A 57671-nucleotide genomic window follows, 5' to 3' on the forward strand; every position below is an offset into this window, starting at 1 on the left:
GCGGTACCCCATGACCAACCGGGCAGGCTGATAGCGGACGAAGACTTGAGCTATTCAAATCGCTCAATTCCAACATTCGACACCTTCCGGCTCGAAGACGTCTGAGCCGCTTAGCTATGACGTACAGTGAAAAAGCATTGAATGCGCGAAGGGCACTCCATCAGATCGTCGTCAATCATTCGAGCTTTGTTCAAGCACTCGACGGCATCGGACGGGTGATTCAACTCGGCAACGATCTGGGCTCGCCGATCGGCATGTGCCTGATCGCACCCAGTGGCTGCGGGAAGTCATTGCTGATCGACCTTCTGATGAGAAACGCCTGCGGCTGGCCGTTTCTCAACACCCAGTCCGTGCTGGTCGCCGCTCTGAAAGAAGCACCGACTGTCGCCCATGTCCAGTCCGAACTACTCAAGTGCTTCAAATACCCTATCCCAATAAAGGTGTCCGTGAGCACAAATGCAACCGTCAACAACGTTCTCGTCGAGGCTGTCGCTCGAAGAAAGATACAGCTCACCGCAATTGACGAATACCAGCACGTATTCCTCTGTGGCAAGGAAGGTGTAAGACGAGCAATCAATGACTGGCTCAAACGTTATATGACGTTGACAGAGAAACCCGTCCTCTTGACCGGCACTGAGGACCTCTCTGCGCTGGCAACGGCCGACCCGCAAATAAGTACTCGGATCTCTGGAACGTTCCGCCTCATGCCCTTCAAGCACGACGCCGAATGGAAGGGCGTGTTGAAGGCGTATGCAGACAACTGTGACAGCGTCGACCTAGCGCCTCTGCGCAACGAATACTCGCGGGAGCTATATATGGCCAGCCAGGGTGTATTCAGAGCCCTCAAGGGACTCGTCCTGGAAGCAGCGATGATCGCAATTGATGAGGGCGCAGCTGCGGTCAACAAAGGGCATTTGGCCACTGCATTTCTTCGAATTTTTGGACCGGCGTCGACTCGAGAGAATCCGTTCCAGTGAACTTCCCGTACGACAACACCCATCCATATCCATTCTCGGATGACATATTTCCTGACGAGGACGGTGTTGGCTACGCTCTGCGAATGTGCGATGCGAACGCACTATCCTTTCATCTACTCGCTTCGGCGCTGGCGTCCCCGGGCCACTGCTACTTGCCATACAAATCCACACAAGCTCTGGCTTTTATGTTTGGTGGTACTCCCAAGCTCGTCGCGCGGGCACTCGTACGACGCCAGTTTGAGGATGGAATAACAACCGCTGATTATCTCGACCAGACGTTTTTGCGGCCCAAGCATCTACGCCAGACGTGCCCCCAGATATGCCCGTTTTGCTTACACGAAGATCACCGCGCATTGGCCTCGTGGTCTCTCACCATGATGTGTTGCTGCACGAAACACGAAATCTGCCTTGTCGACCGATGTGCGTGCGGCCGACCAATTTCGTGGCGTCGCCGGAGCTTGCTAGTTTGTGAATGTGGCCGAGAATTCTACAACTCTATTCTCAGCCCCCGCTCGGCCCTAAAGGGGGCCCTTGCCGTCTGCAGACAGCTTGAATACTTACTCTGCAGTGCAAATTTTCGACTCCACTCGCCCACGGACGGCGCGCTCAACATCTTCGATGACGTTACTCCGGATGTATTCGTGAGACTCGTGTGGACAATGGGCAGCCTTGATACCCGTTGTGCTGTGTGCAAGCCACGGAGCCTAAGCTCATTCCCGACGTCACTTGAAGTTATGCGGATAGCAGATAACGCGTATCGAGAAATCCAGACATTGCGAACCGGACGACGGGAGATACGCCGAAGCCACTGGCTCCCGCATCTAAAATCCATTTTGGACGATACCGTCACGTTAGCAGAACACAGACTGATCTTGTCGATTGTCGAGAAGATATCGTCACGGCCCACGAACATTCGCAAGCCTCGTCGCGATGCACCCGTACAACTATCTCTATTCGAGGAGTGAGTATGCCGACGACCTCCAACTCTTTATTGCTCGCTCCAGATCCGATCTCAGGGGAGTCGCCTTCATCGTGGCTTCAGCGATTGAGCCTAATGCATGCCGTCAGTACTCGGACGCTCCTGCGCTCCATGGGGATTCGGCATGTAGGAGATCCCGATGTCGACCTTACTCCGCACGTGTATTCAACCCTGGTACAGGGAACAAATGTCTCTGAATCCTGCGTTGAACATCTTGCAGGAATTTATCAGCACGTAAACGAAAAGCGATACCGCGGCATCCTGTTACGCGACGATCAGCGACAGCCAGCGTACAGGTTCTGTCCACAATGTCTCGCCGGGGACGAAGTTCCTTTCCTGCGAGTTAGCTGGAGGTTTTCCGACTGGAAAATCTGCCCGGAACATCACATTCGGATGTGCTATCGATGCGCCACGTGCCTTTCACCGTTGCCGGCTCTGCGTCCACCGCGGCGCTTCTACGTACCCGACTTGAGATGCTGCTCGAATTGTGCTGGCGACCTTACTTTGCATCCGGTAAACCACATAGCAGACGAGGAAACCGCAGCCTTAACGAAAACACAACGGGCTCTTGCAAGTGCCTTCCTGCTTGGCCGCTGCTTCATCAAGGGGAACCCCAACGAACTCCCTCTGCATTACTTGGTAACGCTGATGGACTTAGGTCACGTTGAAGCACACGGAAAGGGTAACTCCCGAACGGCACCGAAATTTCGGTTTTGCCCCAAAAAACGCGACAGGAGGCATCGTCGTTGATGAAACGGTATCCGTTCATTTGACCGTATCGTGCCCGCGAATGCGGTGTGCCAAAGTTACCGGATCTCGATAAAATGCAAACGAAATGGAATAGAACGTGCAGCGACGAAAGCAATACATATCAGTATTTCAGCCGCAAAATCTGGTTTGAACCGGATCTTGGTCTGGATAAAGGCCGGATTCAAATTCATTGTCTGCCCTGGAAACGCCCCGCAACCGGCTCGTCACTTCGGTTAAAGTCGCGCCGATGCGCAAAATTCTAATGCGCGCGCACCGGGCCAAGATACGCCGCGGACGGTCGAAGGAGGTTCGTTCTGGTGACAGGCGATGACTTGAGATGCTTATTCCGTTTCGAAATCGTTTGCTACCCGAAGTTTTCAGCCGTTCGTTGAAGACAATCCCAGGAGGCCGACGAGTTCGTCCAATGTGTTGATGGTCGGCACCGAAATAGATGACTGTCCAGCGCGATCGAGATGGATAGCCCGCATGCCGAACGCGGTAGCTCCCAAGTAGTCGGCAGAAAAAGTGTCGCCAACCATGACGGCCTCACTCGGCGAAACTCCAATTTTCGCGCAGATCACCGAGAAGATGCGAGGGTCGGGTTTCAGACACCCGACCTCAAACGACCACGCGTGCTCTGCGTGGACGGGCAGGATATCCAGCAATCGTTGCGCGTACGGTTCGGCAAGATTCGACACGATCCCAACTTTGATGCCTGCGTCGCGCAGTCTTCCGAGGACCATCATTGCATCTGAGAAAAGACACATGCTGTCGAGTTCTAGGTTCAAATCCGCTTCTAGGGACTCGAGATCTATTGCTGCCGGAGCGAACTCGCCTGCAGCCGCGGAGAGCCCCAAAGGGCGCGTCATTACCGCTTCGAGCATTTTCCGGCGGTCCGAACACAGGCGTGCCAGTTCTGTGAACGGCCGCTTCTTGTATCGCAGTTCACATAACGTTCCGAATGCATCGAATACAACCGCTTCCATAGAGCTCTTCACAATTGACTACGCCCACAAGGCCAAGAACGGGAGAAATATTTGCGCAGCGGACAATCGATGTTCGAAGCGCCACCCGGCAAACTGGGATGCACGATTACCGCTACGGCTTGCAGCTGCCATCACAAAAATGAAGCGTCAGCAAGCATTTCACGTTCGCGGAACCTCACTGGTCCGGTGACAGTTCGATCACCTGCATCGGTGTCACCTTTGCAAAATATAGGTACACGCCCGTCAACAGGCTGCTCTTCCCTCCGAATATTGTCTCGTACCTGATCTGGACTCCCAAGCTAGAAGTGCTCGACAGAAAGGAATAGCCATGTTCGATTCCGCGCCTTTCCGCATGCTTTCTGATCATCTCATCCGGAATGTTAGGTGACGCTCCAACCCCGAGAAGCTCATAGCCATCCGGAATCCGGTTTATCGAAAACCGCACTAGCTCCGAGACCGGCGCCACCGGAATTTTCAGTGCTCCCTTGCGAGAAACCCCAAGGTGACTCAGCATTCCTTTTGGAATCGCGCGACTCGGTGTAAACGATAGTCTGCGTGATGTAGTTTCGCCGATCCGTACTGGTGCCAGGAACAGAATTTTTACATTCTGCGCAGGCAAGTTGCTATCGTTACCGAGTGTCAGCGTTAGATAGTCTTCTTCATCACCGGCCCACATCTCGAGTTCAACGTCTGACAATTTAACTTCGGTTGGATTCGATGCTTCAACGTACCGTTCGATCTTCTTCAGTGAATCCGCGATATTCCCAACCGCCGATAGTTGCGAGCAATATGTCGGCGGAATTTTTGGAATCGAACCATTTACAACGTTCAGAACAACGTTACAACCACCACTGACGATCTGAACATTCTCCGTTTCTGCATTCCCCGCAGACATCGCAGCAGTTGACCAAAATAAAATTACTGGAATGAATAAGTATATTCTTTTAGTCACTTTTCTTTTCCACTCCGATTTGTAACGATGTTGTTTGACCCTCCGACAATTTGAAGATTGTTTGACTGCGCGCCGCTCATACTGATGCCGGCCAACGCTTGGTTCACCGCGTTTGGCACAGCCGCGATAGAGGCTGAGTTCATCTGAACAGCTCCGCGAGAAGATGTTGCTTCCTGTACGGCGGCCGTGTTATCGGCGATCCCAACCCGCGCTGATCGCGAAGTCGACATCGAATATGGGTTTGCGGCACTCAGATAGGAAGTGACGGCGGATGCGATGACAACAATGGCCGAGAGAACTAGAAAAACGTTCGTGACGCGAAACGCGAGCTTTTCATTTGGCCTCTTCAATTTCAGAACGACGCGAGAAATAAACCCCACCATCACCAAGACAAATCCCATCCGGACACCGGAATTGTTTAGATATGGGATCCATAGCCCCAGTTCAATTTCCTTCAAATTTACCCCCAATTGCGCAGCCGCCCAAAAAAATAGTCCAAAGATACATTATCGGACAGATTCGAGAATTATTTAGTCACCTTAACATAAATTTACCGCAAATTTGCATGATCATTGAAATGGAACGGTCGTTGCCGCAAACACATGCTACCAATGTAGATCAGTCTATGCATATCGCATATTCACCATGACAGCCGCATAGCCGAGTCTTGTACTGGAACGGGGGCGGTTGCGGACTCAACCGGTTGATGCACCGAATTAGTGAAGTCGCTCCAATGCCGTGTCGATGTTCAGTGTCTTTCGAGGAGCGTTCGTTGAGCCATCTAGCTACGGCGTTGAGCTTTGCCAACGATTAGACCGAGAAATCGGTACCTTTAGGGATGTACTGTCTCAGGATCAGAACGCTATGCATCAAAAGTAACTCACATGACTCTCGCGGCAGTCTTTATCCGAAGAATACAGCTTCGTTAAAACATGTAACACGTGGTCGAACAACACGGCATCTACCGAGTCTACTGAGTGAGGCGTCTTGACTTCAACAAGTCGAGCGCCGCAAGCTACAGTGAACTTGAAACAACCGCTTCACCCCATAAAGCAGGCGGGACATATTCGCATCACCAAGCTAAATCTCGATCACTAGCCAATCGAAATGATGACCTGTGTACGCAGTAGGAGGCGACGATTGTCTTAAAGTCTGCGGCTGAGCGAGAAGGGCGCGGAACGTCAGCGAAAAGTGGCGAAACGTTCCGGGGCTTGATTTCACTACCGTGTCACTCTGAGCCAATCAAACGGATAAACTGGTTCATGTATGGCATTCGCGCTAGCCAAATGCTTCAACACGACTTCCCGCTGGCACACTGCAACGTTGCCCGACAGCCAACAGCTTAAGTAATCACCACGCGATTGTTTAGCAGTGCCACATCGAAATGGATGAAATCTGAAATTTCTATTTCCGCACTATCGCCATTTTCAACGATCACGTGATACCGCGGCGGACTCTGGTCGCGATGAATCAAAGGATCGGGAGGTGGTTGCTTGTAGGCACCCGAGGGGGGCAGCCAGACTAAGTGATACGCGTTGTCCACAAACGCTACCTTTCGCATGAACTTCGGGGAGACATCGATAATCCTCTTCTCTGGAATCGAAATAAGCACCGTGCCATTAAAGTGCTGACCGGTCCAGAACGCCGGTATCGTCTTCAACTTGGCGACAGAATGAAAGCTAGGTGCACCAACAAGGTTGCTATCGATGAACACGTCATCCGCATCGCCATATACAAGATACTGCAATCCTTCAGGATAATCGGCGTCGGGGTCAATCTGATGGAAGTGAAGGACCTCATCAATGCGAACAGGAACATTCGCTTCAAGGCCAGGCACCGGAATTCCCTCAGGATGATCCAATGGGTAATACTCAACTTGGCATAGTGGCATGTCGGCAGTTTTCCCTGTGCCGATGTCCGGTAGAGACAAGTGATCGTGAAGGATTTGCACCTGTCCAGCCCCAAAGGTTGATTCCCGTAATTTCTCGTAGATGGCCGCGTGCGCCGGGTTTACGAAGTGACTGCGCAAAATGACCTGGAAACGATGACGCTCGTCTGCAATCACCGGTGTGTGTGTCATATAGAGTCTTGCGCCCGAACGGCCGCCTGTCACGAATCCGTGAAAGTGCTGTAGGCCACCGTGCACAGGCATACCCGGCATATCGCCCTTGCGGCTGTCAGCAGGCGGTGGCGCCGGAACGCCTACGGCTACCGCCCCTGTCATGCCGGCATGAAAACGACATTGGTAGTTGAATATACCCCGCTGACCGAACCATACGGGGCTCGAAACCTCGCCCGTGGCCAGCGGTCCCACATTGAAGTAAAAACTGGCATCAGGGTCGGTCTCAACTGTGTGAGGCACCGGATCTAGGTTTCTCCATACTATGTACGCCCCTATAGGCACCTCCAGCGACGGAAACGCAGACCCGGAGATGTCAGCAATTATCGTCTTCGGCATGATCGACCCTCATTGGACTAACGGAATTGGATACTTATCGCGGTGGACGATTCCATCCAGAGTCGAGTTGACGGTATAGGGTATTAAGACGAACGACGTCCCCCTTCCACCAGGACTCGAGCCAGCGAACGTAACGCGCGGCTCCTTCATAAGCACTAAGGCCAACAAGCACAGCGCTAGCCTGGTAGGCCGCCATCATTCCGGACATCGCCGCCTTGAGCACGCCGTGTGAAGAAGCCGGATCCAAAACCGCTGCAGCATCTCCGCAGACAAAGTAGTGAGAACCCGCCGGCATGAAAAGTCGCTTCCAGGTTACGTCCGCACCAAGAGTTCGACCGACATCAAGCAAATCGGCGAGCGAATCTGGCTTGCCTCGCTGATGACCAGACCAGTTCAAGCGCGCCCAGGCAAGGCGTGTTGGAGAGACACGAGCACTCCACCACCATCCCGTCACGTCACCAGACAAATGGGGTCGGCAATCAGTCCATGTTTTTGGCGGAATACAGTAGCCGTATCGCGCGCGTAACGGTGGTGATGCGATTTCGTAGTCGAGGCGCAGCTTTCGCCCTATCCAATTCGCCTGGCCGGATGCGTCGATAACGTAGCGTGCGATCACAACACCTTGACTGGTCGATACTGCCGCCAATCCATCCCCGAAGCGTATATCCAACGCCCGACAAGGCTGCAAGACTACTACGCCGAGCTCTCGTGCTCTTGCTATCAGGATCGCATCGAGATCGCCACGATCAATCTGGTAGCCCAGCCATTCGCCGGTACCGGAGCGGCCAAACGCTGTCGCTTCACGCTGCCCCCCCCAATTGACCACAATGCCGGCAAAGCGGCATGTACACGCCGCCTCCACCGAATCGAGCACGCCAAGTTGCCTGAATATGGATTCAACGCCGGGATGCAGCGTTTCGCCAGGCCGCGCGCGTGGAAAGGCCGAACGCTCAACCAGCACTACGGATCTGCCGGACAGCGCTGCCCAGATGGCTGCGGATGTGCCCGCCGGCCCGCCGCCAACTACCGCAATGTCAGTGACGGAAATCATGAGCGGTCCAAGTACCGGAGTTATCGCGGATAAATACCTGGGTTGGGTCGGCGAACACCAAGTGCAAGGAACTATACTTGACCCGAATCTTCATGAAGTCTTCGGGGTCGATTACCCCCTGATTAGCATGACTAATCATCACATATCGATAGATGTATCGCGTATTAATCCGCCGTCCGGTGGCATTCAGCGCCTCTACGAGATCAGTGTCAGTATCGACGGCAAACTGGAAGGAAAGCACCGACCACGTCAGTTTCTCCTCATGTTTCATCACGCCGAGGGCACTATAGACCATAGCCATGGTGAGCGTTCTGGCAACATAGTCCTCCATGGTCGTCTGGCCAATCATTGAGATATCAAAGCCTCGATTTAAGGCTGTCTCCACATAATCGGCGTAAGCGAGTGCAATGTATTCGACAAAATTGTCCGCTTCGTGGAGTATGGGACCTTTTAATCCGTCCCATGGGGCTGCGGTCCCAAGCCCGATGACATCATCTGTCAACGGGGTGGATGTCACGTAGTTACGCCCAGGGGAAAAAGTACGCGTAATATCGGGCGCCGCGGCGGGCCAGAACGCGCTAAGAGCCGCACACAGCTTGCTGTCTTCCATAAAGGGCGAACCGAGACCGTAGTTCGCGAGAAAGCTCACGCCTGGCTCCAGAAGCGAACTGGCGTCGTCCGGAGACACCTCCGAACTACGATCAAATGAAATATCCCAACCGGGGGCAAACACCCCTGCGGCGGAATCAGGAAGCATAGACACAGTCCGACGGTCGGGCGCCACGATCCTGGTCGCGCACGCCTGGCCTGATCCAAATGTGCCAACAATAGCGGTCATCGTGTCGTCGTGAGAATCAAAGCCGGCACCATCGAGTTGCAAATTCGCCGCGATACGCTGATCAGACAGGGCCTGCGGAAGACCAGAACCGGGAGAGTCCCACAGCAGACTAAGGACTGAAGGAAGAACACATTGGGAAGTCCACTGCATTAACGCCGTTTGATTAACAAACGGGAAAAAGTGCGGTGCCGTCACGAGTGAATAGGCTGGCAGGCGATTCGGGAGGTCTAACGCGATTTGATTGCATTCAACGTCGATCCAACCGTCCCCGGTATAGTCAACGTAGTGTTGTGCCCTGTATCCGCCTTTCTGGATCAATTCGATGAGGTCAGGCGACCTGTTGAGGTCGACGAGGTCTCCGTTGTCGTCAATCTTGTGGCGTGCATGTAGATACTCTGGTGCTGTTCGTGCTCCACTGGGACGTGCCTTCAGGTTGAAGCTAGACTGATAAACGCCCCAAAGTCCATTGCCGTCAGCAGAGGGCGGAACTATGTATGTCAATTGGTCCCCGTCGAATTCTGCTGGCTCGGCGAGATGCTCGTGAGGGACGGGACACAGCAGCCATCCGCCATGATCAGCCAAAGCCGAAAATTCGGCGATACCGTCGTGGAAGATAAACGGGGGCTTACTTAGCGATGGCTCCGTCCACCCACCACTGTGTCCACCTGACAGAAACCGCAGATGTGTACGACGGATCTTTTCATTGACGTGCGATGCAGAGAGCCTTACCTCTATATCGCGGCCACGTATGCAGTTGTCCCCAGAAAAGAGCTTGTGCAGTGGGACCCAGAACATTCGGTTTTCGTCACCCGGGTCACTGCCTAGAAGCACGGAATAACGCGACGTGAGACCACCGTCAAACTGGCCGTTGGAAGAAGGCGCGGGTGATTGATCTTCCGTCGCTGAATGGAATCTTAAGGGGCCGTGGGTATCTTTAGATCCCGGTACCAGCGCCGCAATGAACGGAGCATACCGACAAGGAAGCGCACGAATCTGCGTACCGTCCTCGTCAACAAAGGGCAAAAATCCTCGTGCGGAATCGAGATACTTTGCCGGGGTTGTTCCCACTCTGGCTATCCCGGTTCGAGAGAACACCAGATCGGCATGCCGTTGGTGAACGGTGCCTATTGCATTACGATATTCAAATGCGAACACAACGATAGCGAGGCGCGCATTTTTGGCACGCACGCGAAGATCCTCAATGGACGGAGGATCCAGCGCGTACACATAGTTTTCGACTGCTTCGATCTCAGCCAGTGTTGGATAACCCTCCAGCGGGTCGTTGCTCATGTTGCGCTTAGTAACGGAAGGGGAAGCAAAGGCGTGGTATAGGAGGCTTCGAGCAGGCCAGCCTGGCTCTACCGCTTGTGCGCCCTCAAGGGCAAAGTCCTCAAAACCGGGGATGGTGCGATCTATATGAGGGAGCCGCTTCGTGAACTCCCCTGCAAGATCTGCTGCTTCGATGTTCAGACCGTGATGAGCGAAGAGTTCCGACCAGCCCAGAGGGGCGAGACGTTGAAGTGCTGCCGTGACTGTTGCGAGCAAATCCCGTCCCGCGCCGTACAACTCGTGGCTGGCGGCTTGAACAAAGTCACCTGGATAGCCTTTCGACATGCTCCACCCCTCGACTTAATGCAATTTTGTTCGAAATCGGATGTTAGTGGCCATCAGATCGACGACTTACTTGCGCATGCTCGCAACACTCTTGGCAACAAGGCAGCAGCAATTCCAGCTATACATGATTGCTTTTCCTTCGAATATCGAGAACTTCACGCAAAGCGAATCAAACTGACCGGCACGATCGTCTGCGATCAACGCATTGCCTGCCATATAGTCCGGTGGGCTTACACCGGACGGGATCAAATACCTAGGCGGAGATGACATTTCCAAATCACCACAGAGTGCCAATTCACAGAAACATGCATCGACGTACGGTAGCACTCAGGTCATCCTTGCTTGGAAGTCTGCCCGGTGGACGAACAATCCTCTCTCGTTGACAGGACGACGGAGCGCCGTCATCTGAACATAGAACATTGGGCGGAATTAACAAGGCGCTAGTGGCGGGTCAGGTCGCCCGGAGACCTGACATTTCGAGGTCCAGCAGTTGTCTCCTTGCACCGCCGAAGCCGCGACCGTCTTAAACGGCTCCTCCGGACTGAATGCGGAAATTAAGTCGATCAAACTGCACAGCCTCCAACGCCAGCCGAGAGTGACCACAGTCGCCCCTCAACTGCTTCGCCGTAGCGCAAAGTCAACCGGGGTTTACGATGTGCAACGACAGTTTGTCGAGGCATGCCGAAAAATGGTTCGTCAGCCGTTCCAACGTCTCTTGGGTTCTGACGGCAAGTCCGCTATTACGTTTTCAGGAGAAACGTCCTCATTTCGGAACTACCCCTATACTCACGGACGACATGTCAGAAAGTTCAACGTTGAATGAACCAGGCGCCGGAGAATTCAAAGTTAAAGAAGTCAGCAGTTCAACGTTCGATGGGTTGGCCGCGCCGAAGTCCCCGTAGCGCCGCGGATATCAGTTCAACGCTGAATGAATCTCGACAGCAGCGGGAAAACGACCCGGAAACAGCATAAATCCCTTTAAAAACAATATCCTGGTAAAGCCCGGCCGACACAATCAGCGCTCGAACCGCGCCGCGAAATTCATTCAGCCCCGTTTGGACACCGGGTAAGCACGGAGTTCCGGCGACCGGCGGCATCGCATGAAAAAACCTGCGCGGACGTCGATTCCGCCTGCCGCGGCGCCCCGCTTCGCGCATGCCGCGCGACCGTCGCGCCCCGCTTCGCGCAACCCTCGATCCGCATCGAACCATTCAATTTCATTACGCCGATATTTACGGTTTGCTTCGCCGCCAAACACGCGCGAAACCCCATCCGTAAGGCCTCCCATTACATTCAGTAATCTTGATGCGAATCATTCTCGTTTACATTGACTTTCGCATTTGAGACTCCTACGATGCGCCGCGTTGCGTTCATCTTCATGCGCCGGCCGATCCGTGCCGGGCGCCCGGACATCGAACGACAAGCAGGACTCCAAACCAATTAGAACCAGGGATTTGATATGAAGTTTGCGTCGTTCCACGGAGACAGCGTCCGCTCGCGGATGCGCCCCGCCGCCTGCGCGGCCGTCCTCGCGTGCGCATCGCTCGCGAGCGGTGCCGCGTTCGCCGACACGCCGGTCGACGCGCAACCCGAGGCGCCCGAGGCCGACCTTGCGATCCAGGCGAAGCCGACCAACCTGCTGACCGGCATCTGGACCCGCCAGAACCTGCTCGGCGACATGGGCGGCATCCGCCCGTGGCTCGGCAAGTACGGCGCGACGCTGCAGATCACCGAAACCAGCGAATACCTCGCGAACCTGCGCGGCGGCCTGAACCGTGGCGGCACGTACGACGGCCTGACGACGGCCACGCTGACGGTCGATACGCAGAAGGCGATCGGCCTGCCCGGCGGCACGTTCAACGTCAGCGCGCTGCAGATCCACGGCCGCAACCTGAGCACGGCGAACCTCGGCACGCTCAACACCGCGAGCGGCATCGAGGCGCAGGACACGACGCGCCTGTGGGAGCTGTGGTACCAGCAGTCGTTCCTCGACAAACGCGTCGACGTGAAGATCGGCCAGCAGAGCCTGGACCAGGAGTTCATGGTCAGCACGTACGCGAACACGTTCGTCAACACGATGTTCGGCTGGCCCGCGCTGCCGTCGTACGACCTGCCGAACGGCGGCCCCGCGTATCCGCTCGCCGGCCTCGGCGTGCGCGTGCGCGGCCAGATCACGCCGAAGCTCACCGCGCTCGCGGGCGTGTTCGACGGCGATCCGCTCGGCAACAACCCGAACAACCTGAGCGGCACGAACTTCAACCTGCACAACGGCGCGCTCTATATCGGCGAGCTGCAGTACGCGCTGAACCAGCCGTCCGACGGCGAGATGGACACGGGCCGCTCGAGCGGGCTGCCGGGCACCTACAAGATCGGCGTCTGGTATCACAACGGCCGCTTCGCGGACCAGAACGTCGGCACCGACGGGCTGTCGCTCGCGGATCCGGCATCGAACGGCAACGCGCAGCAGCACCACGGCAACTACAGCTTCTACGCGGTGGCCGACCAGATGATCTGGCGCCCCGACCCGACCGGCGCGAAAAGCCTCGGCGTGTTCGCGCGCGTGATGGGCGCGCCGGGCGACCGCAATCTCGTGAGCTTCGCGGCCAACGCGGGCATCGTGCTGAAGGCGCCGTTCGAAGGCCGCGACAACGACAGCGTCGGCCTCGCCGTCACGTACATCCAGGTCGGCAGCCACGTGACCGACCTCGACCGGGCCGCGCGGTCGTTCGCGACCGGCCCGTACGGCGTGCGCACCCGCGAGACGACGCTCGAGGCGACCTACCAGTACCAGGTCAACCCGTGGTGGGTGATCGCGGCCGACGCGCAGTACACGTTCAATGCGGGCGCCGGCCAGAACCCGAGCGACCCGACCCAGCCGCTGCGCAACACGTTCGTGCTCGGCGCGCGCACGACCATCACGTTCTGATCGCCGCCCACGCTACCCGTTTTTCGCGCGCCGCCCCGGCGGCGCGTCCCCAGGAGAGACCCAGATGATCCAATCCGCCCCGCTTCGCCGCCTCGCGACGGGCGCGCTGGCCGCCGCCGCGCTGACGGCCGCCGCCGGCGCGTTCGCCGAGCCGCAAGGCTTCCTCGAGACGGTGCATCGCCACACGCTGCTCGTCAACACGGTGCCCGACAACGGCGACCAGAACCCGTACGCGATCGCGGTCGCGCCGGTGTCGGCCGGCACGATCCAGGCGGGCGACGTACTCGTCGACAACTTCAACAACGCGGCGAACCTGCAGGGCACCGGCAGCACGATCGTCGACTACCGCCCGTCGACGAAACAGCTGAGCCTGTTCGCGACGATCCCGCGCGACCTGAAGGCGTGCCCCGGCGGCGTCGGCCTGTCGACCGCGATGACGATGCTGAAGTCGGGCTGGGTGATCGTCGGCAGCACGCCGAGCAACGACGGCACGACCGGCACGAAGGGCGCCGGCTGCCTGATCGTGCTCGATCCGCAGGGCAAGGTCGCGTCGACATGGTCGAGCCCGAACATCAACGACCCGTGGGGCAACATGGCCGTCGTCGACCGCGGCGACAGCGCGACGCTGTTCGTCAGCATGGCCGGCTTCGGCGTCGGCGGCGCGGACGGCAACCCGCCCGTCTACAAGCAGGCGACCGTGCTGCGTCTCGACCTCGACGTGCCGGCCGGCAAGCCGCCCGCGATCAAGCAGGAAACGGTGATCGCGAGCGGCCTCGGCGCCCAGGCCGACAAGGGCGTGTTCCTGGTCGGCCCGACGGGCCTCGCGCTGTCCGGCGACCAGAAGAAGCTGTATGTGTCGGACGCGATCGGCAACCGGATCGTCGAGATCGACGACCCGCTCACGCGCGACACGAGCGCCGGCGTCGGCCGGCAGGTGACGGCCGACGGCTTCCTGCGCCGCCCGCTCGCGCTCGCGACCACGCCGAACGGCCATCTGCTCGCGACCAACGCGCTGAACGGCCAGATCGTCGAGATCGACCCGGCCGCCGGCAAGCAGCTGTACGCGCGCTGGATCGACACCGACAAGGCGCAATCGCCGCCCGGCAACGGCGACCTGTTCGGGATCGCGATGACGCCGGCCGGGGACGGCTTCTATTACGTCCAGGACGACGTCAACACGCTGATGCTCGCGAAGTAACGGAGCCGACCATGGCAGACGATCTGAACCCGCCGTCGCGCCCCGCGCGCCGCGGCTTCCTGAAGGCCGGCGGCGCGGCGGTGGCCGCGGGCCTCGCCGCGGGCACGATGCCGGCCGCGCGCGCAGCCGACGCGGCCGCCCCGGCCCCGGTCCCACACGCGCACGACGACGACATCGAGCCGTTCTACGGCAAGCACCAGGGCGGCATCACGACGCCGCAACAGCGCAACGCGTATTTCGCGGCGCTCGACCTCACGACCGACCGGCGCGCGGACGTGATCGCGCTGTTGAAGACGTGGACCGACGCGGCCGCGCGCCTGACGCGCGGCGACACCGCGCAGCCGCTGCCGGCGAGCGGCGCAGACGACGTCGCACCGGCCGACTCGGGCGATGCGCTCGGCATCGGCGCGGCGCGGCTGACCGTCACGTTCGGCTTCGGGCCCGGCCTGTTCGCGCTCGCGGGCAAGGACCGCTACGGCCTCGCGAAGCGGCGCCCGGCCGCGCTCGTCGACCTGCCGCGCTTCAACGGCGATCAGCTGATTCCGGAGAAGACCGGCGGCGACCTGTTCATCCAGGCCTGCGCGAACGACGCGCAGGTCGCGTTCCACGCGGTGCGCCAGCTCGTGCGGCTGGGCGGCAAGGCCGTGCAGATGCGCTGGGGCCAGGCCGGCTTCACGTCCGGCAAGCCGGGCGAGACGCCGCGCAACCTGATGGGTTTCAAGGACGGCACGATGAACCCGTCGCGCGACGATCCGGCCGCGATGAACGAATTCGTGTGGGCCGGCAACGAAGGCCCCGCCTGGATGAACGGCGGCACCTACACGGTCGTGCGCCGCATCCGCATCACGCTCGAACACTGGGACAACACCGAGCTCGGCTTCCAGGAGCAGGTGTTCGGCCGCAGGAAGTACAGCGGCGCGCCGCTCGGCGGAAAAGAGGAATTCGAAGCACTCGATCTCGATGCGGTCGACAAGGACGGCAATGCGGTGATCCCTGACAACGCGCATGCGCGCCTCGCGTCGCCGCAGTTGAACCACGGCGCGCAGATCCTGCGCCGCGCGTATTCGTACAACGACAGCGCGAACTTCTACATCGAGCGCTGGCCGCCGTGGCGCCAGCAGACCGAATACGACGCGGGGCTGATGTTCGTCGCTCACCAGCGCGACCCGCGCCACGGCTTCATCCCGATCAACGAGAAGCTCGCGAAGCTGGACATCATGAACCAGTTCACCACGCACGTCGGCAGCGCGATCTTCGCGTGCCCGCCGGGCGCGCAACCGGGTTCATACATCGGCGCCGCGCTGTTCGAAGCATGACGGCGCGACGACGTCCGACGCACTCCTTGCCGGCCCGTCCGGATGCAACCTACGACCACGACATGAACACTTCACCCGTTAGCCGCCCGCTGCGGCATCTGATCTCCGCGGCCGCCGCCGCGCTCATGCTGACCGGCGCGCTGCATGCGATGCCGGCGCATGCCGCCACGCTCACGCTGTACAACGCGCAGCACGAGCAGGTCGTCAACCAGCTCGTCAAGGACTTCGAGGCACAGAGCGGCATCGCCGTGAAGGTGCGTTCGGGCGAAGGCCCGGCGCTCGCCGCGCAGCTCGTCGCGGAAGGCGACCGCACGCCGGCCGACGTGTACTTCACCGAGAACTCGCCCGAACTCGTGCTGCTCGATCACAAGGGCCTGCTCGCGAAGACCGACGGCGCGGCGCTGCAGGCGGTACCCGCCCGCTTCAACCCGGCTGACGGCAACTGGGTCGGCGTGCTCGCGCGCGAGAACGTGCTCGTCTACAACACCGCGAAAACCCAGCCGCAGCAACTGCCCGCGTCGCTGCTCGACCTCGCGAAACCCGAATGGAAGGGCAAGGTCGGCATCGCGCCGAGCGACGCCGACTTCCTGCCGGTCGTGAGCGCGGTGCTCGCGCTGCACGGCGAGGCCGCGACGCTGCAATGGCTGAAGGGCCTGAAAACCAACGCGCAGATCTTCGACGACGACGAAGGCGTGACGGCGGCCGTCAACCGCGGCGGCGTCGTGACCGGCATCATCAACAACTACTACTGGGACCGCCTGCACACCGAACTCGGCGACAAGTCGACCCGCAGCGCGATCCACCACTTCGGCAACGGCGACGTCGGTGCGGCCGTCAACGTGTCGGGCGCGGCGGTGCTGAAGGCCTCGAAGCACCAGCCGGAAGCGCAGAAGTTCGTCGAGTATCTCGTCAGCGAGCGCGCACAGAAGCTGATGGCCGGCGGCCATGTCAGCTTCGAATATCCGCTGCGCCCCGGCGTCGCGCCCGATCCGATCCTGAAGCCGTTCAACGAACTGCACCCGCCGGCGCTGACGTTCGATCAGCTCGGCGACGACAGCCAGGCCGGCAAGCTGCTGCGCCAGGCCGGCCTGCTCTGACGATGAGCGACGCCGTGTCCCGCACGGCGCGCGCCACGCGCGACGGCGAACGCGCCGCGACCCGGCGGCGCCCGTCGCACGCACTCGTCGCCGCCGCCGCGTGCGGGCCGCTCGCGATCCTGCTGCCGCTCGGCTTCACGCTGTATCGCGCGGCGACCTTCGGCTTCGACGACGCGATCGAGCTGTTGTGGCGGCCGCTCGTCGGCGAACTGCTCGTCAACACGCTGTCGATCACGCTGGCCGCCACCGTCGCATGCGCGCTGCTCGGCACGGCGCTCGCGTGGTTCATCGAACGCACCGACCTGCCGGCGCGACCGCTGTGGACCGCCCTCGCCGCCGCGCCGCTCGCGGTGCCGCCGTTCATCACCAGCTACGCGTGGGTGTCGCTGAGCCTCGACCTGCAGGATTTCACCGGCGCGCTGATCGTGCTGACGTCCGCGTACTTTCCGCTCGTCTACCTGCCGGTGGCCGCCGCGTTGCGCGAGCTCGATCCCGCGCTGGAGGAAAGCGCGCGCACGCTCGGCTGCTCGCCGTGGCATACCTTCTTGCGCGTCGTGCTGCCGCAGCTGCGCCCCGCGCTGTGCGGCGGCATGCTGCTCGTCGCGCTCGGCGTGCTGTCCGAGTTCGGCGCGTTCCAGTTGCTGCGCTTTCGCACGTTCACGACCGAGATCTACGCGGAATACCGCACCGCGTTCGACGGCAGCGGCGCCTCGCTGCTCGGCTGCGTGCTGATCGCGCTGTGCCTGCTGTGCCTCGCGATCGAGGCGCGCGCGCGCGGCCATGCACGCTACGATCATACGCATCGCGCCGCACGCCGGGTCGCGATGCGTTATCCGCTCGGACGCCTGCGCGGCCCCGTGGTCGCGGCGTGCGCGGCGCTGTCGGCCGCCACGCTCGGCGTGCCGCTCGCGATGATCGGTTACTGGCTCACGCAACAGGGCGTGGCCGCGGTCACGCCGGCCGACGTCTCGCCCGAGCTGCTGTGGCAGACCACGCTCGCCTCGGCCGGCTACGGCCTCGCGGCGGCGGCCGTCACGACCCTGCTCGCGCTGCCGCTCGCGTTCCTGCTGGTGCGTCATCCGGGCCGCGTCGCGACGCTGCTCGAGCGCACGGCGATGACCGTGCAGGGCGTGCCGGGCATCGTCGTCGCGCTCGCGATCGTGTCGATCACGGTGCGGCTGCTGCAGCCGCTGTATCAGAGCGCGCCGGCGCTGGTCGCCGCGTACGCGATCCTGTTCCTGCCGCTCGCGATCGTGAGCGTGCGTGCCGCGCTGTCGCACGTGCAGGTCCGGCTCGAGGAAACCGCGCGCGCGCTCGGCCTCGGCTGGCGCGCGACGCTCACGCGCGTGGTGCTGCCGCTCGCGGCGCCCGGTCTCGGCGCGGCCGCGACGATGGTGTTCATCTCGGTCGTGACGGAACTGAATGCGACGCTGCTGCTGTCGCCGATCGGCACCCGCACGCTCGCGACGCAGGTCTGGAGCGACACGGCGACGCTCGCGTTCGCGGCCGCGGCGCCGTATGCGGCGCTCCTCGTCGCGTTGTCGCTCGGCGCATCGGGGCTCCTGTTCCTGCTGCTCGGCCGCGCGTCGGTGCGCCGCTGAGCGTGCCGCCCTCTCTTCCCCGGAACCGCTCATGAGCGAACTACGCATCCACGGCCTGTCGAAATCGTTCGGATCGCATACCGTCCTGCACGACATCGATCTCACGGTGCGGCGCGGCGCGCGGCTCGCGCTGCTCGGCCCGTCCGGCAGCGGCAAGACGACGCTGCTGCGCGTGCTGTGCGGCTTCGAGCACGCCGAGCGCGGCACCGTCGAAATCGACGGCCGGCGCGTGGCCGCACCCGGCCTGCACCTGCCGCCCGAACGGCGCCGGATCGGCTACGTGCCGCAGGAAGGCGCGCTGTTTCCGCATCTGTCGGTGGCCGACAACATCGCGTTCGGGCTGCCGCGCGCGGCGCGCCGGCGCCATCATCGCGTCGACGCACTGCTCGAGATGGTCGGACTGCCCGCGTCGTACGCGAGCCGCGTGCCGCAGCAGCTCTCCGGCGGACAGCAGCAGCGCGTCGCGCTGGCGCGCGCGCTCGCGCCCGAACCGTCGCTCGTGATCCTCGACGAGCCGTTCTCCGCGCTCGACACGTCGCTGCGCCACGAAACGCGCAGCGCGGTCGCCGATGCGCTCGCCGCGGCGGGCGCGACGTCGGTGCTCGTCACGCACGACCAGCCCGAGGCGATGACGCTCGGCGACGAGGTCGCGGTGCTGTGGCAGGGCCGGCTCGTGCAGACGGCTGCGCCGCAGACGCTGTACCGGCAGCCCGTCACGCGCGACGTCGCGTCGTTCGTCGGGCAGGCCGTGCTGCTCGCGGGCCGCGTGCACGACGGACGCATCGCCTGCGCACTCGGCGAGCTGCCGCTCGTCGCGCCGCTGCCCGACGGGCCGGCCGACGCGATGCTGCGTCCCGAGCAGATCGGCATCGTGCCCGCCGCGCACGCCGATGCCGTGCGCGGTCATGCCGCGCGCGTCGAGGCCACGCAGTTCGCCGGGCAGGACGCGGACGTGCTGGTGCGCCTCGACGCCGATGCCGACGTGCTCGTGCGCGCGCGCGTGCCGGGACATCGGTGTCCGGCGCCCGGCGAGCGCGTCGCGCTCGTCGTCGACGGTGCGGTGATGGCGTACGCGCGGTGACGGACGCGCGACGATCAGGCGTCGGCGCAGCCGGCGCCGTCGACGGGCCGGAAGATCCGGCCGTCGGTTTCGACTTCGGCGCCCAGCCGGCGCGCGAGACCTTTCGCGCCTTCGCGCATCACGACGTCGTGATTCCAGACGAACAGCGGGCGCGCGACCGGCTCCAGCCAGTTCATCCAGCGCTCGCGCGTGCGGATGTGCCAGTCGTAGCGCACGACGGTGCACGTGCCGTCGTCGGCAAACGACCAGCAGCCGTCGCCTTCGATCGCGCCGCTCGCACGGCCTTCGAGCACATGCGGCCACTCGACGCGCAGCACGCGCATGTCGAACGTCAGCCGGTACGGCAACGCGCCTTTCCACGTGTAGCGCTGCAGCGCGCCGACGCCGCACGCGTCGCCGCGCTCGATCTCGACGGTCCGCACGGCGCCCTTCCACCAGTCGGGCCAGCGGTCGACCTGGTAGATCGCGTCCCAGACCGCCGCGAGCGGCGCGTCCACGCGCCATGTCGTCGAAAACCGGTATTCCGCCATGCAGCCTCCGGCGCGAGTCGGGATCAGAGATCAGGGATCAGGGCGCGAAAAAGCGCGCGGGAAACGCGACGTCGATCTCGACGTCGTCGAGCGTCACCGTTTCGAGCGGCGCGCCGTCGTCGTCCGCGAAGCTGACGACCTTCAGCGGAAAGCCGTCCTCGGTGTCCAGCCACAGCCGGTAGCGATGCACGCCGTCGACCACGTGCGCCGGCGCACCCGTCACCGACACGCGCAGCGTGGTGCGGCCGCCGATCGTTTCCTGGCCTTCCGTCACCGTCGCGCCCCCCTGCTGCAGCGCATGCACGTTGTGCAGCAGCACGCCGACGTCCGACCGGTCGACGCGATGGCCGCTGCGGTCGCGCAGGATCGGATTGGACGGCGACAGCGTCAGCGCGGGCGGCACATGCTCGCCGAACGGGCGCAGCCGGACCTTGCCGTCGCCGGGATCGTACGCGAGCACCGCGCCGTGATGCGGCGACACGAAGTCCATCCGGACGAAGCCGGGTTTCAGGTACGCGTAGTGGAATTCGGCGTGCTCGCCGCTTCGCGCCGACGAGCGGATCGTCGCGCGGTACGAGTGGACCTGGTCGAAATGCGTCTGCGCGACGGTCACGGGGTCGGCTGTCATGCTCGCTCCTATCAGGCTCGCGGCCAGCAACGCGGCGATCATGGCGCCGCCTCGACGTCGAGCACGCCTTCCATGCCGCGCTCGCGATGGCTGCGCAAGAACAGCAGCCGATGCGTGCAATAGTAGGCGAAGCGGCCGGGCGCCGTCGGCGTGAAGCGCAGGGTGCGCGGCGTCGTGCCGAGTTCGGTGTGCACCGCGATGCCGGCCTGCGGCGCGTCGATTTCGAAACTGTGCGGCACGAGGCCGGGTTCGACCGACACGGTCAGTTCGACCGGCACGTGCGCGCGGACGATCACGTGGCTCGGACGAAAGAAATAGCTGCCGCCGACGATCGCCACCCGCTGCACGCCGTCGGCGTCGACCGGCACGCGCACCGGAGCGTCGCCGTCCGCCCGCGCGAGCCCGGCGCCTGCCGCGAGCACCACCGCCACCATCGCCGCCTTCGCGTTCATGTTCTCCTCCCTGCCGATGCGACGCGCGTCATTCCTTCCATGCATCGGTCGGCCCGCCAAGCGCGCCGCATGCTTCGATCGCGAGTTCGCGCAGGCGCCGTTCGTCGCCGCGGCCGGACAGCGCGTAGCCCATGCCGCGATCCGACCAGAAATACGTGTAGCGGCCGTTCGCCGACCTCCCCTGCGGCGCGAGGCGCCGCGCATCGTACGCCGTCATGTACAGCGTCACCCGCGCGCCGTCCGCACGCTGGTACATCAGCTGCGCGGCCGGCCCCGCGTCGCCCGGCAGCAGCCGGCCGCCCAGCAGCGCGTAGCCGTATTCGTCGAGCGACGGTGCGCGCACGGACCGGCCGAGACGCGCGGACAACCATCCGGCCAGGCGCGCCGGATCGCGGGCATCGAGTTCGACCGGGTGTTCGCGATCGGCCGAGTACACGGCATACGCGACATCCGCGCGCGCGGCGAACGCCGGTTCGACGCCGAACACCGTCCAGCCCGCATGCAGCGCGACGCCGATCACCAGCCCGGCCGCCAGCCCCGCAAACGCATACGCGACGCCGCGCCAGCGCGGCACGCGCCGCTGCACGAACAGCGCGGGTGCGGCGGCCGGCAGCGGGAACAGCGCGCGCAGCGCGTCGCGCTGCGCGCCGTAATGCGCGAACCGGTCGGCTTCCCGCGGATCGGACCGCAGCCGTTCGAGCACCTCGCGGCGCTCCTGCCCGGACAGCTCGCCGTCGAGCAGCGCCGACAGCAGTTGCGCCGACACGGCGTCGTCCCGATCGTCCGAAGGTTTGCGCGGATCGTCGTCCATCATGTCTTCCCGATCACCCGTAACGCGGCCGTGCCGTGCGCCGGCGGCTCGCCGGACAGCAGCGCACGCATCTGTTCACGCGCCCGTGACAGCCGCGACATCACCGTCCCCACCGGCACGCCGAGCACCTGTGCGGCGTCGCGGTAGCTCAACTCCTCGAGCGCGACCAGCAGCAGCACCTCGCGCTGCTCGACGGGCAGCCGGTACAGCGCGCGCTGCACGTCGCGCAGCAGCAGGCCGTCGATCTCGTCGGTCGGTGCGGCCATCGTCTGCCATGGCGCGGTCGCATCGTCGACCGCGATCTCGTGCCGCGCGCGCAACTGGTCGATGAAGCGGTGGCGCAGCAGCGTCAGCAGCCACGCGCGCAGGTTGCCGCCATCGCGCGGCGGCCGGTTCAGCGCGCGCTCGAGCGTGTCCTGCACGAGATCGTCCGCCCAAGCCCGGTCGCCCGTCAGCGCGCGCGCATACCGCGTGAGATGCGGCAGCCACACCAGCAGGTCCGATTCGTAGCTCATCCGGATGCCTCGCGCGTCGCCGCGACGTCAGTCCAGCGGTCAGTCCGTCAGTCCGTCCGTTCTCAGGGACGCGCGACGTGCCACATGCCGCCGATCCCGTCGCCGCCCGCGTCGCCGGCCTTGCGGTCCATCTTCCAGCGATACAGCGGACGGCCGTGGTACGCCCATTGCTTCCTGCCGTCGTCACGCGTGACGAGGCTCAGTGCACCCGACGCCTTGTCGTATGCGTCGGCGAGCGCCGGCGGCCAGTTGGCCGCGCAGGTGCCGGTGCATGTGCTCTTGCCCGGCGCGTCGTGATCGAACACGTACAGCGTCATGTGATCTTCGTCGACCAGTTTCCCGTCACCCGCCTGCGGCGGCTCGGCGGCCGCGGGCCGCGCGATCGCGGCGGTCAGCGCGATGGCGAACAGCATCGTCTTCATTCCCGTTCTCCTTGGCATGGCATCACGGCACGGCACCGCCGGACGGGACATCGACTTCGTCATGACCATTATCCCGCTGTCCGGCTGCGCCGCTACTCGGTATGTAAACGGACGGATCCGGCCGGTTATTCCATTCCGCCCCGCAATACGGCGTCATTCATCCCACGAAGTCCATCCGGACCCCAAAGAAAACGCGGCATGACACTGCTGTCATGCCGCGTCGAGCGACCCGTTGCGCGCGGCAGGCGCTGGACCGCCGCCGCGCATTCCGGCAGGTTACTTCGGCAATGCGCCCGTCACCGCCTGCAGCAGCGTCGACACCGGCGCGAGCGGGTTGTTCGCGGAGCTGTTGCCCGAGTGCGGCGTGACCGACAGGCTCGGCGTGGAACCCAGCGCCGTGCCCACCGTCGTGCCGCCCGCATTGACGACCGTCGCCGTCGCGTTGCCGCCCGTCGACAGCAGCGAACCGGCTGCGCCCGCCGTACTGCCCGCCGCGCTGGCGCCCGAGCCGAGCAGGCTGCCGCCCGCTGCAGCCGTCGAACCGGTCGCGCCCGACAACGCGCCGGCTGCCTGCCCGAGGGCTGCCGGACCGTTCGCGAGGGCACCCGTCACCGAACCGAGCGCACCGGTCAGTGCGCCGGCCGGGTTGCTGCCGCCGGTCAGACCGCTGACGAGGTTCGTGATCGGCGCGATCGGGCTGCTGCCGCCTGCGCCCGACAGCACGCCGACGACCTGGTTCACGACACCTTGCACCGGGGCCAGCGGGTTCGTGCCGCCGAGGCTGCCGAGTGCGCCCGTCACCGAGCTGACCGCGTTGCTCAGGGCGGCGGCCGGGATGCTGCTGCCGAGAGTGCCGACCACCTGGTTCACGACGCCTTGCACCGGCGCCAGCGGGTTCGTGCCGCCGAGGCTGCCGAGTGCGCCCGTCACCGAGCTGACCGCGTTGCTCAAAGCGCCGGCCGGGTTGCTGCTGCCGAGCGTGCCGACCACCTGGTTCACGACGCCCTGTACCTGGGCCAGCGGGTTCGAACTGCCGAGATTGCCGAGCGCGCCCGTCACCGAACCGAGCGCACCGGTCAGCGCACCGGCCGCGTTACCACCCGTCGGCAGCGCGTTCTGCAGGCCGCTGACGAGGTTCGTGATCGGCGCGATCGGGCTGCCGCCGCCAGCGCCCGACAGCGTGCCGACGACCTGGTTCACGACACCCTGTACCGGGGCCAGCGGGTTCGTGCCGCCGAGGTTGCCGAGTGCCCCCGTCGCCGAGTTCACCGCGTTCGACAGTGCCTCGACCGGGCTGCCGTTGCCGAGCGTGCCGGCGAGTTGCGTGACGGCGCCTTGCACCGGGGCCAGCGGGCTCGACGTGCCACCGACGTTGCCGAGCGTCCCCGTGATCGTATTGACCGCGTTGCTCAGTCCACCGGCCGGATTGCCGCTGCCCAGCGTGCCCGTGACCTGGTCGACGACGTTCTGGATCGGCGTCAGCGGGTTCGTGCCGCCGACGTTGCCCAGTGCGCCCGTCAACGTGCCGAGAGCGCCGGTCAGTGCGCTTGCCGGGTTGCCTCCACCGACGTTGCCCAAGGCACCCGTCGCCGTGCCCAGAGCGCCGGTCAGTGAGCCTGCCGGGTTGCCACTGCCGAGCGCACCCGTTACTTGGTTCACCACACCCTGAACCGGCGCCAGCGGATTTGCGCCGCCACCGACGTTGCCCAGTGCGCCCGTGACCGTGCCGAGGGCGTTGCTGAGCGTGCCCGTCGCCGTATTCAGCGCGCCGGTCAGTGCACCGGCAGGGTTACCGCCGCCGAGCGCACCCGCTACTTGATTGACGACACCTTGAACCGGTGCCAGCGGATTCGCACCGCCACCGACGTTACCCAACGCGCCCGTGACCGTGCCGAGGGCGCCAGTCAGTGCGCCTGCCGGGTTGCCGCCGCCGAGCGCCCCTGTTGCTTGATTCACCACACCCTGGACCGGCGCCAGCGGATTCGCACCGCCACCGACGTTACCCAACGCGCCCGTGACCGTGCCGAGGGCGCCGGTCAATGCACCTGCCGGGTTGCCGCTGCCCAGCGCCCCCGTCACTTGATTGACGACACCTTGAACCGGCGCCAGCGGATTCGCACCGCCACCGACGTTACCCAACGCGCCCGTGACCGTGCCGAGGGCGCCGGTCAATGCACCTGCCGGGTTGCCGCCACCCAGCGCACCCGTCACTTGATTCACTGCACCCTGCACCGGCGCCAGCGGATTCGCGCCGCCGCCCACATTCCCCAGTGCGCCCGTTGCCGTGCCAACCGCATTGCTCAACGTCCCCGTCGCCGTATTCAGCGCACCGGTCAGCGCACCTGCCGGGTTGCCGCCGCCGAGCGCACCTTGCAGCGCGTTCGCCGCACCCGACAACGCCTGCGCCGGATTGCCCAGCGACGTCTGAATCGTGCCAGCCCCACCCGCCGCCACGGTGACCGAACCCAGCGGCGACGTGCCGGTCGCGGCCAGCCCGATCGATACGCCGTTCGCCGACGGAGTCACGACCACTTGCGGAATCGGCAGCGCATCGAGCGGCCCCGCGACAGCCGAACCGGAAACCATGACCCCGAACACCGTCGCGACCGACAGCGCCACACCCGTCAATTTAAAATTTTGTCCCATCTTTACCCCATCTCGGTTGGCACTACGTTGATAAAGCATGGGGACGGATTGCACGAAGTGTGCCACCCAGATGAGACGAATCGATTCGTTGGCCTATTGCAAGCCAATAACGGTTTTATATGGATTTCCGCTGAAATAACCGGGTCGCCCGGCCAAAATCGTCTGACGATAAAGGTGTCCGGAGCGCGGATGTAACGTAACGTTTGCGAGGCCTGAAGTAACGTGTTCCGGTACATTCCGGGTCACATCGGAACGTCCGTGACGGAGCGTCGCCGGATTGCCCGGACGGACCGCATGCTTCGCATTTCATTTTCATAAAAATGCATTAATAAATCGCTTTTTTCTGATTCTCTTATTGAGCGATTTCTTTCCGACCAATTACGCAGATCATTTCCGGTTGCGCGGTTTCGGATAATGCGGACAGCAGAATGAAAAACTGTGACGGCCGCACGCGCGGCGGCCGTCGTGTCGCAACGGGCTCAGCCGAAGCGCGCGGGTCGGTACGGATGGGGATCGATGTAGGTCGGCGCGCCCGTCATCATCTCGGCGAGCAGACGCCCGGTCGCGGGGCCGAGCGTGAGCCCGTGGTGGCAGTGGCCGAACGCGAACCACAGATGACGATGGCGCGGCGCAGGCCCGATCACCGGCCGCATGTCTGGCGTGCACGGCCGCATCCCGAGCCACGGCGCGGGATCGAGGCGCTCGCCGATACCGAACGCGTCGCGCGCCAGCGGTTCGGCGCGCGCGAGCTGCACGCCGGTCGGCGGCGCGCCGCGCAACGCGATCTCGACGCCGGTCGTGAGCCGCAGGCGGCCGCCCTCCATCGGCGCGACGACGAAGCCCTCCTCGGTATCGCAGACGGGTACGTTCAGCGGCGCGCGGGTTGGCCGGTAATGCATGTGATAGCCGCGCTTCGCGCGCAGCGGAATCCGGTAGCCGAGCGGCGCGAATACGTGATCGGACCACGGCCCGAGCGCGACCACGGCCAACCGTGCCGCGATCGGCCCATGCGCGGTTTCGACCTGCCAGCCGTCGCGCACCTGCGCGAGCGTCGTCGCGTCGCCGCACACGAACGTGCCGCCGTCGCGCTCGAACAGCCGCGCGTACGCCTTCGTGAGGCCCCCGGGGCTCGACACGGTCTTCGGGTCCTGCCAGTGGAATGCGCCGCAGAATGCATCGCCGATGCCGGGCTCGCGTTCGCGCAACGCGCGCGCGTCGAGCACGCTCATCCGCAACCCGTGCGCGTCGGCCACCCGCTGCTGCGCGTGCGTTTCCGCGTCGAACAGCGCGGGCGAACGGAACGCCTCGATCCATCCGCCGTCATGCACGAGCGGCTGCGCGTCGGTGCGCGCGAGCAGCGCGTCGTGCTCGACGACGCTCGCCGCGACGAGCGGCAGCATGTCGCGCGCCGCGGCCGCGAGCCGCTGCGGCGACGATTCGCGCCAGAAGCGCGCGAGCCAGCCGGCATACGCGGGCAATGCCTTGTAATCCCAGTAGAGATCGACCGAGCGATTGCATGCGTAGCGCAGCAGCGTGCCGAGCCGGCGCGGGAACGCGTACGGCACGACCGACGAGCGCTCGATCAGCCCGGCGTTGCCGTGGCTCGTTTCCTCGCCGGGCGCGCGCCGGTCGACGAGCGCGACGCGCAGCCCGCGATCCTGCAGATGCAGCGCCGACGACACGCCGACGATGCCGGCCCCCAGAACGATGACGTCGAAATCCATGCTTCCCCGTACTGCGTCGAGATTCGGTGCGAGATTCGGTGCAACACGCGCCGGCACCGCGGCCGGCGCGCGGCCAGGCTTACTTCGCGACGATGTCGCGCTTGAAGTACTTCTGCGACAGCGTGCTCAGCGTGCCGTCCTTCTTGAGCGCGTCGAGCGCGCCGACGATCTTCGCCTGCAGCGCCTTGTCGCCCTTGCGCATCCCGAAGCCGGTGCCTTCGCCGAGCGTCGCCGGATCCTTCAGCGGCTCGCCGACGATCTGGTAGTCGCGGCCGGCCGGCTTGTCGAGGAAGCCGTCCTGCGCGGTCTGCGCTTCCTGCACGGCCGCGTCGAGACGCCCGGCGACGAGATCGGCATAGATCTGGTCCTGGTCCTGATACGACACGACGTCCACGCCCGCATTGGCCCAGTGCGCCTTCAGGAAATCCTCCTGCGACGAGCCCTGCAGCACGCCGACGTGCTTGCCGCGCAGGCTCGCGGCGTCGGGCCGCAGCGGCGAGCCGCGGTGCGCGACCATCACGATCGGCACCACGTAGATCGCCGGCGTGAAGTCGATGCTCTGCTTGCGCTTGGCGGTGATGTTCATCGCCGAATTGATCGCGTCGAACTTGCGCGCCTGCAGCGCCGGGATCAGCCCGTCGAACGCATTCTCGACCCACACGCACTTCATGTTCAGCTTCGCGCAGACCGCGTTGCCGACGTCGACGTCGAAACCCTGCAGCTGGCCGGCCGGCGTCTTGCTCTCGAACGGCGGATAGGCGGCTTCGATCCCGAAGCGCAGCGTGGTCTGTTCCGCGTGGGCGGTGACGGCCGCGCACGCAAGCGCCGCGACGGCGCAGAGGGAAAGCTTCCAGTTCATGACGGATGTCCTTCGATTCCGGATTGAGGCAGTGAAGACCGGTCGCCGTGCGGCGGCACGTTGGTCTGCACGCAAAATATAGACTCTTAGTCTACTATAGACTATAGGGGATACGATAATCCCGGTGCTGACGCCATCCATCGAAATGCCATCGGTCGCGTGAAACACCCTTGTTTTATCGATGTTTTTCCCACGACGCGCGGTGCGATCCCGTCCCGAAAAGAAAAATTCACCCGACTTCTTTTGTCTATATTAGACTTTTAATCCATCACGAACACCGCCGGACGCCCGCTTTCGAGACTGTCCTGTCCGGCCCCGACCGGAGAAGTCCCATGACGCAACCCGCCCCGACCCTGCCGCTGACCGTCGACGAAGCCGCGGTGCGCGCGGCGCTGCCGTCGCTCGACGTGCTCGGCTCGCTGCGCCGCATGTTCGCGTCGCTCGCGTCGGCCCGCGCGGTGCAGCCGCCGCAAACCCTCACGCTGTTCCCCGAACAGGCCGGCGACTTCATCACGTATCTCGGCGCGCTCGCCGACGAGCAGGTGTTCGGCGCGAAGCTGTCGCCGTACGTCGTGACGGGCGGCAAGCCGATCGTCACCGCCTGGACCGCGCTGATGTCGATGCGCACCGGCCAGCCGCTGATGTGGTGCGACGCGGGGCTGCTGACGGTCGAGCGCACGGCCGGCACGACGGCCCTCGCGGTCGACTGCCTCGCGCCGCGCGAGGCGCGCCGGCTCGCCGTGATCGGCACGGGCGCGGTCGGCCTCGCGCATCTGCGCCACACGGCGGCACTGCGCGACTGGGCCTCGATCAGCGTCCATTCGCCCGCGCTCGCCGGCGACCCGGCGCTGCAGGCGACGCTCGCGCGGATCGACCCGCGCGCCCGAGCGGCCGCCAGCGTCGCGGCGTGCGTGCGCGACGCGGACGTCGTGATGCTGTGCACGTCGTCGGGCACGCCGGTGCTCGCCGACGGCATGCTCACGCGCCCCGCGCTCGTCACGTCGATCAGCACCAACGTCGCGCGCGCGCACGAGATTCCGCCCGCGTGGCTGCCCGACATGGACGTGTACTGCGACTACCGCGACACGACGCCCGCGAGCGCGGGCGAGATGCAGATCGCGGCGGCCGGGCACGGCTGGACACCCGAGCGGATCGTCGGCGACCTGCCCGCGCTCGTCGCCGGCACCTGCGCGGCGCCGTCGCGCACCCGTCACGCGTTCTTCCGCTCGATCGGCCTCGGGCTCGAGGACATCGCGATCGCGCACGCGCTGTACACGCATCTGACGCGCGCATGAGCGGCACGCGCACGCGGGGCCGATACAATGGCGCAACCGCCGCCGCGGCAGCGCGCGGGCGCACGGACGAGCCGGTCGACGGTATGCCGGCGCGCCGCGCCGACGCACCGTCCGGCCCCCGCCCACCCGAGATGGCGATTCCGATGCGCAAGAAGCAATCCCCCGTCAAAGACCTGCTGCTCACCCGCTACGCACCGATCGCCGACGGCATCGCGGCGTTGTTCTTCCCGTATGCGGAAGTCGTGATCCACGACCTGCACGACCAGACCGTGCTGTATCTCGCGAACAACCTGTCGAAGCGCGAGGTCGGCGACGACTCGGCGCTCGAGGAAATCGATCATTCGGCGCGCGAGCGCGTGATCGGCCCGTACGAGAAACTGAACTGGGACGGCCGGCGGATGCGTTGCGTGAGCAACGTGCTGTTCGACGACGAAGGCCGCCCGGCCGGGATGATGTGCATCAACTTCAACATTGCGGTGTTCGACGACGTCCGCGCGACGCTCGACGTGTTCATCAAGGGCGCGGGCATCGTCGCGCAACCGGACGAGCTGTTCCGCGACGACTGGCAGGAGCGCATCAACACGTTCCTGCACGGCTGGCTGCGCGACCGGCAGGTCGGCCTGAACGGCCTCACGCGCGAGCACCGGCGCGAACTCGTCGAGGCGCTGTACGCGGAAGGCGCGTTCCGCGGCAAGAGCGCCGCGAACTACGTCGCGAACGTGCTCGGGATGGGGCGCGCGACCGTCTACAAGCACCTGAAGCATCTGAAGGAAACGCAGGGCGACGCGTAAGCGGCGGGCGCTGCGCGCGCTGCGGGCCTGGTCGGCTGGTCGGCTGGTCGGCTGGTCGGCTGGTCGGCTGGTCGGCTGGTCGGCTGGTCGGCTGGTCGGCTGGTCGGCTGGTCGGCTGATCGCCCGATCGCCTGATCGCCGAGCTTGCCGCCGTCGCCGACATCGGCAACCGCTACCGATTCGCGCGGTCCGTGATGATGCTTCGTGATACGTCAGGGGCCGGCCCGCTCCACCCGGGCCAGGCCGCGACAAAGCGACAAAGCGACAAAGCGACAAAGCGACAAAGCGTCGAAGCATAAAATGCTATAGTCCCGGTTACATTTATTTGCCGCCCCGGACCGCCCATGACGACCACCCCTGCCCCGACTGCCCGCCCGACCCTGACCGTCGAAATCTGGTCCGACCTGATCTGCCCGTGGTGCTGGATCGGCAAGCGCCGCTTCGACGAGGCGCTCGCCGCGTTCGCGCACGCCGAGCACGTCGACGTCGCGCTGCGCGCGTACCGGCTGATGCCGGGCCAGCCGGTCGAACCGGTGGAGGCGATGCTCGCGGGCAAGTACCGCATGTCGCCCGCGCAGGTCGACCAGATGCTGCGCCAGGTGACCGACGCGGCCGCGAGCGTCGGGCTGAGCTACGACCTGCCCGGCACGTTCGTCGGCGACACGCTCGACGGCCACCGGCTCGTGAAGCTCGCGGAAGCCACCGGCCGCGCCCACGCGCTGACCGAGCGGCTGTACCGCGCCTATTTCTGCGAGCACGGTTCGCTGTTCGACCACGCGGCGCTGCTCGACTTCGCGGTCGAAACGGGGCTCGAGCGCTCGGCCGTCGAAGCCGTGCTGCGCAGCGACGCATACCGTGACGAAGTCGAGGCCGACATCGCGCGCGCCGCGCAGATCGGCGGACGCGGCGTGCCGCTGTTCGTGTTCGGCGGCCGCTACGCGGTGTCGGGCGCGCAGCCGGCCGACGTGTTCGCGCAGGCGCTCGAGCAGGCGTGGCGCGACGGCGCCATCGTCGAATTCGCCGGCGACGACGCGGCCGCGTGCGGCCCCGACGGCTGCGAACTGCCGCCGCGCGGATAACGTCCGGCGCCGCGCGACGCGCGCCGCCGCTACGCGTCGCTCCTGCCACAAACCGGCAGGAAGCGCGCGCGAATGACGTCTACAATTCAGCCTTTCAAATAACTATCAGAGAGAAGGCTGCCAGCCCATGACCCACGGGATCCACGGCGAGAAGCGCTGGTACGCGCTGATCGTCCTCTGCCTCGGCGTGCTGATGATCGTGCTCGACAGCACGATCGTCAACGTTGCGCTGCCGTCGATCAGCTCCGACCTCCAATTCACCGAGACGGCCCTCGTGTGGGTCGTCAACGCGTACCTGCTGACGTTCGGCGGCTGCCTGCTGCTCGGCGGCCGGCTCGGCGACCTGTACGGCCAGCGTCGCATGTTCCTCGCGGGCCTCGTCGTGTTCACGCTCGCGTCGCTCGCCTGCGGCCTCGCGCAATCGCAGACGATGCTGATCGCCGCGCGCGCGGTGCAGGGCTTCGGCGGCGCGATCGTATCGGCCGTGTCGCTGTCGCTGATCATGAACCTGTTCACCGAACCGGGCGAACGGGCGCGCGCGATGGGCGTCTACGGCTTCGTCTGCGCGGGCGGCGGCAGCATCGGCGTGCTGCTCGGCGGGCTCTTGACGAGCACGCTGTCGTGGCACTGGATCTTCCTCGTCAACCTGCCGATCGGCATCGCGGTCTATGCGATGTGCGTCGCGCTGCTGCCGCGCATGCGCGCGCCGGCCGGCGCCGCGCGGCTCGACGTCGCGGGCGCGATCACCGTGACCGCGTCGCTGATGCTCGCGGTCTACGGGATCGTCGGCGGCAACGAGGCCGGCTGGCTGTCGACGCAGACCGTCGCGCTGATCGGCGCGGCCGTCGTGCTGCTCGCGCTGTTCATCGCGATCGAGGCGCGCGTCGCGCATCCGCTGATGCCGCTCACGCTGTTCGCCGCGCGCAACGTCGCGCTCGCGAACGTGATCGGCGTACTGTGGGCGGCCGCGATGTTCGCGTGGTTCTTCCTGTCCGCGCTCTACATGCAGCGCGTGCTCGGCTACGGGCCGCTGCAGGTCGGGCTCGCGTTCCTGCCGGCGAACCTGATCATGGCCGCGTTCTCGCTCGGGCTGTCGGCGCGGATCGTGATGCGCTTCGGCATCCGCGGCCCGATCGCAGCCGGCCTGCTGATCGCCGCGTGCGGCCTCGCGCTGTTCTCGCGCGCGCCGGCGGACGGCAGCTTCATCTGGCACGTGCTGCCCGGCATGACGCTGCTCGGCATCGGCGCGGGCGTCGCGTTCAATCCGGTGCTGCTCGCCGCGATGAGCGACGTCGACCCGGCCGACTCGGGGCTCGCGTCGGGGATCGTCAACACCGCGTTCATGATGGGCGGCGCACTCGGCCTCGCCGTGCTCGCGAGCCTCGCGGCCGCGCGCACCGATGCGCTCGCGGCGGCGCACGCCGCGCCGCTCGAGGCGCTGAACGGCGGCTACCACGCCGCGTTCGCGGTCGGCGCGGCATTCGCAGCCGCGGCCGGGCTGCTCGGCCTCGCGCTGCGCATCCGCCGCCAGGACGCCGTTTCGGGCGTCGGCCCCGCGATGCATTGACGGCCGTCCAGCCTGAACCGGGACGCACGCGTCGCCGCCCCCGCCACGCCCGCCACGCCCGATAACCAGCCATCGGCAGAACGCCCTGCCAACGCCCGCGCCCGGCCTCGTCAGGCCCGGCGCCCGTTCAAACGACCGTTTCACCCGCCGCGAACGGCCCGTCAGTCGGGCCTTCCCGGCCGATTTTTAACGTAGTCGTACACCGACGCGCCACTTTTGCGACAATGGCAGACTTTGACGCGCGCGCCGCAGCCGCGCGCCGCCGCCGAACGCCGCATAACCGCCTGTTTCCGATGTCGCTTCCCCATATCGATCTGCTGTACTCCCTGTCCGGCCTGTTCGTCGGCATTCTCGTCGGCCTGACGGGCGTCGGCGGCGGTTCGCTGATGACGCCGATCCTCGTGCTGCTGTTCGGCGTCCACCCCGCGACGGCGGTCGGCACCGACCTGCTGTACGCAGCCGCGACCAAGGCCACCGGCACGCTCGTCCACGGGCTGAAGGGGTCGATCGACTGGCGCATCACCGGCCGGCTCGCGGCCGGCAGCGTCCCGGCCGCGGCCGTCACGCTGTGGGTGCTGCACACCCACGGGATGAATTCGCCCGGTACGGCCCGGATGATCCAGCTGGTGCTCGGCGTCGCGCTGCTGCTCACGTCGCTCGCGCTGATCTTTCGGCCGCAGCTGACCGCGCTCGCCGCGCGCAACCCGCTCGCGCCGAGCCCCGCGCGCACGCTGTGGTCGACCGTGCTGACAGGCGCCGTGCTCGGCGTGCTCGTGTCGATGACGTCGGTCGGCGCCGGCGCGATCGGCGTCACCGTGCTGTTGCTGCTTTATCCGGCGCTCGCGACCACCCGCATCGTCGGCTCCGACATCGCGCACGCGGTGCCGCTCACGCTCGTCGCGGGCATGGGCCACTGGCTGCTCGGCTCGGTCGACTGGTCGATGCTGCTGTCGCTGCTGCTCGGCTCGCTGCCCGGCATCGTGCTCGGCAGCCTGCTGTCGGCGCGCGCGCCCGAGCGGCTGCTGCGCAATCTGCTTGCCGCGACGCTCGTCGCGGTCGGCGTGCGGCTCGTGCTCGCGTAACGGCGCCGCGAGACGCGCGCCTTCCGCCGCCGGCACACGAAGCGCCGGCACCGCCCGCCTCTGAAAAAACAGCCCGACCGGCCTGCGCCGATCGGGCTGTCGTCCATCCGGGGCCTCGCGATCCCGCACCGCCCGGCGCAAGGCCGAGCCGCGCGGGCCGCCACGCGATGCTTACTGCCCCTGCTGCTTCAGTTGTTGCTGCTTCAGTTGCTGCGTGCGCGCCTGCAGCTTCAGCACGCGCTGCAGCGCGGTACGGTTCGCGAGGATCCCGTCGTAGAAGTTGCCGAGGTCGCCCTTCAGCGCGGTTCGCGACGCATCGTTCAGGTAGATCATGTGGCCCGACGGGTAGTTCCTGATCGTCAGGTTCTGCGTCTTGAGCGTCGGATCGAGCGGCATCTGCGCGAGCGTCAGCTCGGTCTGGTGGAACGGCGTGACCGCATCGAAGTAGCCGTTCGCCGACAGCACCTTCAGGTCCGGGTTCACGCTCATCGTCGCCGCCAGGTCGCCGGCCGTGTACAGCGTATTGCCGCCGCCCCTGTTCGCGCCGGTCGGGTCGGTGTGGCTGAAGTCCCAGTTGTTGAAGACCTGGTCGTTCAGGTCCACGAACGACGACGTCGACGTGTACTTGAGGTCGGTGTTGATGTAGCTGTTCCACAGCACCGTGTACGCGCCGCCGACGTTGCTGATCGACGGATCGTTGCTGCCCGAGTTCGGCAGGATGTACGGCGCGATGCCCTTGCCCGTGAAGTTCGCGCGACCGTCGTACTGGCCGATCTGCGTGCCCGGCACGAGCGTCAGGAAGAACGTGTACGGCGGGTTGTCGTTCGACGACGGCACGTTGCCGAGCGTGGCCGGATTGCCGAAGGTCTGGATCAGCGACGTCGGATCCGTGCCGATGTACGAACCCATCTGCTGCGCGGTCTGCAGGTTCAGGTTCAGCCGCACGTTCACGAAGCCGCCGTCCTGCGGGTTCGGCTTCTGCGCGAGCGGCGCGAGCGTGTTGTCCGCATAGTTGCGGGCCTGCACCATGTACGCGTCGAGATCGGTCGGCGTCGGGTTGAGCGTCGTCTTCTTCCAGTAGAACGCGTCGGCCGCGAGCGTCGGGAACGTGCCCGGCGCGGACAGCGCGTTCGCGTAGTCGAGGATCGACGACTGCAGCGTGATCCCGTTCAGGTCGATGCCGTCCTCGTGCAGCACCCACGACACGACCGCGCTGCGCGCGGTGCCGTACGACTCGCCGAACAGGAACTTCGGCGAGTTCCAGCGCGCGTACTTGGTCAGGTAGCGCTGGATGAAGCGGTCGATCGAGTGCGCGTCCTGGTCGGTGCCCCAGAAGTCCTTGTTCCTGGCCGGTGCGATCGCCGCCGAGTAGCCGGTGCCGACGGGGTTGATGAACACGAGGTCGGTGCGGTCGAGCAGGCTGTCCGGGTTGTCGAGCAGCTTGTACGGCGCGGGCGGCGTGAAGTTCGGGAACGACGACTGCAGGCGTTTCGGCCCGAACGAGCCGAGCAGCAGGTAGACCGACGACGAGCCGGGGCCGCCGTTGTAGAAGAACGTGACCGGGCGCGGCTTGCCCGGATCGGGATTGTCCTGCGTGTACGCAACGTAGAACATCTTCGCGTTCGGCGCCGACGTGGCCGGATCGATCGTGGTCAGGTGGCCGGTGGTGGCCGTGTACTGGAGGGTCTTGCCGCCGACCGTGACCTGGCGGTGCACGACCGCGGCCCCTTCGGTCGAATCCGTGACCGCGTCGTTCGGCCCGGTGCCGTACACGTCGTTGTCGACGTACGGCTGGTCGGCCGGCGCGGCGGCCGTTGCATTGGTGCTGGCCGACGTGCTGCCGTTCGACGTCGTCGCGGCCGCCGCGGTGGCGGCGGTCGGGCCCGACCCGTCGTCGCCGCCGCACCCCGCGACGAGCAGCGCCGCGGCCGCGGCTGCGGCGAGCGGCACGCTCAGTGTCGTTCCAAATAGCGCGAAACCGTCTTTCAAGGACTTCAGTGTCGTCATTATTGCCTCTCGAACAGAACGATAAATACCGCCGGTCGCAAAGGATCATTTGCGCCGGCGCTCCGCACCGGGAGCGCATTCGTTTTGCGATGCACCCCGAGTTTTTTACCGGCTCGACGAATACCGACCGGCATGATTTACCCCACCCATATTCCGCAACCGCGCAATGGAATCAATTCCATTGCGAACGACGATTCAATAATGCGTGACAATGCGAATTCAGGCCCATCATCCGCATACACGAGAAACCGCAAGCAAAAGCATCCCCCACAAAGCCCGCCAGACAAGGCGCCTTCGCTTCGAACAGACGAACAATCCCCCTCGGCGAAATACCGATCAATCGCAAAACGGCGACCAATCGCAGCTCGAGCCGATTTAATAAAATCGAAAGGATCGATTAACTATACGGAAAGGAATATTGTCTTTACGGGAATTTATTAAATTAAGTGAAAATATCGGCGCATAATAGATTCCGGGTTTTCCGCCGTAAAGTAATAATTTGTTACAGCGCGCGCCATTCCGATAAAGAGCAATGCGGGACCGATTCCAGACGCTGAAAAGAAAAAAGCCGGACAACTGTCCGGCTTTCGTATCGCGGCGCGGGGGCGCCGTCAGAGCGGCACGTCGATCGCGCCGGCGCCGGCCGTGATCGCATTCGCGCCGGGGGACGTCGAGATCGGCGGCAGGTTCGCGCTCGTCAGCGCCGGCGCGGCGCCCGGCGTGCCGCCGCGCGGCACCGTGCGGATCACCTGCGACGGCGGCAGCGCGGCACCGTTCTTCAGGTGCCGCCACATCAGGTTCAGCGCCTGCAGGTTGTAGTAGTGGACCGGCACGAAGCGCGTGTCGAAACCCGCGACCGGCAGGAACGCATCGAAGTGCTGCCCGTTCGTCACCTCGTAGAACACGAGCTGGCTGCGGACGCCTTCGCTGATGCTGTTCTGCGCGACGTACGCGCGCGACGCGTGATTCACGGGCACGAGCGCGTCGCTGCGGCCCTGCACGATGATCGCGGGCTTGCCCTGCAGGTTCGCGTTCACGCGCACCGCGTCGACGTTCGCCGGCATGTCGAGCATCCCGTTGGTCCACAGCTGGCGCAGGCACAGCGCGCCCGCGAAACTCGCGTCGGGCGTCGCGAGCCGGTGGTCGGTACCCGCGCCGGTGTTGAACACGAGATTGATGCCGGCCGTCGGCGGCACGCCGTTGCCGAGACCGAACACGGCCGGCATCGGCGACGTGGCGGGCGGCGCGACCGCGCCCGTCGCCGCATTGGTCGTCGCGAAGCTGAAATTGCACAGGTTGTCGGTCACGCGCGAGCGCGTGTACGCATTCGCATAGGTGACCGCGATCGCCGGAATCGCCTGCGAATCCCACATCGGCGCCTGCAGCAGGTCGGAATCGGCGAGATAGCCGGCCGCATGCAGTTGCGCGAGCGCGTCGGCGGCCTGGCTCTGGGTGTCGCTCCCCGACACGAGCCCCGCCGCGGCGAGCGTCGCGCAGCGCTGCGTGCGGATCGACTGCGTGGTGGCGGCCGGCAGCGCACTCAGGTACGGCGCGCCCGAGAGCGACGCCGATGCGGCCGCGCACGGCTCCAGCAGGTTCGCGAGCGTCGCGTAGTCGGCCAGCGGCCGGCCGAACGACGGCGCCGGCTGGCTGCCCTCGCGCACGACCGCGTTCGGCGCCATGCGCACGTTGACCTGCGGCTCGCCGACCACGACCGCGGTGATCCAGCGGCGCGTGTCCTGCTCGGCCGCCGCCAGCGCCGCGCCGCCGCCGTTGCTGACGGACGCGGCGATCGTCGTGATGTCGCCCGGGTGGTAGCGCACGCCGTGATGCGAGCTGTCGAGCAGCGGTCCGAACTGCTCGTTGAGCGCCCAGTACGCGAATTCGACCGACTGCAGCGTCGCGTGCCCCCAGTCCTGCTCGGGGTTCTGCTGCGAATGCGCATGCTTGAACGCGTAGCGGTTCGGGAAGCGGCTGTTGAACGCGGCCAGGTCGCCGCTCGTCACGTTGGCGGTAAACAGACTGGCATTGCCGGCGAGCACCGCGTTGGCGAGCGTGCCGTCGATCAGCGTGATCGTGTCGGAGCCGAGCTCGTGCGCGCCGTTGCCGCCGCCCTTGTCGTTGTACGCGACCGCGCAGCCGCGCTTGAGGCCCCATTCGCCGGCCGCCGAAATCGCGCCGTACACGCCGCGCGAACCCGACGACGTCGCGGTGACGATGCACGGCTGCGCGGGGTCGAAGCTCGCGGGCACCTGTACGAGCAGGGTCACGTTCTTGCGGCCGCTGCCGTCGTCGGAATACGCAAGATATTCGGTGCCGGGAATCTTGCCTTCGCCGAGCGTGTCGTTGCCGTCGAGGTCGACGTTCGGCCCCCAGAAGCGGCCGTAACCGCCGTTGGCGCTCATGTCGACGAGCGCGCGATAGTTCGACCAGATCGCGAGCCGGCGCAGCTCGGCGCTCGTCGGCCGGGACGGATTCGCGAACGCGGGCGCGGTGGCGGCGGCGAGGCCCGTCTTGCCGAGGCCGGCCGTCAGCAGGTCGTCGCTCGTGCCGTCGTACGCGGTGGTGCGCACGCTGCCGGACACGAAACCGGGCAGCCGGTTGCGCTCGCCCGAATCGTCGCCGTTGCAGGCGCCGAGCATCGCGACCGCGACCAGCGCCGCGCCCCAAACAATCCGACTGCCCCACCCGTGCGTCGTCATTGTCGCCCTCTCGATATCGTTATCGGTCCGCCGCTGCGTCGTGCGCGGCTCGCGGCCTGTCAAGCACACGCCGGGCCGCCCAAGGTTTTCCGCCCCGCAGGAAGTCCCCTTGGAGGATACCCGCTCGGAGGGCCCGGCGCGAAGCGGCGGGCCCGGGGGCATTCTAAAGCGCAAACGGGCCCCGGCACGCCGGGGCCCGCCTGAAAGCGGGCGCGCGGCGCTGGCGCGCCGCCGCCCGGCATCATTGCTGCTGAATCGTCAGCTTGTTCGTGACCGACGTCACGCCGTTCACGCTCTTCGCCGCCTCTTCCGCCTTGTCGATCTGTGCCTGGTCGGGCACCGTGCCCTCCAGCGTGATCGCGCCGCCCTTCGAACGCACGACGAGGTTCGCCACGTCGACGCCGCCGGCCTTCGTAATGGCCTTGCGCACTGCATAGCCGAGCTTGCGGCTGGCCTTCTTCGCGGTCTTGGCCGCGGCCTTCGGCGAGCTCGCCGCCGCGGCCGGCGCCTCGGTTGCCGCCGCATCGCTCGACTGCGCGTAGACGCTGCCCGACAGACAGGCCGCCACGGCCGCAACACCCAACGCTCTCAACACGATCGACTTCATGCTATCTCCTTGTAATTGCGGAACGGCCGTGCACAGTACGGCCGGATACCCCCAAAGGCAGCCGGCCCGCGCGCGAACGGGCGGGACGGCCGATGATTTCCACGGCGATGCGAGAGAGGCGACACGGACCGGCGGCCGGCGCGCGCGAATGCGGGCCGGCCGGGCCGGGCAGCCGCCGGCCGGACGCGCCCGGTCTCATTGCGTGCCGGGTCGCGCGCGAATCGGGCGCGGCTGCGTCGCACAATGTAATCCAGCGCCCGCCGAAGCGCAAAGCTTTTGACGCGCGGCCGCCCGCCGTCCGCCGGCGCGCTCGCCCGGGCCGCGGCCGCGCCACCGCGTCCGACTCGCGCACGTCGCGCGAAACCGGGTACCATCGCCGCCAGAACGTGCATCGCGTGCCTCGTCCGTGACGGCCGTCATCGATGCGTCACGCCCGTGTCATCCGCCGACTCCATGAAGCCAGCCAGCCCTCGCCCGCCCCGCCGCATCCTCGCCCGCTTCGTCGCGGTGTCGTGGCGCGACCTCGCACTGTCGATCGGCCCCACCGTGCTGCTCGCGGTCGCGGCGGTCTGGCTCGCGGTCAGGCTGATCCAGCCGGCGCCGCCGTCCACGCTCGTGATTTCGTCCGGCCCGCCCGGCAGCACCTACTGGAACGCCGCGCAGAAATACAAGGCGATCCTCGCGAAGAACGGCGTCACGCTCGACGTCCAGTCATCCGAAGGATCCGCGCAGAACCTCGCGCGGCTGTCGAACCCGGACGCGCCGGTCGACGTCGGCTTCGTGCAGAGCGGCATCGGCCCGAAGGAGCGCGACGAGCACCTGGTATCGCTCGGCAGTATCGGCTACGTGCCGCTCGCGATCATGTACCGCGGCCCGGTGGTCGCGCGCCTGTCCGACTTCAAGGGCAAGCGGCTCGCGCTCGGCGCGGAGGGCAGCGGCGCGCGCGAATTGAGCCTGGCGCTGCTGAAGATGAACGGCATCGTCCCGGGCGGCCCGACCGAACTGCTGCCGACCGCCGGCGAGGACGCCGCGACCGAGTTGCTCGACGGCAAGATCGACGCCGCGTTCCTGTCCGGCGACTCGACGCAGATCCCGGTGATGGCGAAGCTGTTCCGCGCGCCCGGCGTGCACGTGTACTCGTTCACGCAGGCCGAGGCCTACGCGCGGCGCTTTCCGTACCTGACCGCGATCACGCTGCCGATGGGCGTCTACGATCTCGGCCACAACCTGCCGCCCGCCGACATCCATACGGTCGCGCCGACGATCGAGCTGGTCGCGCGCGACACGCTGCACCCCGCGCTGTCCGACCTGCTGATCGAGGCCGCGCGCGAAGTGCACGGCCACGCGACGATCCTGCAGCACGCGGGCGAATTCCCGTCGGCCGTCACGCGCGGCTTCCCGCTGTCCGACGACGCGGGGCGCTATTACAAGTCGGGCAAGACCTTCCTGTACCGGCGTCTGCCGTTCTGGGTCGCGAGTCTCGTCGACCGGCTGCTGGTCGTCGTGGTGCCGCTGATCGTCGTGCTGATCCCCGGGCTGCGGCTGGTGCCGTCGCTGTACGGCTGGCGCGTGCGTTCGCGCATCTACCGCTGGTACGGCGCGCTGATCGCACTCGAGCGCCGCGCGCTCGGCGAGCACACGGCCGAGGAGCGCATCCAGCTGCTCAACGAGCTCGACGACATCGAGGAAGCCGTGAACCGGATGAAGATGCCGCTCGCGTACGCCGGGCAGTTCTACGTGCTGCGTGAGCACATCGGCTTCGTGCGCGAGCGGCTCACCGCGCACGACCACGACGCCGCATCGGGCACGTCGGGCACACCCGGCGCCGGCAGCCTCGCGGCGGTGCCGCCGGCCGGCGAGCCCCCCCGGGCGACTCCCGGTTCCGCGTGAGCGGCCGATCCGCGATCATTGCTGCATCCGCGCGGCTGCATCCGCGCGCCGCCGCGTAACATGAAGGCCGCCGCCAGGCGCGCACGCCCCACCCTCTGGAGATCGCCATGACAACCGGCCTCGATACCGCCCAGCCTGCCTGGTTCTACGACTTCGTGTCGCCGTTCTCCTACCTGCTGCTCGAACAGCATGACAAGTGGCCGAACGTGCCGTTCGAACCCGTCGCCGTGTCGTTGCCCGACCTGCAGCGCCACTGGGGGCAGCGCTCGAGCGCCGACGTGCCGGCCAAGCGCGTGTTCACGTACCGCCACGCGCTGTTTCGCGCCGAACAGCTCGGCATCCGCTTCAAGATGCCGCCCGCGCATCCGTTCGACTCCGACAAGGTGCTGCGCCTCGCGATCGCGCTGCGCGCCGACATCGCAACCGTGCTGGAAATGTTCCGCTTCATCTGGCACGACGGCAACGATCCGTCGACGCCGGACGGGTTCGCGGCACTGTGCGAGCGCGTCGGTGTCGGGCACGGCGACGCGCTGATCGAATTCGAGGAGACGAGCGCGCAGTTGCGCCGCAATACCGACGACGCGATCGCGCTCGGCGTGTTCGGCGTACCGACCTTCTGGATGAACCAGCAGCTGTTCTGGGGCGAGGACGCGTTGCCGATGGTGCTGTACTGCGCGCGCACGCCGAACTGGCTCGAGTCGCGCGAGGTCAAGCGGATCAGCATGCTGCCGAAGGGGCGCGCGTGATGGCCGGTATCACGCACGCCGATGCGCGGCTGCGGTAAGGTTACGCTTCTCCCGAATCACCCCGCCACGATGGAAGATGACGACCGTACCGCCTCGCTCGATATCTGGCTCGTGCGCGTGTTGCGCACGCTGCTGCTCGAGCGCAGCGTCACGCAGGCCGCACTGCGGCTGAACCAGACCCAGCCCGCGATCAGCACCGCGCTGCGCAAGCTGCGCGAGACGCTGAACGACCCGATTCTCGTGCGCGGCAAGTCCGGGATGGTGCCGACCGAGTACGGCGCGTCGCTGCTCGGTGCGGCGTCGCGCGCGCTGCGCGAGGTCGACTTCATCGCGACGCCGCACGGCGACTTCGACCCGTCGTCCGCGCGGCGCACGTTCCGGGTCGCCGCACCCGACTACCTGAACGATTTCTTCATGCCGACGCTGATCGAGCGCTTTCGCGACGCGGCGCCGCATGCGCATCTGGAAATCGACTCGCTGAATCCCGCGCTCGATCACGCGGAGGCGCTCCAATCGGGCGCGCTCGATCTCGTGATCGGCAACTGGCCGAAGCCCGACCCGCAGTTCGCGCGCCAGGACCTGTTCTCCGACACGATCGTGTGCCTGATGCGCGACGCGCATCCGCTCGCGCGCGAACCGCTCACACGTGAAGCGTATGCGTCGGCCGCGCACGTCGCGCCGACGCCGTACACCGGCGACAAGCGCAACGCGATCGAGATCGGCCTCGCCCGCGCGCGCCTCACGCGCCGGATCGTGACCACGCTGCCGTACTTCGGGATCGTGCCGCAGGTGCTGCTGCAGTCGGACCTGATCTTCACGACCACGCGCCGCTTCGCGACGCACTATGCGCGGCTGCTGCCGCTCGTCGTCGTCACGCCGCCCGTGCCGTTCCCGCGCATCAAGAGCTACCTGCTCACGCACCCGCACCCCGATCGCCCGACCGACATCGCGTGGCTGTGCGCGCTGATGCAGAGCGTGTCCGACGAGCTGACGGCCGCGCGCGGCCGCAAGCGCTGAACCGGGGCTGAACCGCCGCCGAACCCGCACGGAATCGCCCGCGCACGATCATGCAGCGCGGCCGCTCAGGCCGTGCAGAAGGTTTCCTGCAGATGAGTCCAGCGCACGACGCCTGCCGCGTCGCGCGCGAACACCGCGGTCGCGCGGCGCGCGGGCAGTTCGCCCGACGCCGCCGCCTGCGTTTCGAGATACGTGAGCACCGCGTGCGACGCGTCGGCCGTGAGCACGCGGATGTCCGACAGACCGATGCGCAGCCCCGGCTTCACGCCGCCGAGCTTCGCGAACAGCGCGCGCGTGCCGTCACGGTCGAACGCGCGACCGTCGGTCATGACCATCGTGAAATCGGCGGAAAAAGGCGCGAGCAGCGCATCGAGCGCCGCGGGTGAGGTATCGGCGCCGGACAGCCAGCGTTCGATGGTGACGAGGCTCGCATCGAGCGCGTCGAGATAGACCTGATGATCGGACATGGTGCGTGCACGAAAGGACGCGCGGCCCGATGCCGCGCGATCCGTGCAGTGTAGGCAAAATCACGCCGATGTGGGTCGGCGTGCCGGCCCGCGTCGCTACCGTGCGCAGCTTACGTTGTCGCGCACGCGCCCCGCCGTGGCCGCCTTCGTATCGGCCACCGGCATGCCCGAGCGGGCCTGCAGCAGTTCCGCGCAGACGGCCACCGCGATCGCGCCGGGCGCCTTGTCGACGATGCCCGCGATGCCGATCGGACACACCATCTCGGTGAGCCGCGCCGGATCGACGCCGCGCGCGGCGAGCCGGCGCTCGAACTTCACGCGCTTGGTGCGCGAACCGATCATCCCGAAGTACGCGAAGTCGCGCCGCCGCATGATCTGCGCGGCCAGCGAAAAGTCGAGCGCGTGGTTGTGCGTCATCACGAGGAAGTACGCGCCGGGCGGCGCCGCGTCGACGACGGCCTCGGGTATATCGGTCGGCTCCGGCTGCACGTTCGGCGGACATTCGTCCGGGAACAGCTCGTCGCGCGTGTCGACCCACTGCACGACGCACGGCAATGCGCCGAGCAGCGTGACGAGTGCATGACCGACGTGCCCCGCGCCGAACAGCACGATGTGCATCGGCGGCGGCGCGGCGTGCGCGCGATTGCGCCGGCCGGTGCCTGGCGCGAACGTCTGCGCGGGTGCGGTGCCGCACGCGCCGTCGCACCCGGCGACGGGCGCATGCGACGCGGCACGCAGCGAACGAGCGGGCCCGTTCACGTCAGCCTCCGCCGGGCCGCCCCAAGGTGGCTGACCGCCCCCTCGGGGGGCAGCGAACGAAGTGAGCGTGGGGGTCGTTTCATATCAGCCTTCGCGAGATGGGGGAACTGCATCCCCCCAAGCGAACGAAGTGAGCGAGGGGCGTGTTTCATATCAGCCTGCCCGCACGGCGCTCGCCGCACGCACCGCATGCACCGCGCGCAGGATCGCTTCGCCGGTGGCCGGCGCGTCGAGCGGCGGATTCACCCGGTAATCGCCGACCGCGGCAATCGCGTCGCGCACCGCGAAGAACACCGAGAACGGCAGCAGCAGCGGCGGCTCGCCGACGGCCTTCGAACGATGGATGCTGTCCTCCACGTTGCGGTTCTGGAACAGCCGCACGTTGAATTCGGGCGGCGTGTCGTTGACGGTCGGGATCTTGTACGTGGACGGCGCATGCGTCATCAGCTTGCCGCCCTTGTTCCACCACAGCTCCTCGGTCGTGAGCCAGCCCATCCCCTGGATGAACGCGCCTTCGACCTGGCCGATGTCGATCGCCGGGTTCAGCGACGCGCCCACGTCGTGCAGCGCGTCGACGCGCAGCGTGCGCATTTCGCCCGTCAGCGTGTCGATCACGACTTCCGACACGGCCGCGCCGTACGAGTAGTAGTAGAACGGCCGGCCCTGCAGCTTCGACTGATCCCAGTACAGCTTCGGCGTCGCGTAGAAACCGTCGGACCACAGCTGCACGCGCGCGAGATACGCCTTCGCGACCACTTCGCCGAACGGTACGCTCGCGCCGCCGATCCACACGAAGTCGTTGCCGAACTTCACGTCGGCCGCATCGACCTTGCCGTCGCCGAACTGCTTCGCCGCGAACACCGCGAGGCGCTCGCGCAACTGGCGCGCCGCATCCTGCGCGGCCTTGCCGTTCAGGTCGGAACCCGTCGACGCCGCCGTCGCGGACGTGTTCGCGACCTTGCTCGTGTCGGTCGCCGTCACGCGGATCCGGCCGAAGCGGATGCCGAGCTCGTGCGCGACGACCTGCGCGACCTTCGTGTTGAGCCCCTGCCCCATCTCCGTGCCGCCGTGGTTCACGAGTACCGAGCCGTCGGTATAGATGTGCACCAGCGCGCCGGCCTGGTTGAAGTGCGTGACGTTGAACGCGATCCCGAACTTCACCGGCGTGAGCGCGATGCCCTTCTTCAGCACCGTGTTGCGTGCGTTGAATTCGCGCACGCCCGCGCGCCGCGCGCGGTAGTCGCTCGTCGTCTCGAGTTCGCCGAGCAGCTCCTGCAGCACGTTGTCCTCGACCGTCTGCCCGTAAGGCGTCACGTTGCGTTCGGTCTTGCCGTACAGGTTCGCGTAGCGCACGTCGAGCGGATCGCGGCCGAGCGAACGCGCGATGTCGTCGAGGATGTACTCGATCGCGAACGCACCCTGCGGGCCGCCGAAGCCGCGGAACGCGGTGTTCGACTGCGTGTTGGTCTTGCCGCAATAGCCGGCGATGTCGACGTCGCCGAGCCAGTACGCGTTGTCGAAGTGGCACACCGCGCGCGTCATCACCGGGCCCGACAGGTCGGCCGAGAAGCCGCAGCGCGACGTCATGTCGAGCGCGACGCCGTCGAGGCGGCCGTCGTCGTCGTAGCCGACGTCGAAGCGGTAATGGAAGTCGTGCCGCTTGCCGGTGATCATCATGTCGTCGTCGCGGTCCGGACGCAGCTTCACCGGGCACAGCAGCTTCCACGCGGCGAGCGCCGCGCAGCATGCGAACAGGCCCGACTGCGATTCCTTGCCGCCGAACCCGCCGCCCATCCGGCGGCATTCGACCAGCACGTTGTGCGACGCGACGCCGAGCACGTGCGCGACCAGATGCTGCATCTCGCTCGGGTGCTGTGTCGAACAGTACACGTGCATCCCGTCGTCGTCCTTCGGCACCGCGTACGCGATCTGCCCTTCCAGGTAGAACTGCTCCTGGCCGCCGAGCAGCATCTCGCCCGACTCGCGATGCGGCGCGGCGGCGAGCCGCGCGGCTGCGTCGCCGCGCGCGAGTTTCAGCGGCGGGATCACGTAGGTTTCGGCCTTGCGTGCGTCCTGCGCGGTCAGGATCGCGGGCAGCTCCTCGTAGTCGACCTGTGCGCGGCGCGCGGCGAGCCGCGCGGTTTCGTGCGAGGTCGCGACGACGATGAACATCGGCTGGCCGACGAACTGCACGATGCCCTTGGCGAGCACCGGATCGTCGTGGATGATCGGGCCGCAATCGTTGACGCCGGGGATGTCGTCGGCCGTGAACACGGCGACCACGCCGGGCGTCGCGCGCACCGCGTCGAAGTTCATCGACACGATCTTCGCGTGCGGCTTCGCGGACAACCCGAGCGCCGCGTGCAGCGTGCCGGCGACGAGCGGGATGTCGTCGGTGTAGGTCGCGCGACCGCTCACGTGCAGATGGGCGGATTCGTGCGCGCGCGAGACGTGCACCTGCGCGGCGTCGGCCTGCGGGTCGAGGGTGCTCAGGAACGGTTCTGCTTGCTGGTTCATGTTCGGTGTTCTCCGTCTTCAGGCGCGCGCCGAATCATCGGCAACGTCGGCGGCCACTTCGGCGGCCACTTCGCGCACGTTCAGCGCGTGCGGCGGCAGCGGGTCGTGCGGGCGCGTCTCCAGCCAGAATCGATACATCAGGTTCTTCGCGGTATCGAGGCGATACGCGCTCGTCGCGCGCATGTCGGTGAGCGGCTGGTAATCGCGCTCGAGCGCCTGCATCGCCGCCTGCGCGGTGGCCTCGTGCCATTGCGCGCCGTCGAGCAGGCTTTCCGTATGCGTCGCGCGCTTCGGCGTCGCGGCCATGCCGCCGAACGCGATGCGCGGCTCGCGGATCAGCTCGCCGTCCGCGATGAACGCGAACGCCGCGCACACCGCCGAAATGTCGGAGTCGAACCGCTTCGACAGCTTGTAGGTGCGGAACTGCAGCTTCGCGCGCGCGCCGGTGCGGGTCGGCACCTTCAGGCCGACGACGAATTCGTGCGGCGCCATGTCCTTTTGCTGATAGCCGGTGTAGAGCGCCTCGAGCGGCAGCTCGCGCACCGTGTCGCCGCCGCGCAGCACGACCCGCGCGCCGAGCGCGATCAGGCCCGGCATCGAGTCGCCGATCGGCGAACCGTTCGCGACGTTGCCGCCGATCGTCCCCGCGTTGCGGATCGGCAGCGACGCGAAGCGCTTCCACATTTCGGTCAGTTCCGGATACGTGCCGGCGAGTGCCGCATAGCCGTTCTCGACGGTCACGCCCGCGCCGATCTCGATCCAGTCGTCGCCGTGCGCGATGTTCTGCAGTTCGGCGATCTGGCCGACGTAGATCAGGTCGTCGAGGCGGCGCATCTGCTTGGTGACCCACAGGCCGATGTCGGTGCTGCCGGCGAGGATCCGCGCGGCGGGACGCTCGACCTTCAGCGCGGCCAGCGCGTCGAGCGTGCGCGGTGCCGCGAAGCGCGCGCCGTCGGGCGTCGTGTAGTCGAACGTGTCGTCGCGCTTGAGCGACGCGAGCGTGCGGGCCAGCGCGGCCGTGTCGACCGGTGCCGCCGGCGCCGGCGCATCGAACATCTGCACGGCCGCATCGACGATCGGGCGATAGCCGGTGCAGCGGCACAGGTTGCCGGTGAGCGCATCGGCGATCTCGGTGCGCGTCGGCACGTCCTTCGCCTTCGCGCACGCGCCGCCGCAGCCTTCGTGGCCGTGCTTCTCGTACAGCGCCCACATCGACATCACGAAACCGGGCGTGCAGAACCCGCATTGCGACCCGTGGCAATCGACCATCGCCTGCTGCACCGGATGCAGCGAACCGTCCGGCTGGCGCAGGTCTTCCACCGTCAGCAGAGCACGGCCGTCGAGCGTCGGCAGGAACTGGATGCAGGCATTGACGGCCTTGAACGCGACGGTGCCCGCGTCGGTCAGCTCGCCGACGACGACCGTGCACGCGCCGCAGTCGCCTTCCGCGCAGCCTTCCTTGGTGCCGGTGCAGTGCGCATCCTCGCGCAGGTACTGCAGCACGGTGCGGGTGACGTCCGCGCCGCTGACTTCGCGGACCGCGTGACGATGATAGAAGCGGATCGGCTCACTCATGTCTCTATGGTTCTTCAAGTGGGGGCAAGGCGGCCTGCGCGGGGCGCTCGACCGACGTTTCTCTGACAGTTTGCACGCTATCACCATCAAATTCCGCAACCCATAGCCCATCACGCATGGGGCCCATATAACTGCCGCGATATGAGCGCCGGGGCCGCCCGGCGGGCCTCCCGCGCGTTGCCCCGCCTGCGTTCGGGCCTGCCCGCGCCGCTTCGTCGGCGCGCCGTCATCGATAAAACGGGTCGCGATTAACTAAATGGTACCTGCGTGAAAACCGGTTCCATGGGAAAATCCCGATTCCGTTTTTCGCCGCCTTCCGTTCCGTTTCGCTCATTCGTTCCGACCCCATGTCAACCGATTCCGCCACACCGCCGCGCAGCGGGTTCGCCGTCACGCTGCAAATCGTGTCCGTCGTCTGCTTCACGTTCATCTGCTACCTGACCATCGGCCTGCCGCTCGCGGTGCTGCCGGGTTTCGTCCACGACGACCTGGGCTTCTCCGCGATCGTCGCGGGCGGTGCGATCAGCGTCCAGTATTTCGCGACGCTCGCGTCGCGCCCGCTCGCCGGGCGCTTCGCCGATACCCTCGGGCCGAAGCAGACGGTGCTGCGCGGGCTGATCGGCTGCGGCGTGTCGGGCGTGCTGCTGCTCGTCGCGCTGCTGCTGGCCCACTGGCCGGTCGCGAGCCTCGTGCTGCTGGTCGCGAGCCGGCTCGTGCTCGGCGTCGGCGAGAGCCTGTGCGGCACCGGCGCGATCCTGTGGGGCATCGGGCGGGTCGGCGTCGCGCACAACGCGAAGGTGATCTCGTGGAACGGCATCGCCACCTACGGCGCGCTCGCGCTCGGCGCGCCGGTCGGCGTCGCGATCGCGCACACGCTGAATCCGGCGCTGATCGGCGTGATCGTGATCGCGCTCGCCGCGCTCGGCTTCTACCTCGCGCGCCTGATCGATTCCGTGCCGCTCGTGCACGGCGAACGGATGTCGTATGCGAGCGTGTTCACGCGCGTGCTGCCGCACGGCCTCGGCCTCGCGCTCGGCTCGGCCGGCTTCGGCTCGATCGCGACCTTCGTCACGCTGTACTACGCGGCGCGCCACTGGCCGAACGCCGCGCTGTCGCTGACCGTGTTCGGCACGCTGTTCATCGGCGCGCGCCTGCTGTTCGCGAACACGATCAAGACCTACGGCGGCTTCCGCGTCGCGATCGTGTCGTTCGCGTTCGAATGCTCGGGCCTCGTGCTGCTGTGGCTCGCGCCGGTGCCGCACGTCGCGCTCGTCGGCGCCGCGCTGACCGGGTTCGGCTTCGCGCTGATCTTCCCGGCGCTCGGCGTCGAGGCCGTCGCGCTCGTCCCGCCCGCGAGCCGCGGCGCGGCGCTGTCCGCGTATTCCGTGTTCCTCGACCTGTCGCTCGGCATCACCGGCCCGCTCGCCGGCTATGTCGCGGGCGCGTTCGGCTATCCGCAGGTGTTCCTGTTCGCGGCGGCGGCCGCGGCGGCGGGCGTCGCGCTGTCGATGGTGCTGTATCAGCGGCAGGCGCGGGTCGCGGGGAGCGGCGCGGCGGCTTGAGTCGTGTTGCCGCACGCGCAACGCCATTCAACGCAGCAACACGTTGAAGTCGCGCAGCACGCGGACAGCATGGGGATGATGCCGGAACGGAACGGCGCCCCTCAGCGAGAGCCTGGATTCGGCACGATCGAAGAGCACGAGCGCTTCCGACGTGTTGAGATGGCGGGACATATATAGAAAGCCGTCGACCCGCCGGGGATGCCGGTGGACGGCAAGCGACCATTGCCGCGGCACGTCGTACGGCACGATGGTCGACAACGCGCCATCGCCGCCCAGGTTTTTCAGCGGCAAACCGTGCAGGACAGCCACGGTCAATGGCTCACCGTCGAAGGAAAGCACGTAGCGATCGAGTTCGGTCGTCACGAGCGGAAAGCCGCCCAGCACCAGATCGGCGACTTCGTCGTGCAACACCGTTTCGGCGAATGCGCAATGCAGATCGAAACCGAAATAGCTGGTGCCGTACCGCCGCCGCGGGCGCGGATCGTCGAAGCGGTTGCCGCCGGACTTGCCGAAGTACGGCTCGCCGGTCGCGTATCGCGAGATGCGAACCAGCGCCGTCGGCGTCACCTCGCGAATCGTCAGCGATGCGCTCGCGAAATGTTTCCCCGGCGCCTTCAACACGTGCGCCTCCTAGCGTCCCGCGAACGCCATGGCCGCACGCTCGACCTCTTCAAGCTTCCCGCGCGACAGCGCGACCAGCGGCGTGACGTTGCCCAGGGACGCCTTGGGTGTCGTGAAGAACTGCCATTTGCTCCACCCCGGCAAGGCTCCGAGACGCTGAGTCACCTTCCCGAGCGTCTTGCGATCGATGTCGCCCGCCAGATAGAACGCCGGGTAGTAGTGCGCGGCGCCGACATCGACCGTAAAGATTCGCCCCGATGCCACTGCCTTGCTGAGCGCCTGCCGCGTCATGCCGAGCCCTGTCCAGATCTGCGCGGCTGGCAACAGCGTGCCGTCGGCAACCAGCGCGTGTCGTTCGGCCTGCGCATGCCGCTCCAGATCGGCGACGCTGACGCCGGTGCGCGTATCGGTCGCCCCCTTCTTCCGGCCGGACGGCTTCCTGTCGCGCGTCGCGGCAGCCGCGATACCGAACGTGATCGTGCCGGCCAAATCGATGACCTGTGCGATGCCTACCTTGAACAGGTGCCCAAGTTGCTCGTCCGACAGCCTGAGCAGCGCACGGGCGCGATCCGGCCCGAGCATGGTTGCCGCACCGACGGCGCTGCGCAGCGCCTCCTCGGTCTCGATATCGAGAATCGCGGCCGAGCCTTCGAGCGCGTGAGCGTGCGTGACCATCATCACCTCCTGATGCAACCAGAGGATCAAGCCTAGTCCCGAATCGAAATCAAGTCAACCAAGTCAACTTTTTGGCGCGATATCCGGACAGTGCCACACGACGCTGGTCAGGCCGTGCGCAGGAACAACCGGCGCGTCAGGTCGAACGCGACGAGATTGCCGGCCAGCACGAGCAGCAGCCCGATCACCGCGAGCGGCGACCACTGGTAGCCCTCGAAGACCGTCGACACGGCCAGCGCGACGATCGGGAACAGCACCGTGCAGTACGCGGCGCGCTCCGGCCCGATCCGGCCGACGAGGGTCAGGTAGGCAGTGAAGCCGATCACCGAGCCCGGCACGGCCAGATAGACCAGCGCGCCGAGATAGCGCGGGTTCGGGTCGATCATGAACGGCAGCCCGGCCGCCGCGCTGCCGACCGTCAGGATCGCCGCGCCGATCAGCATCGCCCAGCCGTTGGTCGCGAGCGGGTGCAGCCCCATCGACTGCATGCGGCTCGACAGCAGGTTGCCGGCCGAGAAGCAGATCGTGCCCGCGAACGCGATCGCGAGGCCCGTCCAGGTCGCGTGATCGTCGAGGTGGCCGGCCATCTGCTGCCAGAACAGGCACGCGATGCCGGTCAGCCCGAGCAGCGCGCCGGCGATCGCGGACGGCCGCAGCGGGCGGCCCATGAACAGCCGGCCGTTGATCGAATTCAGCAGCGGCGCGGTCGAGAAGATCACCGCGACGAGGCCGCTCGGCACGACCTGCTCCGCGTAGTAGAAGCACAGGAAATTCAGGCAGAACAGCGCGACGCCCTGGGCGACGAGGTAGCGCCACGCTTCGCGCGGCGGGCGGACCGGCCAGCGCATCATGCGCAGCAGCGCGAACAGCACGGCGGCCGCGAGCCAGAAGCGCCACGCGATCGACACGGGCGGCGGCACGGCGCCGAGCTGCCATTTGATCGCGATCCAGGTGGTGCCCCAGATCAGCACGGTGACGAAATAAAGCGACAGGTTCATGGCGGCAGTGAAGCGAAACGAGTGAAACGGACACCGACTATGCCGCCGCCCCGCCCGCGCGGATTGTCCGGAATTGCGGTCTTTTTCGGGCGGCCGCACGGCGTGCCGCGCGCGCGCTTATACTCGTCGCACCATGAGTTCGCCCCTGTACGCCCCGCCCGTCGATCACGACGCCGCCCTTGCCGGCGGCGCGATGCCGTTCGGCCTGCAGTCGGTGTGCCGCACGCTCGCCGAGGAGAACGCGACGCTCGAGCGCTTCACGTGGCTCGGCGATCATCTCGCGATCGCCGAATGGACGCGCATCACCGACGAAAGCGAGACGATCTACGAGCAGCCCGGCCACCATACGCTGTCGTGCTATCTCGACGGCGGCTACCGGACGGAGCGCGAACGCGTGCCGCGCTACGGCGCGCCGAGCCTGCTGTGCGCGCTGCCGGGCGACCATGAATCGCGCTGGTGGGTGCGCGGCGAGATGCACTTCATCCACCTGTACTTCCTGCCCGAGCACTTCACGGAGCGCGCGATCCGCGAACTCGACCGCGAGCCGCGCGAGCTGAAGCTCGCCGACCGCACCTATTTCGAGGATGCGCGCGTCGCCGCGCAGTTCCGGTCGCTTGCGCTGGAGCGCTGGGACGATGCCGACGGTCGGTTGCGCGTGAACGAGGCCGCGCACGACATGCTGAGCCTGCTGCTGCGCGACCAGAGCGCGACACGCACCGACGTGCCGTTCCGCGGCGGGCTCGCGCCGGCCGTGCGCCGCCGCGTGCGCGACTATATCGACAGCTACCTGTCGCAGCCGCTGACGCTCGGCGAACTGGCGAACGTCGCCGCGCTGTCCGAATACCACTTCTCGCGAATGTTCCGGCTGTCGTTCGGCCGCGCGCCGCACGCGTGGGTGGCCGAGCAGCGGCTCGCGCGGGCGCGGCTGCTGCTGCGCACGACGGCGCTGCCGCTCGCGCAGGTCGCGGCCGAATGCGGCTACGCGAACGCCGGCCACTTCAGCCATCGCTTCCGCGACGCGCACGGCACGACGCCGAACGCGTACCGGCGCGCGATGCAGGGCGGCTGAGCGCCGCCCGCGCCGCCCGCGTCGTTCAGCGGTCCGCCGCGCCCCGCGCACCCGGCACGACCGTTCCCCCGCTTACGCGCCCCGCTGCGACAGTTCCTGCTCGAGCGCGGCCACGCCGGCCGGCAGGTCGACCGGCACCTTCAGGTCGACCATCGTGCGGCCGAACGCATGCAGCGTGCGGAACAGGTTGTGTTCGCGGCACTGTTCGCCCATCTGCCCGATCCGCACGATCGGCAGCCCGAACGAGCCCGAGATCTCGACCTGGTACTGCTTCGAGATATGGCCGCACACCATCCCGGGCGTCAGCCCTTCGGGCGTCTCGATGCCGACCACCGAATTGAGCCGGCAGTCCTTCGGCGCATAGAGCGCGAGCCCCATCGCCTCGACGCCCGCCTGCAGCGCGAGCGAGCAGCGCAGGTGACGCGCGAAGCGGCTTTCGAGCGTCTCCGCGCAGACGAGGCGCAGCGCCTCGTGCAGCGCGAGCACGCCCGACACCGGCGCCGTGTAGTGATAGCCCGCGTTGTGCCAGAAGTTCTCCGCGAGCGCCATGTCGAGGCACCAGTGCGCATTCGGTTCCGGACGCTGCTTCATCCGGTCCCACGCGGCGTCGGAGAACGCGATCAGCGACACGCCGGGGATCGACGACAGCCCCTTCTGGCCGCCGGTGATCACCGCATCGATGCCCCATGCGTCCATTTCGAGCGGCATCGTCGACAACGTGCACACCGCGTCGACCACGACCAGCGCGCCGGCCGCCTTCGCGAGCGCCGCGATGTCGCGCAGGTCGCGGTTCCACACGGTGTTCGACGTCTCGCCCTGCACGATCGTGACGATCTCGGGCCGTTCGCGCGCGATCGCGTCCGCGATCTCGTCGAGGCTCGCGACCGAGCGGTCGGCCACTTCGAGCGTCGCGACGTCGGCGCCGACGCGCGTGGCCATCTCGGCCATCCGTGCGCTGAAGAAGCCGTTGCGGATCGACAGCACGCGCGTGCCGCGCCACGCGAGGTTCGAGATCGCCATTTCCATCGCGGCGGAACCGGGGCCGGCGACGCCGAGCACCCACTTCGTGCGGGTCTGGAACACGTAGCGCGCCATCTCCTTCACCTGCTCGATGATCTTCGCCATCGTCGCGCCGAGGTGGTTGATCACGATCGTGTTCGCCTTCGCGACGGCGGCCGGGATCGGAACCGGGCCGGCCCCCATCATCAGCAGCGGTTCTTCGGGCAGGATCGCGTCGAGCGGCACGACGACGGGACAGGGAATCGGCGAGTAATCGATGGACATGGCAGGCATTCGTGGAAGGAAGAAAACGCTCGGACGTCGTTCGCCGCACGGCACGGCGAACTGATCGATGATTCCGCGTTCCGCGCCCGCGCGCAAGAGGCACGCGCAGCCGGACAGCGCGACGCTGGCCCGGTCGACGGACCGGGCCAGCCGGCCGCGACTGCGTCAGATGACCGCGTCGAGTATTGCCTCGGCATTGCCGGCCGCATGCGAAACGGTTCCAACGGCGGCTCGAAGCCCGTGATTTTCTCCTGCAATATTGCAGCGCGCATCGTGATGCCCGAGTTCAGCACGACACATGCATCGATCGGAATACCGGCCATCACGATAAAAATCGCGCGGGTGGAATCGATCCACGAAAACAGAACCTGCTCAAAAACATCCACTATCGCGGCATCTATTGGTCGTCGATTTCATCCATTACCGCACCCGGCCGCTCAAGACCAATCACAACCAATTGATTTACAAAGAAATATTAAAAAAACAGGCAGTTTTCCTCAATCCACTTACGGCTACCCACGGCGCACGCGAACGGCACCGGCCCCGTTAAAGCGATACCCGCTATTTCGATTTTACGCAACCCGCCGCTTTTCTCAGGTTGACGGATATCGCTTCCGTAATGAACAATCGTCTGCAGAATCGAAAACCGATTTTTCGATACGAACGAGAACCAGGTGTCGCGCGACGGTTTTCCCGGTCGTGCAACGAAAAATCACTACCAAAATCAATCAACCGGGCCAGAAATTCGCGAGCCATGAACCAGATTCAGACCATGCGTGTGTTCGTCTGCGTCGCCGAGCAGCAGAGCTTCCGGCGCGCGGCGCACCATCTAGGCGTGTCCAATGCGCTCGTCACGCGCTCGATCGCGATGCTCGAGTCTCACCTGAACACGCGGTTGATCCACCGCACCACGCGTAACCTGTCGCTGACCGAGGCCGGCCTGCGCTACCTCGACGGCTGCCGTGCGCTGCTCGAGGAATTCGACCACCTCGAGGCATCCGTCGCGCACGCCGTGCGCGAGCCGGCCGGCACGCTGCGCGTCGTCGCGTCGGGCCTGCTGTCGCCGCTCGCGCTGACGCCGCTCGTCAGCAGTTTCCGGCAGCGCTACCCCGAACTGCGCGTGCAGCTCACCGTCGCCGAAGGGCCGCTCGACGTGCTCGACTCGGGCTACGACGTCGGCATCGCGACCGGCAACCGGCTCGACGGCAATCCGACGCTGATCGGCCACACCCTCGCGCCGAACCCGTTCGTCGCCTGCGCGGCGCCCGCCTATCTCGAGCGGCGCGGCGAGCCGCGCGCGCCCGACGACCTGCCGGGCCACGACTGGGTCGCGCTCGCGCCGCACCAGCATGCGCCCGCGTGGCGGCTGGTCGGCCACGACGGCGCCACGCACTCGATCACGGTGCGCCCGACCTGCACGGTCAACCAGCTGGCGCTCGTGCAGGCGGCGGCCGTCGCCGGGTCCGGCATCGCGGTGCTGCCCGAGCCGTGCGTCGCCGACGCGCTCGCCACCGGCACGCTCGTGCGGCTGTTGTCCGCCTACCGGATCGACGACCCGGACGCGCAACTGTCGCTCGTCTACCCGAACCGCCAGTACGTGCCGGCCCGCACGCGCAGCTTCGTCGAGCACGCGCTCGAGCATTTCGGCGTGCAGGCGGCCCGCGAGCGGGCCGGCTACGGCTTCCTGCGCACACCCGATCGCGCCGAGATCGTCACGGGCCGGCAGACGGGCCTGCAGTAAACTGCACGCGACAGCCATCGGAGGTGCAGCGTGCGCGTGATCCTGTTCAGCAGCCGGCAGTACGACGACGAATCGTTTACCGCCGCCAACCGGCAATTCGGCTATCGGCTGCACTTCCAGCCGTCGCACCTCGACGCGGAAACCGCGATCCTGGCGCACGGCTATGAGGTCGTCTGTCCGTTCGTCAACGACACCGTCGACGCGGCCGTGCTCGAACGGCTCGCCGACGGCGGCACGCGCCTGATCGCGCTGCGCTCGGCCGGCTTCAACCACGTCGACCTGACGGCCGCCGAGCGGCTCGGCATCGCGGTCGTGCGCGTGCCCGCGTATTCGCCGCATGCGGTGGCCGAACACGCGGTCGCGCTGATCCTCGCGCTCAACCGCCGGCTGCCGCGCGCGGTCGCCCGCACGCGCGAGGGCGACTTCTCGCTGAACGGCCTGCTCGGCTTCGACCTGCACGGCAAGACCGTCGGCGTGATCGGCACCGGCCTGATCGGCCGCGTGTTCGCGAAGATCATGATGGGTTTCGGGATGCACGTGCTCGCGCACTCGATGCCGCCGCACGACGACGAGTTGATCGCGTTCGGCGCGCGCTACGTCGAGCTCGACGAGCTGCTGCACCATGCCGACATCGTCAGCCTGCACTGCCCGCTGCTGCCGTCGACGCACCATCTGATCAACGCACGGACGCTCGCGCGGATGAAGCACGGCGCGATGCTGATCAATACCGGCCGCGGCGGCCTGGTCGATGCGCAGGCGCTGGTCGACGCGCTCAAGAGCGGCCAGCTCGGCCATCTCGGGCTCGACGTGTACGAGGAGGAAAGCGGCCTCTTCTTCGAGGATCACTCCGACCTGCCGCTGCAGGACGACGTGCTCGCGCGCCTGCTGACGTTCCCGAACGTGATCGTCACGTCGCACCAGGCGTTCTTCACGCGCGAGGCGCTCGCCGAGATCGCGCACACGACGCTGCTGAACATCGAGGCATGGCACGCCGGCACGCCGACCAACGTCGTCACGACGGGGCGCTGACCCGCGGCGCCCGGCGCACACGATCCGTCAACGAATCATCATTTTGTTTCGACTGATGTAACGCCGCACGCGCGGCGTCTGCTATCGTTGCGCCGACCTCCCCCAGCTTCTGCCGCTCATGCGTTTCGACGACTCCGCCATTGCCGCGGTCTACCGCGCCATCTTCGAACGGCGCGACAT

At 66.2% G+C, this 57671-nt stretch carries 48 protein-coding genes (1 of these 48 running past the window's edge); 22 read left to right on the forward strand and 26 right to left on the reverse strand.

The genetic code is table 11. The features are described 5' to 3' along the window. The first annotated feature begins 116 nt into the window (after positions 1-116). Genes U5771_RS26805 through U5771_RS35640 form a run of 3 tightly spaced genes read left to right on the forward strand, consistent with a single transcriptional unit; the run spans position 117 to position 2706 of the window. Complete coding sequence (locus U5771_RS26805; RefSeq protein WP_059517521.1) at positions 117-977, forward strand: TniB family NTP-binding protein; 861 nt, start codon at positions 117-119, stop codon at positions 975-977. Beyond that, positions 974-1942 (forward strand): TniQ family protein, encoded by a 969-nt coding sequence (locus U5771_RS35635; protein ID WP_415859434.1) that lies wholly within the window; start codon positions 974-976, stop codon positions 1940-1942. The genes U5771_RS26805 and U5771_RS35635 overlap by 4 nt, the downstream gene beginning before the upstream one ends. Before the next feature lie 2 nt (positions 1943-1944). Further along, positions 1945-2706 carry a TniQ family protein gene (locus tag U5771_RS35640; protein ID WP_415859435.1) on the forward strand — a complete coding sequence of 254 codons (762 nt, stop codon included), beginning with the start codon at positions 1945-1947 and terminating at the stop codon, positions 2704-2706. A gap of 377 nt (positions 2707-3083) precedes the next feature. Here U5771_RS35640 and U5771_RS26810 read toward each other — a convergent pair whose 3' ends face one another. The 6 genes from U5771_RS26810 to U5771_RS26835 all read right to left on the reverse strand — a co-directional run bounded on the left by U5771_RS26810 (position 3084) and on the right by U5771_RS26835 (position 10605). Beyond that, positions 3084-3692: an HAD family hydrolase gene (locus U5771_RS26810; RefSeq protein ID WP_322026765.1), complete on the reverse strand. Its 609-nt coding sequence runs from the start codon at positions 3690-3692 to the stop codon at positions 3084-3086. 175 nt (positions 3693-3867) lie between these two features. After that, positions 3868-4644, reverse strand: coding sequence for a hypothetical protein (locus U5771_RS26815; RefSeq protein WP_322026766.1), 777 nt, complete (start codon positions 4642-4644; stop codon positions 3868-3870). Next, positions 4641-5102 carry a hypothetical protein gene (locus U5771_RS26820; RefSeq protein ID WP_322026767.1) on the reverse strand — a complete coding sequence of 154 codons (462 nt, stop codon included), beginning with the start codon at positions 5100-5102 and terminating at the stop codon, positions 4641-4643. Before U5771_RS26820 ends, U5771_RS26815 begins: the two co-directional genes overlap by 4 nt. 884 nt (positions 5103-5986) lie before the next feature. Then, positions 5987-7102 carry a hypothetical protein gene (locus tag U5771_RS26825; protein ID WP_322026768.1) on the reverse strand — a complete coding sequence of 372 codons (1116 nt, stop codon included), beginning with the start codon at positions 7100-7102 and terminating at the stop codon, positions 5987-5989. Between the two features lie 34 nt (positions 7103-7136). Next, positions 7137-8153 carry an NAD(P)/FAD-dependent oxidoreductase gene (locus U5771_RS26830; protein WP_322026769.1) on the reverse strand — a complete coding sequence of 339 codons (1017 nt, stop codon included), beginning with the start codon at positions 8151-8153 and terminating at the stop codon, positions 7137-7139. Next, a complete protein-coding gene (locus U5771_RS26835) occupies positions 8137-10605 on the reverse strand; it encodes a hypothetical protein (RefSeq protein ID WP_322026770.1) in 2469 nt (822 codons plus the stop codon). The genes U5771_RS26830 and U5771_RS26835 overlap by 17 nt, the downstream gene beginning before the upstream one ends. Before the next feature lie 1459 nt (positions 10606-12064). Between U5771_RS26835 and U5771_RS26840 the strand changes: the two genes are divergently transcribed. The 6 genes from U5771_RS26840 (at position 12065) to U5771_RS26865 (ending at position 19824) form a co-directional block, all read left to right on the forward strand. After that, positions 12065-13531 carry a carbohydrate porin gene (locus U5771_RS26840; protein ID WP_322026771.1) on the forward strand — a complete coding sequence of 489 codons (1467 nt, stop codon included), beginning with the start codon at positions 12065-12067 and terminating at the stop codon, positions 13529-13531. Positions 13532-13595: 64 nt separating this feature from the next. Beyond that, on the forward strand, positions 13596-14729 hold the full coding sequence (locus U5771_RS26845) for a hypothetical protein (RefSeq protein ID WP_322026772.1): 1134 nt from the start codon (positions 13596-13598) through the stop codon (positions 14727-14729). Positions 14730-14740: 11 nt separating this feature from the next. Continuing rightward, the gene (efeB, locus tag U5771_RS26850; RefSeq protein ID WP_322026773.1) at positions 14741-16045 is read left to right on the forward strand and encodes an iron uptake transporter deferrochelatase/peroxidase subunit; all 1305 of its coding nucleotides are present in this window, start codon (positions 14741-14743) and stop codon (positions 16043-16045) included. A gap of 62 nt (positions 16046-16107) precedes the next feature. After that, positions 16108-17142 (forward strand): iron ABC transporter substrate-binding protein, encoded by a 1035-nt coding sequence (locus U5771_RS26855; protein ID WP_322026774.1) that lies wholly within the window; start codon positions 16108-16110, stop codon positions 17140-17142. A 2-nt stretch (positions 17143-17144) separates the two neighbouring features. Beyond that, positions 17145-18743 carry an iron ABC transporter permease gene (locus U5771_RS26860; protein ID WP_322026775.1) on the forward strand — a complete coding sequence of 533 codons (1599 nt, stop codon included), beginning with the start codon at positions 17145-17147 and terminating at the stop codon, positions 18741-18743. 31 nt (positions 18744-18774) lie between these two features. Beyond that, a complete protein-coding gene (locus tag U5771_RS26865; RefSeq protein WP_322026776.1) occupies positions 18775-19824 on the forward strand; it encodes an ABC transporter ATP-binding protein in 1050 nt (349 codons plus the stop codon). Between the two features lie 14 nt (positions 19825-19838). Here the strand turns inward: U5771_RS26865 and U5771_RS26870 are convergent, their stop codons facing one another. From U5771_RS26870 to U5771_RS26910, 9 genes are all read right to left on the reverse strand, one after another. Next, positions 19839-20354 (reverse strand): SRPBCC family protein, encoded by a 516-nt coding sequence (locus tag U5771_RS26870; RefSeq protein WP_322026777.1) that lies wholly within the window; start codon positions 20352-20354, stop codon positions 19839-19841. A gap of 37 nt (positions 20355-20391) precedes the next feature. Continuing rightward, positions 20392-21024 carry a DUF1571 domain-containing protein gene (locus U5771_RS26875; RefSeq protein ID WP_322026778.1) on the reverse strand — a complete coding sequence of 211 codons (633 nt, stop codon included), beginning with the start codon at positions 21022-21024 and terminating at the stop codon, positions 20392-20394. Next, a complete protein-coding gene (locus tag U5771_RS26880; protein ID WP_322026779.1) occupies positions 21021-21434 on the reverse strand; it encodes a quinol oxidase in 414 nt (137 codons plus the stop codon). The genes U5771_RS26875 and U5771_RS26880 overlap by 4 nt, the downstream gene beginning before the upstream one ends. Before the next feature lie 28 nt (positions 21435-21462). Next, positions 21463-22245 carry an anti-sigma factor gene (locus U5771_RS26885; protein WP_322026780.1) on the reverse strand — a complete coding sequence of 261 codons (783 nt, stop codon included), beginning with the start codon at positions 22243-22245 and terminating at the stop codon, positions 21463-21465. Continuing rightward, positions 22245-22760: a sigma-70 family RNA polymerase sigma factor gene (locus U5771_RS26890; RefSeq protein ID WP_322026781.1), complete on the reverse strand. Its 516-nt coding sequence runs from the start codon at positions 22758-22760 to the stop codon at positions 22245-22247. Before U5771_RS26890 ends, U5771_RS26885 begins: the two co-directional genes overlap by 1 nt. A gap of 62 nt (positions 22761-22822) precedes the next feature. Next, positions 22823-23182, reverse strand: coding sequence for a hypothetical protein (locus U5771_RS26895; protein ID WP_322026782.1), 360 nt, complete (start codon positions 23180-23182; stop codon positions 22823-22825). Between the two features lie 276 nt (positions 23183-23458). Then, a complete protein-coding gene (locus U5771_RS26900) occupies positions 23459-25828 on the reverse strand; it encodes a hypothetical protein (RefSeq protein ID WP_322026783.1) in 2370 nt (789 codons plus the stop codon). Between the two features lie 479 nt (positions 25829-26307). After that, entirely contained in the window at positions 26308-27552 is a 1245-nt protein-coding gene (locus U5771_RS26905; protein WP_322026784.1) for an FAD-binding oxidoreductase, read from the reverse strand. Between the two features lie 79 nt (positions 27553-27631). Next, positions 27632-28411, reverse strand: coding sequence for an ABC transporter substrate-binding protein (locus U5771_RS26910; protein WP_322026785.1), 780 nt, complete (start codon positions 28409-28411; stop codon positions 27632-27634). 332 nt (positions 28412-28743) lie between these two features. On the opposite strand from U5771_RS26910, the gene U5771_RS26915 reads away from it, so the two are divergent. The 5 genes from U5771_RS26915 (at position 28744) to U5771_RS26940 (ending at position 34225) form a co-directional block, all read left to right on the forward strand. After that, the gene (locus tag U5771_RS26915; RefSeq protein ID WP_322026786.1) at positions 28744-29706 is read left to right on the forward strand and encodes an ornithine cyclodeaminase family protein; all 963 of its coding nucleotides are present in this window, start codon (positions 28744-28746) and stop codon (positions 29704-29706) included. Then, complete coding sequence (locus tag U5771_RS26920) at positions 29703-30497, forward strand: transcriptional regulator (RefSeq protein WP_322026787.1); 795 nt, start codon at positions 29703-29705, stop codon at positions 30495-30497. The genes U5771_RS26915 and U5771_RS26920 overlap by 4 nt, the downstream gene beginning before the upstream one ends. A 344-nt stretch (positions 30498-30841) precedes the next feature. Then, the gene (locus U5771_RS26930; protein WP_322026788.1) at positions 30842-31576 is read left to right on the forward strand and encodes a DsbA family oxidoreductase; all 735 of its coding nucleotides are present in this window, start codon (positions 30842-30844) and stop codon (positions 31574-31576) included. 127 nt (positions 31577-31703) lie between these two features. Further along, positions 31704-33143: a DHA2 family efflux MFS transporter permease subunit gene (locus U5771_RS26935; protein WP_322026789.1), complete on the forward strand. Its 1440-nt coding sequence runs from the start codon at positions 31704-31706 to the stop codon at positions 33141-33143. A 293-nt stretch (positions 33144-33436) separates the two neighbouring features. Beyond that, entirely contained in the window at positions 33437-34225 is a 789-nt protein-coding gene (locus tag U5771_RS26940) for a sulfite exporter TauE/SafE family protein (protein ID WP_322026790.1), read from the forward strand. 171 nt (positions 34226-34396) lie between these two features. On the opposite strand, the gene U5771_RS26945 is transcribed toward U5771_RS26940, so the two are convergent. From U5771_RS26945 to U5771_RS26955, 3 genes are all read right to left on the reverse strand, one after another. Continuing rightward, positions 34397-36232, reverse strand: coding sequence for a S10 family serine carboxypeptidase-like protein (locus tag U5771_RS26945; RefSeq protein ID WP_322026791.1), 1836 nt, complete (start codon positions 36230-36232; stop codon positions 34397-34399). 611 nt (positions 36233-36843) lie between these two features. Beyond that, positions 36844-38934: a D-(-)-3-hydroxybutyrate oligomer hydrolase gene (locus U5771_RS26950; RefSeq protein ID WP_322026792.1), complete on the reverse strand. Its 2091-nt coding sequence runs from the start codon at positions 38932-38934 to the stop codon at positions 36844-36846. A gap of 241 nt (positions 38935-39175) precedes the next feature. Next, positions 39176-39541 (reverse strand): BON domain-containing protein, encoded by a 366-nt coding sequence (locus U5771_RS26955; protein ID WP_322026793.1) that lies wholly within the window; start codon positions 39539-39541, stop codon positions 39176-39178. Positions 39542-39994: 453 nt separating this feature from the next. On the opposite strand from U5771_RS26955, the gene U5771_RS26960 reads away from it, so the two are divergent. The 3 genes from U5771_RS26960 (at position 39995) to U5771_RS26970 (ending at position 43194) form a co-directional block, all read left to right on the forward strand. After that, positions 39995-41431, forward strand: a complete 1437-nt coding sequence (locus U5771_RS26960) for a TAXI family TRAP transporter solute-binding subunit (protein WP_322026794.1) — start codon at positions 39995-39997, stop codon at positions 41429-41431. Between the two features lie 107 nt (positions 41432-41538). Continuing rightward, complete coding sequence (locus U5771_RS26965) at positions 41539-42177, forward strand: DsbA family protein (RefSeq protein WP_322026795.1); 639 nt, start codon at positions 41539-41541, stop codon at positions 42175-42177. A 69-nt stretch (positions 42178-42246) separates the two neighbouring features. Further along, positions 42247-43194, forward strand: a complete 948-nt coding sequence (locus tag U5771_RS26970; protein WP_322026796.1) for a LysR family transcriptional regulator — start codon at positions 42247-42249, stop codon at positions 43192-43194. 65 nt (positions 43195-43259) lie between these two features. Here the strand turns inward: U5771_RS26970 and U5771_RS26975 are convergent, their stop codons facing one another. The 4 genes from U5771_RS26975 to xdhA all read right to left on the reverse strand — a co-directional run bounded on the left by U5771_RS26975 (position 43260) and on the right by xdhA (position 48512). Beyond that, the gene (locus U5771_RS26975; protein ID WP_322026797.1) at positions 43260-43661 is read right to left on the reverse strand and encodes a polyketide cyclase; all 402 of its coding nucleotides are present in this window, start codon (positions 43659-43661) and stop codon (positions 43260-43262) included. Between the two features lie 96 nt (positions 43662-43757). Continuing rightward, a complete protein-coding gene (gene xdhC / locus U5771_RS26980; protein WP_322026798.1) occupies positions 43758-44420 on the reverse strand; it encodes a xanthine dehydrogenase accessory protein XdhC in 663 nt (220 codons plus the stop codon). A gap of 153 nt (positions 44421-44573) precedes the next feature. Beyond that, positions 44574-46937, reverse strand: coding sequence for a xanthine dehydrogenase molybdopterin binding subunit (gene xdhB, locus U5771_RS26985; protein WP_322026799.1), 2364 nt, complete (start codon positions 46935-46937; stop codon positions 44574-44576). 18 nt (positions 46938-46955) lie between these two features. Further along, positions 46956-48512 carry a xanthine dehydrogenase small subunit gene (xdhA, locus tag U5771_RS26990; protein WP_322026800.1) on the reverse strand — a complete coding sequence of 519 codons (1557 nt, stop codon included), beginning with the start codon at positions 48510-48512 and terminating at the stop codon, positions 46956-46958. Positions 48513-48859: 347 nt separating this feature from the next. Here xdhA and U5771_RS26995 point away from each other — a divergent pair, with 347 nt between their 5' ends. Continuing rightward, positions 48860-50074 carry an MFS transporter gene (locus tag U5771_RS26995; RefSeq protein WP_322026801.1) on the forward strand — a complete coding sequence of 405 codons (1215 nt, stop codon included), beginning with the start codon at positions 48860-48862 and terminating at the stop codon, positions 50072-50074. 27 nt (positions 50075-50101) lie between these two features. On the opposite strand, the gene U5771_RS27000 is transcribed toward U5771_RS26995, so the two are convergent. The 3 genes from U5771_RS27000 to U5771_RS27010 form a co-directional block, all read right to left on the reverse strand. Further along, positions 50102-50695: an RES family NAD+ phosphorylase gene (locus U5771_RS27000; RefSeq protein ID WP_322026802.1), complete on the reverse strand. Its 594-nt coding sequence runs from the start codon at positions 50693-50695 to the stop codon at positions 50102-50104. A 9-nt stretch (positions 50696-50704) separates the two neighbouring features. Next, positions 50705-51370: a hypothetical protein gene (locus tag U5771_RS27005; RefSeq protein ID WP_322026803.1), complete on the reverse strand. Its 666-nt coding sequence runs from the start codon at positions 51368-51370 to the stop codon at positions 50705-50707. Between the two features lie 107 nt (positions 51371-51477). Beyond that, complete coding sequence (locus U5771_RS27010; RefSeq protein WP_322026804.1) at positions 51478-52368, reverse strand: DMT family transporter; 891 nt, start codon at positions 52366-52368, stop codon at positions 51478-51480. A 133-nt stretch (positions 52369-52501) separates the two neighbouring features. Here U5771_RS27010 and U5771_RS27015 point away from each other — a divergent pair, with 133 nt between their 5' ends. Beyond that, the gene (locus U5771_RS27015) at positions 52502-53437 is read left to right on the forward strand and encodes an AraC family transcriptional regulator (RefSeq protein WP_322026805.1); all 936 of its coding nucleotides are present in this window, start codon (positions 52502-52504) and stop codon (positions 53435-53437) included. A gap of 72 nt (positions 53438-53509) precedes the next feature. Here the strand turns inward: U5771_RS27015 and U5771_RS27020 are convergent, their stop codons facing one another. Continuing rightward, positions 53510-54721, reverse strand: a complete 1212-nt coding sequence (locus U5771_RS27020; RefSeq protein WP_322026806.1) for an alanine--glyoxylate aminotransferase family protein — start codon at positions 54719-54721, stop codon at positions 53510-53512. Between the two features lie 754 nt (positions 54722-55475). On the opposite strand from U5771_RS27020, the gene U5771_RS27025 reads away from it, so the two are divergent. The 3 genes from U5771_RS27025 to bluB form a co-directional block, all read left to right on the forward strand. Continuing rightward, positions 55476-56462 carry a LysR family transcriptional regulator gene (locus U5771_RS27025; protein WP_322026807.1) on the forward strand — a complete coding sequence of 329 codons (987 nt, stop codon included), beginning with the start codon at positions 55476-55478 and terminating at the stop codon, positions 56460-56462. Between the two features lie 30 nt (positions 56463-56492). After that, positions 56493-57491 carry a 2-hydroxyacid dehydrogenase gene (locus U5771_RS27030; protein WP_322026808.1) on the forward strand — a complete coding sequence of 333 codons (999 nt, stop codon included), beginning with the start codon at positions 56493-56495 and terminating at the stop codon, positions 57489-57491. A gap of 118 nt (positions 57492-57609) precedes the next feature. Then, positions 57610-57671, forward strand: the 5' end (the start) of a protein-coding gene (gene bluB / locus U5771_RS27035; RefSeq protein ID WP_322026809.1) for a 5,6-dimethylbenzimidazole synthase. 700 nt of this gene lie beyond the right edge of the window; only the first 62 of its 762 coding nucleotides appear in the window; it begins with the start codon at positions 57610-57612; its stop codon lies off the right edge, out of view.

Source organism: Burkholderia sp. BCC1977 (assembly GCF_905339595.1).
In the GTDB taxonomy this organism is placed as follows: domain Bacteria; phylum Pseudomonadota; class Gammaproteobacteria; order Burkholderiales; family Burkholderiaceae; genus Burkholderia.

Excerpts from the sequence above, each read along its gene's own strand:
- U5771_RS26805 (WP_059517521.1), top strand. The coding sequence starts at position 117 with ATGACGTACAGTGAAAAAGCATTGAATGCGCGAAGGGCACTCCATCAG.
- U5771_RS35640 (WP_415859435.1), top strand. The coding sequence starts at position 1,945 with ATGCCGACGACCTCCAACTCTTTATTGCTCGCTCCAGATCCGATCTCA.
- U5771_RS26810 (WP_322026765.1), bottom strand. The coding sequence starts at position 3,692 with ATGGAAGCGGTTGTATTCGATGCATTCGGAACGTTATGTGAACTGCGA.
- U5771_RS26825 (WP_322026768.1), bottom strand. The coding sequence starts at position 7,102 with ATGCCGAAGACGATAATTGCTGACATCTCCGGGTCTGCGTTTCCGTCG.
- U5771_RS26830 (WP_322026769.1), bottom strand. The coding sequence starts at position 8,153 with ATGATTTCCGTCACTGACATTGCGGTAGTTGGCGGCGGGCCGGCGGGC.
- U5771_RS26835 (WP_322026770.1), bottom strand. The coding sequence starts at position 10,605 with ATGTCGAAAGGCTATCCAGGTGACTTTGTTCAAGCCGCCAGCCACGAG.
- U5771_RS26840 (WP_322026771.1), top strand. The coding sequence starts at position 12,065 with ATGAAGTTTGCGTCGTTCCACGGAGACAGCGTCCGCTCGCGGATGCGC.
- U5771_RS26845 (WP_322026772.1), top strand. The coding sequence starts at position 13,596 with ATGATCCAATCCGCCCCGCTTCGCCGCCTCGCGACGGGCGCGCTGGCC.
- efeB (WP_322026773.1), top strand. The coding sequence starts at position 14,741 with ATGGCAGACGATCTGAACCCGCCGTCGCGCCCCGCGCGCCGCGGCTTC.
- U5771_RS26855 (WP_322026774.1), top strand. The coding sequence starts at position 16,108 with ATGAACACTTCACCCGTTAGCCGCCCGCTGCGGCATCTGATCTCCGCG.
- U5771_RS26860 (WP_322026775.1), top strand. The coding sequence starts at position 17,145 with ATGAGCGACGCCGTGTCCCGCACGGCGCGCGCCACGCGCGACGGCGAA.
- U5771_RS26865 (WP_322026776.1), top strand. The coding sequence starts at position 18,775 with ATGAGCGAACTACGCATCCACGGCCTGTCGAAATCGTTCGGATCGCAT.
- U5771_RS26870 (WP_322026777.1), bottom strand. The coding sequence starts at position 20,354 with ATGGCGGAATACCGGTTTTCGACGACATGGCGCGTGGACGCGCCGCTC.
- U5771_RS26875 (WP_322026778.1), bottom strand. The coding sequence starts at position 21,024 with ATGATCGCCGCGTTGCTGGCCGCGAGCCTGATAGGAGCGAGCATGACA.
- U5771_RS26880 (WP_322026779.1), bottom strand. The coding sequence starts at position 21,434 with ATGAACGCGAAGGCGGCGATGGTGGCGGTGGTGCTCGCGGCAGGCGCC.
- U5771_RS26885 (WP_322026780.1), bottom strand. The coding sequence starts at position 22,245 with ATGGACGACGATCCGCGCAAACCTTCGGACGATCGGGACGACGCCGTG.
- U5771_RS26890 (WP_322026781.1), bottom strand. The coding sequence starts at position 22,760 with ATGAGCTACGAATCGGACCTGCTGGTGTGGCTGCCGCATCTCACGCGG.
- U5771_RS26895 (WP_322026782.1), bottom strand. The coding sequence starts at position 23,182 with ATGAAGACGATGCTGTTCGCCATCGCGCTGACCGCCGCGATCGCGCGG.
- U5771_RS26900 (WP_322026783.1), bottom strand. The coding sequence starts at position 25,828 with ATGGGACAAAATTTTAAATTGACGGGTGTGGCGCTGTCGGTCGCGACG.
- U5771_RS26905 (WP_322026784.1), bottom strand. The coding sequence starts at position 27,552 with ATGGATTTCGACGTCATCGTTCTGGGGGCCGGCATCGTCGGCGTGTCG.
- U5771_RS26910 (WP_322026785.1), bottom strand. The coding sequence starts at position 28,411 with ATGAACTGGAAGCTTTCCCTCTGCGCCGTCGCGGCGCTTGCGTGCGCG.
- U5771_RS26915 (WP_322026786.1), top strand. The coding sequence starts at position 28,744 with ATGACGCAACCCGCCCCGACCCTGCCGCTGACCGTCGACGAAGCCGCG.
- U5771_RS26920 (WP_322026787.1), top strand. The coding sequence starts at position 29,703 with ATGAGCGGCACGCGCACGCGGGGCCGATACAATGGCGCAACCGCCGCC.
- U5771_RS26930 (WP_322026788.1), top strand. The coding sequence starts at position 30,842 with ATGACGACCACCCCTGCCCCGACTGCCCGCCCGACCCTGACCGTCGAA.
- U5771_RS26935 (WP_322026789.1), top strand. The coding sequence starts at position 31,704 with ATGACCCACGGGATCCACGGCGAGAAGCGCTGGTACGCGCTGATCGTC.
- U5771_RS26940 (WP_322026790.1), top strand. The coding sequence starts at position 33,437 with ATGTCGCTTCCCCATATCGATCTGCTGTACTCCCTGTCCGGCCTGTTC.
- U5771_RS26945 (WP_322026791.1), bottom strand. The coding sequence starts at position 36,232 with ATGACGACACTGAAGTCCTTGAAAGACGGTTTCGCGCTATTTGGAACG.
- U5771_RS26950 (WP_322026792.1), bottom strand. The coding sequence starts at position 38,934 with ATGACGACGCACGGGTGGGGCAGTCGGATTGTTTGGGGCGCGGCGCTG.
- U5771_RS26955 (WP_322026793.1), bottom strand. The coding sequence starts at position 39,541 with ATGAAGTCGATCGTGTTGAGAGCGTTGGGTGTTGCGGCCGTGGCGGCC.
- U5771_RS26960 (WP_322026794.1), top strand. The coding sequence starts at position 39,995 with ATGAAGCCAGCCAGCCCTCGCCCGCCCCGCCGCATCCTCGCCCGCTTC.
- U5771_RS26965 (WP_322026795.1), top strand. The coding sequence starts at position 41,539 with ATGACAACCGGCCTCGATACCGCCCAGCCTGCCTGGTTCTACGACTTC.
- U5771_RS26970 (WP_322026796.1), top strand. The coding sequence starts at position 42,247 with ATGGAAGATGACGACCGTACCGCCTCGCTCGATATCTGGCTCGTGCGC.
- U5771_RS26975 (WP_322026797.1), bottom strand. The coding sequence starts at position 43,661 with ATGTCCGATCATCAGGTCTATCTCGACGCGCTCGATGCGAGCCTCGTC.
- xdhB (WP_322026799.1), bottom strand. The coding sequence starts at position 46,937 with ATGAACCAGCAAGCAGAACCGTTCCTGAGCACCCTCGACCCGCAGGCC.
- xdhA (WP_322026800.1), bottom strand. The coding sequence starts at position 48,512 with ATGAGTGAGCCGATCCGCTTCTATCATCGTCACGCGGTCCGCGAAGTC.
- U5771_RS26995 (WP_322026801.1), top strand. The coding sequence starts at position 48,860 with ATGTCAACCGATTCCGCCACACCGCCGCGCAGCGGGTTCGCCGTCACG.
- U5771_RS27005 (WP_322026803.1), bottom strand. The coding sequence starts at position 51,370 with ATGGTCACGCACGCTCACGCGCTCGAAGGCTCGGCCGCGATTCTCGAT.
- U5771_RS27010 (WP_322026804.1), bottom strand. The coding sequence starts at position 52,368 with ATGAACCTGTCGCTTTATTTCGTCACCGTGCTGATCTGGGGCACCACC.
- U5771_RS27015 (WP_322026805.1), top strand. The coding sequence starts at position 52,502 with ATGAGTTCGCCCCTGTACGCCCCGCCCGTCGATCACGACGCCGCCCTT.
- U5771_RS27020 (WP_322026806.1), bottom strand. The coding sequence starts at position 54,721 with ATGTCCATCGATTACTCGCCGATTCCCTGTCCCGTCGTCGTGCCGCTC.
- U5771_RS27025 (WP_322026807.1), top strand. The coding sequence starts at position 55,476 with ATGAACCAGATTCAGACCATGCGTGTGTTCGTCTGCGTCGCCGAGCAG.